The organism is Curtobacterium sp. NPDC098951 (assembly GCF_044759965.1).
In the GTDB taxonomy this organism is placed as follows: domain Bacteria; phylum Actinomycetota; class Actinomycetes; order Actinomycetales; family Microbacteriaceae; genus Curtobacterium.
In genome coordinates this window covers 513,204-569,308 of sequence record NZ_JBIWAG010000002.1, presented here as the reverse complement: position 1 = coordinate 569,308, position 56,105 = coordinate 513,204, and the positions used below count along the sequence as shown (strand labels likewise).

The 56,105-nt window shown below is 71.1% G+C and carries 53 protein-coding genes, 1 tRNA gene and 1 pseudogene (1 of these 55 only partly in view); 31 read left to right on the top strand and 24 right to left on the bottom strand.

From position 1 onward, the window contains the following. Both ACIQUC_RS07335 and ACIQUC_RS07330 read left to right on the top strand, forming a co-directional pair. Positions 1 to 1,129, top strand: partial view of a hypothetical protein gene (locus tag ACIQUC_RS07335; RefSeq protein ID WP_402264971.1) — the 3' portion only. It extends 323 nt beyond the left edge of the window; only the last 1,129 of its 1,452 coding nucleotides appear in the window; the start codon falls outside the window, past its left edge; its stop codon occupies positions 1,127 to 1,129. A 31-nt stretch (positions 1,130 to 1,160) separates the two neighbouring features. Further along, a complete protein-coding gene (locus ACIQUC_RS07330; protein WP_402264968.1) occupies positions 1,161 to 2,084 on the top strand; it encodes a DNA-methyltransferase in 924 nt (307 codons plus the stop codon). 136 nt (positions 2,085 to 2,220) lie between these two features. On the opposite strand, the gene ACIQUC_RS07325 is transcribed toward ACIQUC_RS07330, so the two are convergent. The 9 genes from ACIQUC_RS07325 to ACIQUC_RS07285 form a co-directional block, all read right to left on the bottom strand. Continuing rightward, the gene (locus ACIQUC_RS07325) at positions 2,221 to 4,791 is read right to left on the bottom strand and encodes a DHA2 family efflux MFS transporter permease subunit (RefSeq protein ID WP_402264966.1); all 2,571 of its coding nucleotides are present in this window, start codon (positions 4,789 to 4,791) and stop codon (positions 2,221 to 2,223) included. Positions 4,792 to 4,970: 179 nt separating this feature from the next. Then, positions 4,971 to 5,882 (bottom strand): hypothetical protein, encoded by a 912-nt coding sequence (locus tag ACIQUC_RS07320; protein ID WP_402264963.1) that lies wholly within the window; start codon positions 5,880 to 5,882, stop codon positions 4,971 to 4,973. An 11-nt stretch (positions 5,883 to 5,893) separates the two neighbouring features. After that, complete coding sequence (pgm, locus tag ACIQUC_RS07315) at positions 5,894 to 7,513, bottom strand: phosphoglucomutase (alpha-D-glucose-1,6-bisphosphate-dependent) (RefSeq protein WP_402264961.1); 1,620 nt, start codon at positions 7,511 to 7,513, stop codon at positions 5,894 to 5,896. Between the two features lie 153 nt (positions 7,514 to 7,666). Then, a complete protein-coding gene (locus ACIQUC_RS07310; RefSeq protein WP_402264958.1) occupies positions 7,667 to 7,912 on the bottom strand; it encodes a hypothetical protein in 246 nt (81 codons plus the stop codon). 160 nt (positions 7,913 to 8,072) lie between these two features. After that, positions 8,073 to 8,735: a bifunctional 2-polyprenyl-6-hydroxyphenol methylase/3-demethylubiquinol 3-O-methyltransferase UbiG gene (locus ACIQUC_RS07305; protein WP_022908113.1), complete on the bottom strand. Its 663-nt coding sequence runs from the start codon at positions 8,733 to 8,735 to the stop codon at positions 8,073 to 8,075. Then, positions 8,732 to 9,367: a DUF2064 domain-containing protein gene (locus ACIQUC_RS07300; protein ID WP_402264955.1), complete on the bottom strand. Its 636-nt coding sequence runs from the start codon at positions 9,365 to 9,367 to the stop codon at positions 8,732 to 8,734. Before ACIQUC_RS07300 ends, ACIQUC_RS07305 begins: the two co-directional genes overlap by 4 nt. After that, a complete protein-coding gene (locus ACIQUC_RS07295; RefSeq protein ID WP_402264952.1) occupies positions 9,364 to 10,110 on the bottom strand; it encodes a glycosyltransferase family 2 protein in 747 nt (248 codons plus the stop codon). The genes ACIQUC_RS07300 and ACIQUC_RS07295 overlap by 4 nt, the downstream gene beginning before the upstream one ends. Positions 10,111 to 10,472: 362 nt before the next feature. Further along, positions 10,473 to 11,543 carry an NAD-dependent epimerase/dehydratase family protein gene (locus ACIQUC_RS07290; RefSeq protein ID WP_402264949.1) on the bottom strand — a complete coding sequence of 357 codons (1,071 nt, stop codon included), beginning with the start codon at positions 11,541 to 11,543 and terminating at the stop codon, positions 10,473 to 10,475. After that, positions 11,540 to 12,445 carry an MTAP family purine nucleoside phosphorylase gene (locus ACIQUC_RS07285; protein WP_402264946.1) on the bottom strand — a complete coding sequence of 302 codons (906 nt, stop codon included), beginning with the start codon at positions 12,443 to 12,445 and terminating at the stop codon, positions 11,540 to 11,542. The genes ACIQUC_RS07290 and ACIQUC_RS07285 overlap by 4 nt, the downstream gene beginning before the upstream one ends. Positions 12,446 to 12,564: 119 nt before the next feature. Here ACIQUC_RS07285 and ACIQUC_RS07280 point away from each other — a divergent pair, with 119 nt between their 5' ends. The 7 genes and pseudogenes from ACIQUC_RS07280 (at position 12,565) to ACIQUC_RS07250 (ending at position 18,369) form a co-directional block, all read left to right on the top strand. Continuing rightward, positions 12,565 to 13,794, top strand: a complete 1,230-nt coding sequence (locus ACIQUC_RS07280; RefSeq protein WP_402264943.1) for a molybdopterin molybdotransferase MoeA — start codon at positions 12,565 to 12,567, stop codon at positions 13,792 to 13,794. An 11-nt stretch (positions 13,795 to 13,805) separates the two neighbouring features. Continuing rightward, positions 13,806 to 14,297 carry a cyclic pyranopterin monophosphate synthase MoaC gene (gene moaC / locus ACIQUC_RS07275; protein WP_402264940.1) on the top strand — a complete coding sequence of 164 codons (492 nt, stop codon included), beginning with the start codon at positions 13,806 to 13,808 and terminating at the stop codon, positions 14,295 to 14,297. Then, the gene (locus tag ACIQUC_RS07270) at positions 14,294 to 14,803 is read left to right on the top strand and encodes a molybdenum cofactor biosynthesis protein B (RefSeq protein ID WP_402264937.1); all 510 of its coding nucleotides are present in this window, start codon (positions 14,294 to 14,296) and stop codon (positions 14,801 to 14,803) included. The genes moaC and ACIQUC_RS07270 overlap by 4 nt, the downstream gene beginning before the upstream one ends. After that, positions 14,800 to 15,243: a molybdenum cofactor biosynthesis protein MoaE gene (locus ACIQUC_RS07265; RefSeq protein ID WP_402264935.1), complete on the top strand. Its 444-nt coding sequence runs from the start codon at positions 14,800 to 14,802 to the stop codon at positions 15,241 to 15,243. The genes ACIQUC_RS07270 and ACIQUC_RS07265 overlap by 4 nt, the downstream gene beginning before the upstream one ends. Positions 15,244 to 15,346: 103 nt before the next feature. Beyond that, positions 15,347 to 15,745 (top strand): PLDc N-terminal domain-containing protein, encoded by a 399-nt coding sequence (locus ACIQUC_RS07260; protein WP_402264932.1) that lies wholly within the window; start codon positions 15,347 to 15,349, stop codon positions 15,743 to 15,745. A gap of 752 nt (positions 15,746 to 16,497) precedes the next feature. Continuing rightward, a pseudogene (locus ACIQUC_RS07255) lies at positions 16,498 to 16,966 on the top strand (ATP-binding cassette domain-containing protein); the annotation flags it as partial. A 56-nt stretch (positions 16,967 to 17,022) separates the two neighbouring features. Further along, positions 17,023 to 18,369, top strand: a complete 1,347-nt coding sequence (locus ACIQUC_RS07250; RefSeq protein WP_402265703.1) for an ABC-F family ATP-binding cassette domain-containing protein — start codon at positions 17,023 to 17,025, stop codon at positions 18,367 to 18,369. 6 nt (positions 18,370 to 18,375) lie between these two features. Here the strand turns inward: ACIQUC_RS07250 and ACIQUC_RS07245 are convergent, their stop codons facing one another. Beyond that, positions 18,376 to 18,816, bottom strand: a complete 441-nt coding sequence (locus tag ACIQUC_RS07245) for a VOC family protein (protein WP_022908104.1) — start codon at positions 18,814 to 18,816, stop codon at positions 18,376 to 18,378. A gap of 38 nt (positions 18,817 to 18,854) precedes the next feature. After that, a complete protein-coding gene (locus ACIQUC_RS07240; RefSeq protein ID WP_402264928.1) occupies positions 18,855 to 19,349 on the bottom strand; it encodes a MarR family winged helix-turn-helix transcriptional regulator in 495 nt (164 codons plus the stop codon). A gap of 79 nt (positions 19,350 to 19,428) precedes the next feature. Here ACIQUC_RS07240 and ACIQUC_RS07235 point away from each other — a divergent pair. Next, positions 19,429 to 19,500, top strand: a tRNA-Gln gene (locus ACIQUC_RS07235). Between the two features lie 68 nt (positions 19,501 to 19,568). On the opposite strand, the gene ACIQUC_RS07230 is transcribed toward ACIQUC_RS07235, so the two are convergent. Beyond that, positions 19,569 to 20,180, bottom strand: a complete 612-nt coding sequence (locus tag ACIQUC_RS07230; RefSeq protein ID WP_402264925.1) for a TetR/AcrR family transcriptional regulator — start codon at positions 20,178 to 20,180, stop codon at positions 19,569 to 19,571. An 88-nt stretch (positions 20,181 to 20,268) separates the two neighbouring features. Here ACIQUC_RS07230 and ACIQUC_RS07225 point away from each other — a divergent pair, with 88 nt between their 5' ends. Continuing rightward, complete coding sequence (locus ACIQUC_RS07225) at positions 20,269 to 21,267, top strand: NADP-dependent oxidoreductase (RefSeq protein WP_402265701.1); 999 nt, start codon at positions 20,269 to 20,271, stop codon at positions 21,265 to 21,267. 37 nt (positions 21,268 to 21,304) lie between these two features. Here ACIQUC_RS07225 and ACIQUC_RS07220 read toward each other — a convergent pair whose 3' ends face one another. After that, positions 21,305 to 23,560, bottom strand: a complete 2,256-nt coding sequence (locus ACIQUC_RS07220) for a helix-turn-helix domain-containing protein (protein WP_402264922.1) — start codon at positions 23,558 to 23,560, stop codon at positions 21,305 to 21,307. A 145-nt stretch (positions 23,561 to 23,705) separates the two neighbouring features. On the opposite strand from ACIQUC_RS07220, the gene ACIQUC_RS07215 reads away from it, so the two are divergent. The 3 genes from ACIQUC_RS07215 to ACIQUC_RS07205 all read left to right on the top strand — a co-directional run bounded on the left by ACIQUC_RS07215 (position 23,706) and on the right by ACIQUC_RS07205 (position 26,263). Further along, entirely contained in the window at positions 23,706 to 24,431 is a 726-nt protein-coding gene (locus ACIQUC_RS07215) for an alpha/beta fold hydrolase (protein ID WP_402264919.1), read from the top strand. 47 nt (positions 24,432 to 24,478) lie between these two features. Beyond that, positions 24,479 to 25,315, top strand: a complete 837-nt coding sequence (locus ACIQUC_RS07210; RefSeq protein WP_402264917.1) for an alpha/beta fold hydrolase — start codon at positions 24,479 to 24,481, stop codon at positions 25,313 to 25,315. Between the two features lie 120 nt (positions 25,316 to 25,435). Then, a complete protein-coding gene (locus ACIQUC_RS07205; protein ID WP_402264914.1) occupies positions 25,436 to 26,263 on the top strand; it encodes a formate/nitrite transporter family protein in 828 nt (275 codons plus the stop codon). Positions 26,264 to 26,286: 23 nt separating this feature from the next. On the opposite strand, the gene ACIQUC_RS07200 is transcribed toward ACIQUC_RS07205, so the two are convergent. From ACIQUC_RS07200 to ACIQUC_RS07180, 5 genes are all read right to left on the bottom strand, one after another. After that, entirely contained in the window at positions 26,287 to 27,396 is a 1,110-nt protein-coding gene (locus ACIQUC_RS07200; RefSeq protein WP_402264911.1) for an AI-2E family transporter, read from the bottom strand. A 72-nt stretch (positions 27,397 to 27,468) separates the two neighbouring features. Continuing rightward, entirely contained in the window at positions 27,469 to 28,575 is a 1,107-nt protein-coding gene (locus ACIQUC_RS07195) for a zinc-binding dehydrogenase (RefSeq protein ID WP_402264908.1), read from the bottom strand. Then, entirely contained in the window at positions 28,575 to 29,300 is a 726-nt protein-coding gene (locus ACIQUC_RS07190) for a hypothetical protein (RefSeq protein WP_402264906.1), read from the bottom strand. The genes ACIQUC_RS07195 and ACIQUC_RS07190 overlap by 1 nt, the downstream gene beginning before the upstream one ends. 142 nt (positions 29,301 to 29,442) lie before the next feature. Then, positions 29,443 to 31,275, bottom strand: a complete 1,833-nt coding sequence (locus tag ACIQUC_RS07185; protein WP_402264903.1) for a BCCT family transporter — start codon at positions 31,273 to 31,275, stop codon at positions 29,443 to 29,445. A gap of 48 nt (positions 31,276 to 31,323) precedes the next feature. Next, positions 31,324 to 32,130, bottom strand: a complete 807-nt coding sequence (locus ACIQUC_RS07180; RefSeq protein ID WP_402264900.1) for a glycosyltransferase family 2 protein — start codon at positions 32,128 to 32,130, stop codon at positions 31,324 to 31,326. A 158-nt stretch (positions 32,131 to 32,288) separates the two neighbouring features. On the opposite strand from ACIQUC_RS07180, the gene ACIQUC_RS07175 reads away from it, so the two are divergent. The 3 genes from ACIQUC_RS07175 (at position 32,289) to ACIQUC_RS07165 (ending at position 36,581) form a co-directional block, all read left to right on the top strand. After that, on the top strand, positions 32,289 to 33,173 hold the full coding sequence (locus tag ACIQUC_RS07175; protein WP_402264897.1) for a serine hydrolase domain-containing protein: 885 nt from the start codon (positions 32,289 to 32,291) through the stop codon (positions 33,171 to 33,173). 340 nt (positions 33,174 to 33,513) lie between these two features. Further along, positions 33,514 to 35,475, top strand: a complete 1,962-nt coding sequence (locus ACIQUC_RS07170; RefSeq protein ID WP_402264894.1) for a potassium transporter Kup — start codon at positions 33,514 to 33,516, stop codon at positions 35,473 to 35,475. 266 nt (positions 35,476 to 35,741) lie between these two features. Next, the gene (locus ACIQUC_RS07165; protein ID WP_402264891.1) at positions 35,742 to 36,581 is read left to right on the top strand and encodes a glycoside hydrolase family 16 protein; all 840 of its coding nucleotides are present in this window, start codon (positions 35,742 to 35,744) and stop codon (positions 36,579 to 36,581) included. 48 nt (positions 36,582 to 36,629) lie between these two features. Here ACIQUC_RS07165 and ACIQUC_RS07160 read toward each other — a convergent pair whose 3' ends face one another. The 3 genes from ACIQUC_RS07160 to ACIQUC_RS07150 all read right to left on the bottom strand — a co-directional run bounded on the left by ACIQUC_RS07160 (position 36,630) and on the right by ACIQUC_RS07150 (position 38,992). Continuing rightward, positions 36,630 to 37,505 (bottom strand): DUF808 domain-containing protein, encoded by an 876-nt coding sequence (locus ACIQUC_RS07160; RefSeq protein ID WP_402264888.1) that lies wholly within the window; start codon positions 37,503 to 37,505, stop codon positions 36,630 to 36,632. A gap of 9 nt (positions 37,506 to 37,514) precedes the next feature. Next, positions 37,515 to 38,477: a helix-turn-helix domain-containing protein gene (locus tag ACIQUC_RS07155; RefSeq protein WP_402264885.1), complete on the bottom strand. Its 963-nt coding sequence runs from the start codon at positions 38,475 to 38,477 to the stop codon at positions 37,515 to 37,517. Between the two features lie 77 nt (positions 38,478 to 38,554). Next, a complete protein-coding gene (locus tag ACIQUC_RS07150) occupies positions 38,555 to 38,992 on the bottom strand; it encodes a VOC family protein (RefSeq protein ID WP_402264882.1) in 438 nt (145 codons plus the stop codon). Positions 38,993 to 39,043: 51 nt separating this feature from the next. On the opposite strand from ACIQUC_RS07150, the gene ACIQUC_RS07145 reads away from it, so the two are divergent. Beyond that, complete coding sequence (locus ACIQUC_RS07145) at positions 39,044 to 39,313, top strand: hypothetical protein (protein ID WP_022907953.1); 270 nt, start codon at positions 39,044 to 39,046, stop codon at positions 39,311 to 39,313. An 8-nt stretch (positions 39,314 to 39,321) separates the two neighbouring features. On the opposite strand, the gene ACIQUC_RS07140 is transcribed toward ACIQUC_RS07145, so the two are convergent. The 3 genes from ACIQUC_RS07140 to ACIQUC_RS07130 form a co-directional block, all read right to left on the bottom strand. Further along, positions 39,322 to 39,717 carry an arsenate reductase ArsC gene (locus ACIQUC_RS07140; RefSeq protein ID WP_402264879.1) on the bottom strand — a complete coding sequence of 132 codons (396 nt, stop codon included), beginning with the start codon at positions 39,715 to 39,717 and terminating at the stop codon, positions 39,322 to 39,324. Further along, complete coding sequence (locus ACIQUC_RS07135; RefSeq protein ID WP_402264876.1) at positions 39,714 to 40,130, bottom strand: VOC family protein; 417 nt, start codon at positions 40,128 to 40,130, stop codon at positions 39,714 to 39,716. The genes ACIQUC_RS07140 and ACIQUC_RS07135 overlap by 4 nt, the downstream gene beginning before the upstream one ends. A 254-nt stretch (positions 40,131 to 40,384) precedes the next feature. Next, positions 40,385 to 40,963, bottom strand: coding sequence for a TetR family transcriptional regulator (locus ACIQUC_RS07130; RefSeq protein ID WP_402264874.1), 579 nt, complete (start codon positions 40,961 to 40,963; stop codon positions 40,385 to 40,387). A 68-nt stretch (positions 40,964 to 41,031) separates the two neighbouring features. Here ACIQUC_RS07130 and ACIQUC_RS07125 point away from each other — a divergent pair, with 68 nt between their 5' ends. The 13 genes from ACIQUC_RS07125 to ACIQUC_RS07065 all read left to right on the top strand — a co-directional run bounded on the left by ACIQUC_RS07125 (position 41,032) and on the right by ACIQUC_RS07065 (position 56,079). Further along, positions 41,032 to 41,790: an SDR family NAD(P)-dependent oxidoreductase gene (locus ACIQUC_RS07125; RefSeq protein WP_402264871.1), complete on the top strand. Its 759-nt coding sequence runs from the start codon at positions 41,032 to 41,034 to the stop codon at positions 41,788 to 41,790. Positions 41,791 to 41,811: 21 nt separating this feature from the next. Further along, positions 41,812 to 42,225, top strand: a complete 414-nt coding sequence (locus tag ACIQUC_RS07120; RefSeq protein WP_022907959.1) for a hypothetical protein — start codon at positions 41,812 to 41,814, stop codon at positions 42,223 to 42,225. Positions 42,226 to 42,400: 175 nt separating this feature from the next. Continuing rightward, positions 42,401 to 43,228 carry an ABC transporter ATP-binding protein gene (locus ACIQUC_RS07115; RefSeq protein ID WP_031262996.1) on the top strand — a complete coding sequence of 276 codons (828 nt, stop codon included), beginning with the start codon at positions 42,401 to 42,403 and terminating at the stop codon, positions 43,226 to 43,228. A gap of 13 nt (positions 43,229 to 43,241) precedes the next feature. Next, a complete protein-coding gene (locus ACIQUC_RS07110; protein WP_402264867.1) occupies positions 43,242 to 44,087 on the top strand; it encodes an ABC transporter permease in 846 nt (281 codons plus the stop codon). 204 nt (positions 44,088 to 44,291) lie between these two features. After that, positions 44,292 to 45,434: an ABC transporter substrate-binding protein gene (locus ACIQUC_RS07105; protein WP_402264864.1), complete on the top strand. Its 1,143-nt coding sequence runs from the start codon at positions 44,292 to 44,294 to the stop codon at positions 45,432 to 45,434. An 80-nt stretch (positions 45,435 to 45,514) separates the two neighbouring features. Beyond that, positions 45,515 to 46,579, top strand: a complete 1,065-nt coding sequence (locus ACIQUC_RS07100) for an LLM class flavin-dependent oxidoreductase (protein WP_402264861.1) — start codon at positions 45,515 to 45,517, stop codon at positions 46,577 to 46,579. Next, positions 46,576 to 47,280 (top strand): cysteine hydrolase family protein, encoded by a 705-nt coding sequence (locus ACIQUC_RS07095; protein ID WP_022907963.1) that lies wholly within the window; start codon positions 46,576 to 46,578, stop codon positions 47,278 to 47,280. The genes ACIQUC_RS07100 and ACIQUC_RS07095 overlap by 4 nt, the downstream gene beginning before the upstream one ends. Positions 47,281 to 47,285: 5 nt before the next feature. Then, on the top strand, positions 47,286 to 48,611 hold the full coding sequence (locus tag ACIQUC_RS07090) for an NtaA/DmoA family FMN-dependent monooxygenase (protein WP_402265698.1): 1,326 nt from the start codon (positions 47,286 to 47,288) through the stop codon (positions 48,609 to 48,611). Between the two features lies 1 nt (position 48,612). Continuing rightward, positions 48,613 to 50,334 (top strand): MFS transporter, encoded by a 1,722-nt coding sequence (locus ACIQUC_RS07085; protein ID WP_402264857.1) that lies wholly within the window; start codon positions 48,613 to 48,615, stop codon positions 50,332 to 50,334. Positions 50,335 to 50,390: 56 nt separating this feature from the next. Then, positions 50,391 to 50,897 (top strand): flavin reductase family protein, encoded by a 507-nt coding sequence (locus ACIQUC_RS07080; protein ID WP_402264855.1) that lies wholly within the window; start codon positions 50,391 to 50,393, stop codon positions 50,895 to 50,897. Positions 50,898 to 51,767: 870 nt separating this feature from the next. Continuing rightward, positions 51,768 to 54,857: a cutinase family protein gene (locus ACIQUC_RS07075; protein WP_402264852.1), complete on the top strand. Its 3,090-nt coding sequence runs from the start codon at positions 51,768 to 51,770 to the stop codon at positions 54,855 to 54,857. After that, entirely contained in the window at positions 54,854 to 55,228 is a 375-nt protein-coding gene (locus ACIQUC_RS07070; protein ID WP_309887529.1) for a hypothetical protein, read from the top strand. The genes ACIQUC_RS07075 and ACIQUC_RS07070 overlap by 4 nt, the downstream gene beginning before the upstream one ends. 545 nt (positions 55,229 to 55,773) lie before the next feature. Then, a complete protein-coding gene (locus tag ACIQUC_RS07065) occupies positions 55,774 to 56,079 on the top strand; it encodes a recombinase family protein (protein ID WP_307159810.1) in 306 nt (101 codons plus the stop codon). Positions 56,080 to 56,105 lie beyond the last annotated feature (26 nt).

Below are 56,105 nucleotides of genomic sequence, written 5' to 3'. Positions count from 1 at the left end.
CGGCGTCGCGGTACTGGTGGTGGGTTCCGCGCGGCTCGGCGAGACCGCGGAACGGACCGCGGCCTCGATCCGGGACGACGCGGCCGCATGGCGGGCGGCCGAGGTCCCGGTACGGGCGCGGGCCGCGTCCCCGGGACTCGACGACGACCGGGCGCTGGCGGCCTGGGAGGCCGCCGCGTGGGGGATGACGAGCGCGCGGCCCTTCGCCACTGCGGACGACACCACCGCTTCGCCGGACCGGCCCGACGTCCCTTCGCCGGACCGACCCGGGGTCCCTTCGCCGAACCGGCCCGGGGTCCCTTCGCCGCTGCGGCACCGCAGCCGGACCGTCGTGGCCGTCACGGCCGGAGCAGCGGCGCTCCTGCTCGTGGTCGGTGCGACGGCCGCTGTCGACCCCGTCGTGCGCGCCGTGCAGGACAGCGGGCAGACGCTCGCGGTCGGGCTCCAGGACACCGGGCCGGACGGCAGCATCCCGGACGATGGCGCACCCGGCGGCGGTGCCACGGACGACGCCGCACCGGACGCGGGCGACCAGGAGCCGTGGACGTCCGACGACGGGACGGTCACCGCGTCGTTCATCGCCGACGACGAGACGTGGCAGGCGACCTGCGGAGCGATCGATTTCGCAGACGGCTGCTGGGCGTGGCAGATCGACGCCGAGTGCGACGGTCCCGCCGAGGTCACGGTCGGCTTCTCGGACACCGAGAGCGGGGACGACGTGCGCACCGACACCCGCACCGTCGTACTGACCTCCGGCACGCCGCTGATCCTCACCGAGCAGGGTTCCGAGGAGTGGGGCGGCATCCGCGACGTGACCTGCTCCGCCGCGCCGGACCAGCCCGTCGCGCTGACCCGCACGCCGCTCGACTCCGACGACGAGGACGCCGACGGGTCGTGGCCGGACGGCTGCGTCGACTACGGGTGTGCCGGGTGGGAGGTCACCGCGGACACGAGCTGCGCCTCGGCGACCGTCCAGTTCTCCGTCGACGAGGAGGTCGCCCAGGTGACCGGTCCGCACGACCTCGTAGTGACGACGGCACTGCACGCCGGCGAGCCGGTGGACGTCTGGGCCGGGGGCGCGTGGATGTCGGACGAGGACGCCCGCATCACCCGGGTGACCTGCGGCTGACCCGTCGCTCGGCGTGGACCACAATGGTCGGGTGCACAGCGGCGACGATCGGGGTCCGGACCGGGTGGTGCTCGGCGACAACCTCGACGTCCTGCCGACCCTGGCGGACGGCTCGTTCACGCTCGTCTACCTCGACCCGCCGTTCAACACCGGTCGGTACCAGCGTCGCCACGCGAGCGCGGCGGTGCGGGAGCCGGGTGCAGCAACTGAGCCGTCGGCAACTGCCGAGCCGGTCGCGGCGGATCGTCGTCGCGAGCGGGTGACGGGCTTCCGGGGGAGCTCGTACGAGCGGGTGCGCGGTGACCTGATGCGCTTCGACGACCGGTTCGAGGACTACTGGTCCTTCCTCGAACCCCGGCTGCTCGAGGCGTGGCGGCTCCTCGCCGACGACGGCACCCTCTACCTCCACCTCGACTACCGCGAGTCGCACTACGCCAAGGTCCTGCTCGACGCGCTCTTCGGCCGCGATGCCTTCCTCAACGAGATCGTCTGGGCGTACGACTTCGGTGCGAAGTCCCGGTCGCGGTGGCCCACGAAGCACGACACGATCCTCGTCTACGTGAAGGATCCGTCGCGGTACTGGTTCGACTCGGAGGCGGTCGACCGCGAGCCGTACATGGCGCCGGGCCTCGTCACCCCCGAGAAGCGCGAGCGCGGGAAGCTCCCGACCGACGTCTGGTGGCACACGATCGTGTCGCCGACCGGCAAGGAGAAGACCGGCTACCCCACGCAGAAGCCCGAGGGGGTGCTGCGCCGGATCGTGCAGGCCTCGTCGCGCGAGGGGGACTGGGTGCTCGACTTCTTCGCCGGCAGCGGGACGACGGGAGCGGTGGCCCGGGCGCTCGGCCGGCGGTTCGTGCTGGTCGACGACAACCCGGTCGCGGTCGACGTGATGCGTCGGCGGCTGCCGGGGGCGGCGTTCGAGGTGGTCGGGCCGGAGGCCTCGGCCGGCTGACGCGTGTCGGCGCCGGTGGCGGTGGCGGTGGCGTTGGCGGTGTCGACTCGGAACGACGGGGTCGACGTCGTACGACATCGACCCCGTCGTTCCGGGTCGTCGGACGCGGACGCGGGTGGCGCCGCGTGGCCGGGCGCTACTCGGCGGAGTGGCGGCCGTGCCCGTGGGTGTCCGGACGGGAGGCACGACTCGCCTCGCCGCCGTCGGCCCGCGTCGTGTTCGTGGGCAGGTCCGCCAACCGTGTCGTGTCGGCCCGGTCGCTGGTCGCGTCCGGCACCGCGTCCACCAGGGTCGGCAGTGCGTGGGCGGCCCGGGTGCGGATCGTCCCGGTGGTGGTCGGCGGCTCGTCGACCGGGGCGGCGGCGGAGTGTGCGCCGTGGGTGGTCGCGTCGGGCAGCGGTGCGCGGGTGTCCTCGAGCGTGGCGGTCCGGGCAGCGCCGGTCGCCGGGCGGGGGGACGCGTCGGACCGGGCGGTGCCGGCGGGGGAGGCCGTGCCTCCGAGCTGACCGCTCCCGACGGCGGAACCGGCGGGACGGGGCTGGGACACGACGTCCGGCGAGGTCGGCACGACCGACGTCGAGCCGGTGTCCGGCGAGACCAGCGAGCCCGTCCGGGCCGCCGCGTGCTGGGCGTCCATGGTCAGACGGTCCGCGTCGGCGCTCGCGCGCTCGTTGTCGGCGCGTTCGGTGTTCGCCTGCTCCTGCAGCGCCGAGACCTTGCGGAGCGGCGGCACGCGGAAGAACCAGGTGAGGACGAACGCGAGCAGGATCACGGCGAGGCCGACGTAGTACACGACCACGGCCGAGTCGCTGAACCCGACGAGGAACGGGCGGGTGAGCCGCTTGTCCGCGCCGTTCAGGAACGACGTGTCGCTCGTCGCGGAGCTGCTCGATGAGCTCGCACTCGAATCACCCTGCTCGAGCTGCTTGACGAGGGTCGGCGCGACCTCGTCCACGACGTTCTGACGCTGGTCGGCGTTGGAGTAGTCGACCCGCAGCGAGCCGTCCACGACCTCGGCACCGGCCTTCGAGGCGGCGGTCTCGAGCGCCTGCTGCTCGGCGGCGGGCGTCGCCGCGGCGACCTTCTCGGCGATGATCGAGTCGGCCGACGTCGCGGGGACGGCACCGGCGGCGACCTGCTGCTGGACCGCTGCGGTGACCTGCTTCGTGACGGCGGCGTCCGCGGCCTGCTCGGCCTGGGTGGCGCCCTCGTCGAGGCCGTCCTGGACCTTCTGCTGCACCGGGTCGACGATCTTGTTCCAGATCTGGTCCATCACGCCCTTGTTCGCTGACGCGTTCGCGACCGAGGGCGTGAGGGCAGCGTTCAGGGCGCTCTTCAGGTCGCCCTCGTTCTGCATCGCCGTCGTGATGTTGGTCGGCATGAGCGTGAACAGGACGGACAGCAGCACGGCCGTACCCATGGTGCCGCCGATCTGGCGGAAGAACGTGGCGGCACTGGTCGCGACGCCGATGTCCCGCGGGCGCACGGAGTTCTGCGCCGCGAGCGTCAGGGTCTGCATGAGCTGTCCGAGTCCGAGGCCGATGCCGAACATGCCGAGCATCAGGAACCACAGCGGACTGTCGGCGGTGAGGAACGTCAGGACCAGGAAGCCGATGGCGGTGAACGCGGTGCCGGTGATCGGGAAGACCTGGTAGTTGCCGGTCCGCGAGATGATCTGGCCGGATGCGATCGACGAGATCATCAGGCCGAGGACCATCGGGAGCATCGAGAAGCCGGACTCGGTCGGCGTGACGCCCTTCACGATCTGCAGGTACAGCGGGATGGTGAGCATCGCGCCGAACATGCCGAAGCCGACGAGTACCGACAGCACCGCCGACATCGAGAAGACGCGGGAACCGAAGAGCTTGAGCGGCAGGATCGCGTCGTCGCCCATCGCACGCTCGACCAGGATGAAGGCGACGAGTCCCACCGCGCCGATGCCGTAGCAGGCGAAGGCGCCCGGCGAACTCCAGCCCCACTCGCGGCCCTGCTCGGCGATGAGGAGCAGGGGCACCAGTGTGACGATGACGAGCGTGGCGCCCCACCAGTCGATGCGAGGCTTGCCGCGGTCACCGAACTTCGGCAGGTGCAGGAACGTCAGCACCATGAAGAGCGCGATTATGCCGATCGGCACGTTGATCAGGAAGACCCAGCGCCAGCCGGCGACGAACAGCAGCTGGTCAGCCCCGGCGAACACGCCGCCGACGAGCGGTCCGATGACGCTCGAGATGCCGAAGACGGCGAGGAAGTAGCCCTGGTACTTGGCTCGCTCGCGCGGGGCGAGCATGTCGCCCATGATCGCGAGCGGCAGGGACATGAGACCGCCCGCGCCGAGGCCCTGCAGCGCGCGGAAGCCGGCGAGCATGAGCATCGAGGTCGAGAACGACGCGGCGAAGGACCCGACGATGAAGATGCCGATGGCCGTGAGGAACAGCGGACGGCGGCCGAAGATGTCGGAGAGCTTGCCGTAGATCGGCGTGGTGATCGTCGAGGCGATCAGGTAGGCCGTGGTGACCCAGGCCTGCTGGTCGAGCCCGTGCAGGTCGTCACCGATCGTGCGGATCGCGGTGCCGACGATCGTCTGGTCGAGGGCGCCGAGGAACATCCCCGCCATCAGGCCGTAGATGACCAGCAGGATCTGCCGGTGGTTCATCACGGTGTTCGACGACGTGGTGGGTGCCACGGGTGCGGTCGCGGTCTGGGTCATGTGCAGGGTCTCCCGGAAACTTTGCGCTGGCTGCAAAGTTACATCTGCCGCAAGGTGGTGGGTCGCGCCGGAACCGGTTCCTGAGTGGATCGGCAGCGTCGGCGCCGGTTTCGGGAGGTGTCCGTCGAGTTGAGGAGGCCCGACGCCGTCACAGTACGCCCGCGGGTGGAGGACGTCCGTCAGACTGCTGCGGCCGCCTGCTCGAGCGCCGCGCTGAACCGCTCGTCGACCTCGATCCGCATGGCGCCCGTCTCGTCGTCGAAGCCCGACACGGCGCTGACCTCGCCGTGGCGCGAGAAGTAGAGCAGCGGACTGAGCACTCCGCCGGGCGGTCCGTGCGCACCGTCGGCGAGCACCTGCACGACCAGGCCGGCGAGGGTCTGCACCGCGGTGATGCTCGACGCGTCACGGATGGGGACGGCGAGCAGGAGGTGTCGGTGCGGGACCGCGAACACGGTGCCGAAGCCGGCCGCGCCGAACAGTGCGGGCAGGTTCACGGCCTTCGAGGCCACGAACAGGGACTCGCCCTCGACGAGGAACACGCCCGGAGCGATCTCGGCGTGCTCGTCCACCGGCTCGTCGTCGGTGTTGAGCTGCCCGAGGGCGAAGAGCTCGTCGGTGCCGAGGGGCAGCCGGAGCAGCGTCGGACCCGACAGCGTGCTCACCATGGTGGGGTAGTCGACGCACAACCCGAGCACCAGACCGGGCGCGAACGGCCTGGCGTAGTCGAGATCGGTCGGGTCGGACGCGACACTACTGTGCTCGGACAGGATCCGGAGCCGGATGCGCTGTCGCAGTTCGTCCGCGCTGAGGTCTTCTACCGCCGGCTCGCTGTACGCCTGGATCATGCGGTCGAAGTGCTCAGCCACCATGTCCGCCTGCACGGACGGAGACTCGCCGTGCACCTGCGACGCGAGGTTCTCGAGCAGGAAGACCCGGCCGTCGGTGCCGACCAGCCGTGGTTGCTCACCGACCGGCGCCTCGACGGTGGTCTCCAAGCCCCGCTCGGCGAGGGCCCGTTGCGCCAGCGCGACGAGGGACGGGGCGTGTCCGTCACGCCCGTCGTCCTGCTTCCGGCCGAACCACCCCATCCGGTGGGACCTCAGGCCCCGAGTGCGGCGTCGACGATCTCCTTGGCCTCACGCTGCACCTGTTCGAGGTGCTCCTGTCCGACGAAGCTCTCGGCGTAGATCTTGTAGACGTCCTCGGTGCCGGAGGGCCGCGCTGCGAACCACGCCTTGTCGGTGACGACCTTCACGCCGCCGACGGCAGCGTCGTTGCCCGGCGCCTTCGACAGCTTCGCGGTGATCGGGTCACCGGCGAGCGTCTCGGCGGTGATGGCGTCGCCGTCGAGCTTCGACAGGCGGGCCTTCTGCTCCTTGGTCGCCGCGGCGTCGACGCGCTGGTAGACCGGAGCGCCGAAGCGCTCGGTCAGCTCGTCGTAGAGCTGCGACGGGGTCTTGCCGGTGACCGCGATGATCTCGGACGCCAGGAGCGCCAGGATGATGCCGTCCTTGTCGGTGGTCCAGGCGGTGCCGTCCATGCGGAGGAACGACGCACCTGCGGACTCTTCGCCGCCGAACGCCACGGACCCGTCGATGAGCCCCGGCACGAACCACTTGAAGCCGACCGGGACCTCCCACAGGCGACGCCCGAGGGACTCTGCGACGCGGTCGATGATGCTCGAGGACACGAGCGTCTTGCCGATCGCGGCGTCGTCGCGCCAGGCGGGCCGGTGCGCGTACAGGTACTCGATCGCGACCGCGAGGTAGTGGTTCGGGTTCATCAGGCCGCCGTCGGGCGTGACGATGCCGTGCCGGTCGGAGTCGGCGTCGTTGCCGGTGAGGACGTCGTACTCGTCCTTGCGCGCGACGACCGAGGCCATGGCGCTCGGGCTGGACGGGTCCATCCGGATCTTGCCGTCCCAGTCGAGCGTCATGAAGGACCAGGTGGGGTCGACGTCGGGGTTGACCACCGTGAGGTCGAGCCCGTAGTGGTCGCGGATGCGGTTCCAGTACGGCAGGGACGCGCCACCGAGGGGGTCGGCCCCGATCGTGACGCCGGCACGCTTGATGGCGTCGATGTCGATGATGTTCGCCAGGTCGGCGACGTACGCGCCGAGGAAGTCGTAGTGGTCGGGCGACGCCTGCTCGGTGCGGCGCACCTCGGTGTTGCCGCCGGCGATGATCGCGTTCGCGCGTTCGGCGATCCAGCTCGTCGCGTCGCTGTCGGCCGGGCCGCCGTGCGGCGGGTTGTACTTGAAGCCGCCGTCGCGGGGCGGGTTGTGGCTCGGCGTGATGACGATGCCGTCCGCCGTGTCCGGGTTGCCGGCGCGGTTGTACGCGATGATCGCGTGGCTGAGCGCCGGGGTGGGGACGTAGCCGTTCTCGCTGTCGGCGAGGACGTGCACGCCGTTGGCGGCCAGCACCTCGAGCGCGGTGCGTTCCGCGGGGCCGGACAGTGCGTGCGTGTCACGACCGATGAACAGCGGTCCGTCGGTGCCCTGAGCGGTGCGGTACTCGACGATCGCCTGCGTGATCGCGGCGATGTGCGTGTCGTTGAACGCCGAGTCCAGCGAGGACCCGCGGTGGCCCGAGGTGCCGAAGACGACCTTCTGCTCGGGGACGGAGACGTCCGGGACCCGCTCGTGGTACGCGGCGATGAGGGCGTCGAGGTCGACGAGGTCGTCTGCAGTGGCAGGGGTGCCGGCGCGGTCGTTCATGCGTCCATCCTGGCATCGCACCGGTCGGCACGCCCAGGAACGTGACGCCTGTGGACGGCGGAGGTGCCTGTGGACGAGGAGCGAGCGGCCGTCCCACCGCGGAAGAAAGGGGGACTTCCCGGGGGGACGACCGCTCGCGGTCTGGAGGCGGCGTCAGGCCGTGCGGAACGATCCCGTCGCGGTGCGCAGCGAGCCGGTGGCCGTGCGCGTCGAGGACGTCGCGGTGCCCGGACGGCGGAACTGCGTGTCGACGAACCGGCCGAGCGCGCGCCCGGTCCCGGTGCCGGTGAAGGTACCGATCGGGCGCCATGCGGCCTGGACCGCGTAGCCACCGAGCTCGTCGCGGTGTTCGAGGCCGGACACGTACGCGCCGCCCAGGGGGTTCTGACGGTTCTGCATGGATGCTCCTCGTCGTCGTGCCGAGGATCGTCGGTCACCGGGCCGGCGACCACGACGCCGTCGGCTGGAACGCCCACACTACGCGCTTCTTTTGCATGAAGCAAAAAAAGGATTGCTCAGGCGAGTCGCCCACATCGCTCAGGCGAGCCGCCCACAGCGCTCAGGCCACCAGCTCGCAGAAGGTCCGACCCTCGGCCGTCCAGCTCTGCTTCGCGACGAGGCCGACCGCCTCGGCGTGGTCGAGCAGGGCGTCGACCCCGACCTCGGCCCACGGGAAGCCGGCGCTCTCGTGGCCGTCGGCATCCACCACGCGAGCGGTGTACACCCGGTCCGCGGTGTGGTCGACGTGGGTCTCGACGATGATCCTGCCGCCGTCGCGCACGATCTCGCGGCACCGGGCGAGCAGTGCCGCCGGGTCGCCGCCGATGCCGATGTTGCCGTCGATCACGAGCGCAGTGTCCCAGTGGCCCTCGTCGGGGACGGTGTCGAAGACCGACCCCTGGATCGCCGTGCCGCCGGAGCGTCGTGCGATCGCGACGGCGTCGGCGGAGACGTCCACGCCGAGGGACGGGATCCCGAGGGTGCGCGCGGCGACCAGCATCCGGCCGGGCCCGCACCCGATGTCGATCACCGGACCGTCGGCGCCGTCGAGGAGGGATCGGTCGATCCGGTCCGCCGCCGCACTCCAGCGGCCGACGTCGAGCGTCACCGCCCGGTCCGGTCGGGACGTGTCGGTGAGCCGGATCCGGCCGTCGGTGCGGAGGGCGCGAGCGTAGGGCTCGCCGCCGCCGGCGCCGAAGGAGACGGGTGCGTGCATGGTCATCGGAGGCTCCCCACCGTCTCGGCGTGCAGTGCGGTGGCGAACCCGGAGTCGGGCACGAGTGCCGCGACGCGCTCGGCGTCCGGCACGGTGTCGACGTCGAGCAGGACCCCGAGGGTGCCGACGTCGAGGCCGGCGTCCGTCAGGCGACGGAACTGGACCGCGCCGGTGTCGTCCTGGGACATCGGCACGCCGCGGAGGTGCGCGCCGTCCGGGTCCCGCAGGTAGAGGGACCAGAAGCCGCCGTCCTCGGCCGGACCGAACCAGGCGTCCCGCTCGGGGTCGTCGAAGACCGGTGCGAGGTCGGCCGGACCGACCTGCGGCGTGTCCATGCCGACGAGCAGGGTCGGGCCGTCCACCGCGTCGAACAGCGCACCGAGGCGCTCGTCGAGCCCGCCGGTCGTCTGGTGGATGACGTCGAAGCCCTCGGCGCCGTCCGGCAGCACCGTGCCGTCGTAGAAGAGCACCCGGCGGGCGGCCGGCAGGGCACGGACCGTCGCGAGCGTGTCGGCGAGGCTCGCGGCGGCGACGCGCGCGGCCCCCTCGGGGGTGAGCGCCGGCGTCAGACGTGTCTTGACCCGGCCCGGGAGGCACTCCTTCGCGACCACCGCGACGGTGATGTCGGACGTCGTCATGAGTGGACCTCCTCGGTCTCGACGGGACCGGCCACGTGGCGGACCGGAGCCGGGGCGACCACGGTGGGTCGCGCCTCCCGGCGGTACTCGCGCAGCAGACGCGACATGTCCTTGACGGCGTTGACGGTGCCGCGCAGCGTGCCCGTGACCTTGCTGTCGCCGATGCGCTGGGCGTAGCCGATGTCGGACTCGTCGACGCGCCACCCGGCGGCGTGCGCGGCGAGGACCATCTCGAGCGGGTAGCCGCTGCGGCGGTCGCGGAGGTCCAGTGCGACCAGGTCCTCGCGGCGCATGACCCGCATCGGGCCGAGGTCGTGGAGTCGGTAGCCGGTCGCGCGGCGCATCAGGACGGCGAGCACGCGGTTCGCGAAGCGGGCGTGCGGGGCCCAGGCGCCCGGCGTCGTGGGGACGCGGCGTCCGAGCGCCAGGTCGGTGTGGCCCGTCGCCACGCGGGCGACGAGCGGGACGAGTTCGGCGGGGTCCATCGAGGCGTCGGCGTCGCAGAAGGCCACGTACTCGGCCGTGGCGGCGGCGACCCCGGCGGCGCAGGCCGACCCGAAGCCGCGGACCGGTTCGGTCACGACGAGGGCGCCGTGGGCACGGGCGACGTCGGCCGATCCGTCGGTGGAGCCGTTGTCGACGACGATCGCGCGGTAGCCACGCGGGAGCCGACCCAGGACCTCGGGGAGGGCGTCTGCCTCGTCGAGACAGGGGAGGATCACGTCGACGTTCATGTCGGCCATTCGGTGCGGGTCGACGGAACGACTGGTCGCGGGGTCTGCCGCGCGCGTCGGCGGTGTCGGGCGGTCGGTCTCGTCGGCCGGCTGTCGTTCCATACCGTCGACACAACACGAGATCGATCGGCGGGGTACAGGTTCGGCGTCCCCCGGTGGACGATCCGCGCACTCGCGAGGGTCGGGTACCCCCGGGTGGGGGACACGGCGGTCCGGCGTCCGGCGGACGGGTGCGGGCGCGTCGACGTGGTGGCGAGGGCCTGGAGGCGCGGTGCCGGTCCCCGGGACCGGCACCGCGCCTCCAAGCGGTCACGCGTCGTGCGCTCGCCGGCTCGTCCGCTGCGGTCGCCGGTTCAGGGTGGTGGTGGCGGCTACCGCACCGCCGCGCGCAGCGGCGCCGACTGGAACTCCCGCATGCCGCGCTCGAAGTCGACCTCGGCACGCCACCCGAGCTCGGCGGCGATCCGGTCCGACGACGCCGTGACGTGCCGGACGTCCCCGAGCCGGTACTCGCCGGTGACGACCGGCTGGGGACCCTCGGGCCCGGCGATCGCGGCGGCCATCTCCCCGATCGTGTGCACGATGCCGGACCCGACGTTGTACGCCCGGAACGTCTCGGCGGGCAGGTCCGCCGTCGCGGCGATCGATGCGGCGTTCGCCCCTGCGACGTCGTCGACGTGCACGAAGTCGCGCCGCTGGTGGCCGTCCTCGAAGACGCGCGGCGCCTCGCCCCGGGCGAGTGCCGACCGGAACAGCGAGGCGACCCCGGCGTACGGGGTGTTCGCGGGCATGCCCGGACCGTAGACGTTGTGGTAGCGGAGCGCGATCGCCCGACCACCGGTCGCTCGCGACCACGAGGACGCGAGGTGCTCCTGCGCCACCTTCGTCTGCGCGTAGACGTTGCGCGGGTCGAGCGCTGCCGACTCGTCGATCAGCCCAGGCAGGAGCGGCTTGCCGTCCGGTCCGATCGGGTCGAACTCCCCGGCGTCGAGGTCGGCGCGACGACGGGCCGGCGGGCGCACGGGCTCGCCGGACGCCGTCGTGTAGGCGCCTTCGCCGTAGACGACCATCGAGCTGGCGACCACGAGGCGGCCGATGCCGTGGCGGTCCATGCCGGCGAGGACGTGGGCGGTGCCGGCGTCGTTCGACGAGACGTAGTCGGGGGCGTCCTGGAAGTCGACGCCCAGTCCGACCTTGGCGGCCTGGTGGCAGACCACGTCGACCCCGTCGAGGGCGGCGTCGAGGCTGATCCGGTCGCGGACGTCGCCGTGCACGAACTCGATGCCCTGCTGCTGGTGCGCGGTGACGATCTCCGCGGGGTCGCCGTGGACGTCGTCGCGGAGGGAGTCGAGCACGCGTACCTCGTGGCCGTCGGCCAGGGCACGGCGGACGATCGCGGACCCGATGAAGCCGGCGCCGCCGGTGACGAGCAGGCGGGTCACGCGGAGGCCTCCGTGGTCGCTGCTGCGGGCCGTGCGCTCGTCATCGCGCTCGCGCTCGCCGCGGCCGGGACGAGCTCCCGGGGGGTGTAGTCGTCCGGGATCGCCGCGACGATCGAACCGATCGCACGGACGATCACCTCGTTCGCCCGGGCCAGGCGCTCCATCACCATGCCGTGGGTGACCGGCGCCTCGCCGGTTCCGGCGGTGGCCTGCGCCTCGGCCTCGGCCTCGGACGGGGCCAGGCCAGCGTCGGCGTCGGTCACGAACGAGAGGTTCACCGTCCCGATGCCGAGCTCGGCCGCGAGGGGGACCTCGGGCGTCATCGTCATGTTGATCGTGTGGCCGCCGGCCTCGCGCATCCAGATGGACTCCGCACGCGTCGAGAACCGCGGCCCCTGGATCACCACGCACGTGCCCGTCGGCCGGAAGGGCACGTCGAGGCGCTCGATCGCACCGATCGCGACGCGTCGGAGCACCGGGTCGAACGGGTCCGCGAAGGACAGGTGCTGCACGGCGTCCTCGAAGAACGTGTCCGCTCGGCCCCACGTCCGGTCGATGAGCTGGTCGGTGACGACGAACGTCCCGGGGGCGTAGTCGGGGTGCAGGCCACCGACCGCGCTGGACGACACCACGGCACGGACGCCGAGCGAGCGCAGTGCCCACAGGTTCGCCCGGTGGTTGATGCGGTGCGGCGCCACCGAGTGCTCGCGGCCGTGCCGGGTGAGGAACGCCACCCGCTTGCCCGACATGGTCCCGATGCTGATCGGGCTCGACGTGGCGCCGAACGGGGTGTCGACGTCGACCTCGTCCGCGGTGCCGGGCTCGAACAGCTCGTAGAGTCCCGAACCGCCGATCACCCCGATGCCCACACGCGTCTCGTCCACAGCTCCGGTCGTGGTCACGTCGTCCTCCACAGGTCCTCCGAATGGTCCTCGGCGCGTTCTGCGCGCTCGTTACGCTACTGGGACCGCCCTCGGTCGAACCGGGAGCGGGCACACATCTCACCTGTTCGGAGGCGCACGTGCGAACGATCGGTCAGCACCGCGACGAGATCGCCGCCCTGGTCGCGCCGGTCCTGTCCGGCAGGCGTACGTCCGTCCCGGAGGCGCGGGACATCGACGACCTCGCCACCGGTGCCGGCAGCGGTCGGGGGTACCGCGTGCTGGCACGTGCGGTCGTCGCACCCGTGCCGCTCCCGCCGTTCGACAACAGCCAGATGGACGGCTTCGCCGTCCGCGCCGCCGACGCCGGTCGTCTGCTCCGGGTGGTCGAGCCCGTCCCCGCGGGGGTCGTCCCCGCTCCGCTGGACCCCGGGACCGCGGCGCCCATCATGACCGGAGCGCGGATCCCGGACGGCGCCGACGCGGTCTTCCCGGTCGAGGCGACGGGACCCGGCTCCTTCCCGGCCGCGCTGTCCCTGACCGAGGTCACGGTGCCGGACGACCTCGCCCCGGGGACGTTCGTGCGCGGGACCGGCACGGACCTCGCACGCGGCGGCGGACTCGCACCGGCCGGCACCGCCGTGACGCCCGCACTGCTCGGCACGCTGGCGTCCGCCGGGGTCACCGCGGTCGACCTCGTGCGGCGGCTGCGGGTGCTCGTCGTCTCCACCGGGTCGGAGCTCCGCGGCGCCGGTGACGCCACGATCGGCGACGCGAACGGCATCGCCCTGCGGGCCGCCCTCGCCCAGGTCGGGGTCGAGACGCGGGCGGTCCGTGTGCCGGACGACGTCCCCGCGTTCACGAGTGCCCTCGACGAGGCGGTGGGGGACTGGGCCGACCTCGTCCTCACCACCGGCGGGATCAGCGCCGGCGCGTACGAGGTCGTGCGGCAGGCCCTCGAACCGCGCGGACTCGTGGTCACCCCGGTCGCCGTGCAGCCCGGCGGCCCCCAGGCGTCCGGCACGGTCGAGCTCGCGGGCCGGGACGTGCCGGTGGTCTCGTTCCCGGGCAACCCCGTCTCGGCGCTCGTCTCGTTCGAGCTGTTCCTCCGGCCGCTCCTCGCCGAAGACGCCGGCCTGCCCGACGACCGGCCGGCGCAGGAGCTCCCCGCAGCCGAGTCGGCGACCTCGCCGTCCGCCAAGCACCAGGTCCGTCGCGGCCGGGTCGAGGGCGGCCGCGTGCACTTCGTGGGCGGTCCGAGCTCCCACCTGCTCGCGCACTACGCCGCGGCCACGCACCTCGTCCACGTCCCGGTCGGCACCACCACCGTCGAACCCGGCGACCCCCTGACCGTCTGGAGCCTCCGTTGACCGGCGAACCGATGCCCGACCCGACCCTGCCCGGCGGTGACCTGTCGCACGTCCGCGCCGACGGCACCGCGCACATGGTCGACGTCTCCGAGAAGGACGTCACCGCACGCTCCGCCACCGCCACGGCGACGCTCGTCACCCGTCCCGACGTGGTCGCTCGCATCCTCGACGGGTCGCTCCCCAAGGGCGAGGTGATCGGCACCGCCCGGATCGCCGCGATCATGGCCGTGAAGAAGACCTCCGACCTGGTCCCGCTCTGCCACCCACTGCCGATCGCCGGGGTCGAGGTCGACATCACCGGGGCACAGGACCGCGTCGTCGTCGAGGTGTCCGTGCGCACCACCTCACGGACGGGCGTCGAGATGGAAGCCCTCACCGGCGCGAGCATCGCGGCACTGACCGTGTACGACATGGTGAAGGCCGTCGACCGCGCGGCCGTGATCACGGACGTCCGGGTGCTCGAGAAGCACGGCGGGCGCTCCGGGGACTGGAGCAACCGATGACCTCGCAGCCGACACGGGGACGAGCGGCCGTGGTGGTGGTGTCCACCCAGGCCTCCGTCGACCCGGCCCTCGACCGGACCGGCCCCGTCATCGCGGGCTGGCTCCGCGAACGCGCCTTCACCGTGACGGAGCCGATCATCGTCCCCGACGGCGGCCCGATCGCCGAGACGGTGTCGGCCGAGCTCCTGTCGGACGCCCGGGTCGTCATCACCACGGGCGGCACCGGCGTCACCCCGACCGACCGCACGCCCGAGGCGATCGCGCCGCTCATCGACCTCGAGCTGCCCGGCATCGCCGAGGAGATCCGCCGCCGTGGGCTCGCCGGCGCCGGCCCCACCGCGCTGCTGAGCCGGGGCGTCGCGGGGATCGCCGGTGGCACCCTGATCGTCGCGCTCCCCGGCTCGCGCGGTGGTGTCGCCGACGGGCTCGCGGTCCTCGACGGCCTGCTCGACCACGTCCTCGCCCAGGTCTCGGGCGAGGGCCACGCACCGCGGAGCGCCTCGTGAACGGCCCCGCCGACGCCCCCGAGCGCGTCGTCCTCGCCGACGTCGTCGACCGGTCCATCACCGTCGACGAGGTCGCCGCCGTCGTCGCCACCGACCAGGACGGCGCGGTCGTCACCTTCGCCGGGGTCGTCCGCGACCACGACGACGGCAAGGGGGTCACCGCCCTCGAGTACGAACGGCACCCGAGCGCCGGCGAGGTCATCGCCGAGGTGGCCCGGACGATCGCCGCCGCCCACCCCGAGGTCCGCATCGCGGTGCTGCACCGCGTCGGCGCGCTCGGCATCGGGGACGTGGCGCTCGCCGCAGCCGTGTCGTCGCCGCACCGTGCCGAGGCCTTCGCTGCCTGTGGGGCCCTCGTCGACCTCGTGAAGGAGCAGGTGCCCATCTGGAAGCACCAGCGGTTCACCGACGGTTCCGACGAGTGGGTCGCCGCCCTCTGATCCGACCCTGTGGGACTCCGCAGCTGACCGTTGCCGGATCGCAACCGCGCCACGCGTTCGGGGCGTAGCGCGGGTTCCGAGCGGATCCATAGAATCCGGGACCATGAGCGTGCTGCTGTACGGGGCCGGTGTGGTCCTGCTGGTCTTCGCCTTGATCGACATCCTCACCAAGGGCGACGACCAGGTCCGTGGACTCCCGAAGTTCGCGTGGGTGCTCCTCGTGGTCCTCGTGCCCGTGGTCGGCAGCATCGTGTGGTTCGCCGTCGGGCACGACTGGGCCCCCGGTGACCGGAATCACGGACGGTACATCGAGCCGAACCGCCACGAGGACCGCTACGCCACGCTCGGTGACGCGCGCAACGCCCACGGCGACAAGCGCGTGAGCGGCACGGAGCAGGAACTCGCCGAGCTCGAGCGCGAGATCGAGTACTGGGAGGCCCAGGCGCGCCTCAAGCGGGCGAAGGAAGCCGCGGGCGAGAGCGACGTCGCGCCGTCGAGCTGACGCGCGCGTCCGGTCGGCGTCGCACGGTGCGCGGTCCGGCGGCCGGTGCGTGGTGCGTCGGCCGGTGCGAGGTGCGTCGGCCGGTGCGTGGTGCGTCGGCCGGTGCGTGGTGCGTCGGCCGGTGCGAGGCTGACCGCTTCGTGCGGCGCTACAAGCTCGCACCGAGCGGGCAGCGCCGCACCCGCTGGACAACTCCGCACGGTGCGCATCGGGCGGTGCCGCCTTCCGAGCCGGAACGGTGCGCTCCTGGCCGCGCCGCGCCCGGCGAGGGCCGGCGTGGGGAGGGGGTCGCGCCTCCTGGACGTCGCACGGTGCGCGGTGCGTCGGCCGGTGCGAGGTTGACCGCTTCGTGCGGAGTTACAAGCTCGCACCGAGCGGGCAGCGCCGCACCCGCTGAACAACCGCGCACCGTGCGCACCCGGCGGTGCCGCGCCGCGCGACGCGGGCCGGCGTGGGGAGTGGGGTCGCGCTTCCTGGACGTCGCACGGTGCGCAGTGCGTCGGCCGGTGCGAGGTTGACCGCTTCGTGCGGCGTTACAAGCTCGCACCGAGCGCGCAGCGCCGCACCCAGTGGACAACCCCGCACCGTGCGCGCCCGCGCTCCCTCATCAACCCCGCACCGTGCGCGCCCGCGCTGCATCGCCACCCCGCACCGTGCGCGCCCGCGCTCCCTCACCAACCCCGCACCGTGCGCGCCCGCGCTCCCTCAATGCCCCGCACCGACCACCCCGCCGCGCCGCCTACCCTTGACGGGTGGCTCATCTCCTCGGCGCCGAGAACCTCCATCTCGAGTTCCCCACCAAGGTCGTCTTCGACAACGTCACCCTCGGCATCGACGAGGGTGACCGCATCGGCGTCGTCGGCCGGAACGGCGACGGCAAGTCGACCCTCCTCGCCCTGCTGTCCCAGCGCCTCGAGCCGGACGGCGGCCGCGTCACGCACCGCCGCGGGCTGACCGTCGGCTACCTCGACCAGCGGGACATCCTGCCAGCGGGGGAGACCGTCGGCACCGTCGTCGTCGGGGACCTGGCCGAGCACGAGTGGGCGGGCGACCCGAAGATCCGCGACATCATCGGCGGCCTCGTGTCGGACATCCCGTGGGACGTCTCGGTGGACGAGCTGAGCGGTGGGCAGCGGCGTCGCGTGGCGCTCGCGCGGCTGCTGGTCGGCGACTGGGACGTGCTGTTCCTCGACGAGCCGACGAACCACCTCGACGTCGAGGGCATCCAGTGGCTCGCGGAGCACATCAACCGCCGGTGGTCGGCGAACCAGGGCGGCATGGTGGTCGTGACGCACGACCGCTGGTTCCTCGACGCCGTGTCGACCGACACGTGGGAGGTCCACGACGGCGTCGTCGACCCCTTCGAGGGCGGCTACGCGGCGTACATCCTGCAGCGCGTCGAGCGCGACCGGCAGGCCGCCGCGAGCGAGCAGCGCCGGCAGAACCTCGCCCGCAAGGAGCTCGCGTGGCTCCGCCGCGGCGCCCCGGCCCGTACGAGCAAGCCGAAGTTCCGCATCGACGCGGCGAACGCCCTCATCGACGACGTGCCGCCGATCCGCGACACGGTCGCCCTGGCGAAGACGGCCACCGCGCGCCTCGGCAAGGACGTCGTCGACCTGCTCGACGTCAGCGTCTCGTTCGACGGCACCGAGATCCTGGACCGCATCGAGTGGCGGATCGCGCCGGGGGAGCGCACCGGCATCCTCGGTCCGAACGGTGCCGGCAAGTCGACCCTGCTGAGTCTCGTGTCCGGACGGCTCCAGCCCACGAGCGGCCGCGTGAAGACGGGCAAGACCGTGCAGGTCGCGGTGCTCGACCAGCAGCTCGCCGACCTCGCGCAGTTCGCCGACGACCGTGTGCGCGAGGTCGTCGCCCGCAAGAAGACGAGCTACGTGGCCGACGGCAAGGAGATGACGCCGTCGCAGCTGCTCGAACGCCTCGGCTTCACGTCGGCGCAGCTGTCGACGCCGGTCAAGGACCTGAGCGGTGGGCAGAAGCGCCGCCTGCAGCTCATGCTCATCCTGCTCGACGAGCCGAACGTGCTCATCCTCGACGAGCCCACCAACGACCTCGACACCGACATGCTCGCCGCCATGGAGGACCTGCTCGACACCTGGCCGGGCACACTGCTGGTCGTCTCCCACGACCGGTACCTGCTCGAGCGCGTCACGGACCAGCAGTACGCCGTCCTCGGCGGCCACCTGCGGCACCTGCCGGGTGGCGTCGACGAGTACATGCGACTCCGTGCAGCCGGCACCGGTGGCGGGACCGCGTCTGCGGCTGCCGCCGCGTCAGCCGGGAGGCCCGACACCGCAGGCGGGACCGGCTCGGCCGGTCCCGTGGCCGGGTCCACGGCGCCGGCCGGTCCGGGCGCGTCCGCTGCGGCCGCCTCCGGCCTGTCCGGCGCAGAGCGGCGGACCGCCGAGAAGGAGATGTCGGCGCTCGACCGGAAGATCGCGAAGGTCGGGGACGACCGGAAGAAGCTGCTCGACCAGTTCGCGACGCACGACCAGTCGGACTACGCGGGTCTCGGGGAGCTCCAGGCGAAGCTCGCGGCGCACGAGGCCGAGATCGAGCAGCTCGAGGAGCGCTGGCTCGAGGTCGCGGAGCAGCTCGGGGTCTGAGACGGTCTACTCGGCCGGCTGTGCCTCCGACGGTGCACCGCCGCCGGGGTTCGCGACGACCTCCCACAGGTGGCCGTCCGGGTCCTGGAAGAAGCCGGACCACATCCCCCACGGGCGCGTGTACGGCGGCGCGAGCATCGTGGCGCCGGCGGCCCGGGCCCGGTCGAGGAACGCCTCGGCGTCGGCCTGGCTCTCGACGAAGTGCCCGATCGTCGCCGCAGGGCCGTCGGCGAGGTCGACACCCGAGTCCTTCACCATGTCGTCGCGGCCGTAGACGCTGACGATGAGCCCGTCGTCGAGGGTGAACATCGCCGTCGTGCCGCCCGCCTCGGTCTCGGTCGACGGGTACTCGGTGCCGATGATCCCGCTGCCCTCGATGCCGAGCAGTGCGCGGTAGAACGCCGCCGATCGTGCGACGTCGGCGACGGCCAGGGTGATCGCGTGCATGGGCCGGAGACTACGCCCGGTCTCGCCGCGGGGACGGCTCAGTCCCCGAGCCCCAGGATGAGCCGACGGAGCAGTCCGGCGAGCTGGTCCTGCTCGTCGTCGGAGACCCCGGCCAGGATGTCCCGCTCGGCCGTCAGCAGGTCGGCGATCGCCGCGTCCACGGCGACCCGGCCCTTCGCCGTCAACGAGACGAGGATGCCCCGGCCGTCCCTCGGGTCCGTGCGCCGGCCGACCAGCCCGCGCGCCGCGAGCCGGTCCACCCGGTTCGTCATGGTGCCGCTCGACACCAGCGTCTGCTGCAGCAGTGACTTCGGGCTCAGTTCGTACGGCTCGCCCGCCCGCCGCAGCGCCGACAGGACGTCGAACTCCCACGGCTCCATGTCCCCGGCGTCGAACGCGGCACGTCGGGCACGGTCGAGGTGCCGCGCGAGCCGGTCCACGCGGGACAGGACCTCGAGCGGACCGAAGTCCAGGTCGGCGCGCTCGCGACCCCACGCCGCGACGATGCGGTCGACCTCGTCCTCATGCGGCATCTGACCATCTTGGCGGAAGCCGGGGCTGCACGACCAGTCGCCGCGTCATGGGAGGATGGTCTGGCGCCTCCGTGCGCGTTCCGCCTTGGTGTAATGGCAGCACGACGGCCTTTGGTGCCGTTAGGTCCGGGTTCGAATCCTGGAGGCGGAGCTCGGGGGGACACTCGTCCCGGTGGCGGTCTCGATCCTCCGCCGCTGGTGGAGGTTCCCGGTCGGGGTTCAGGCCCCCCGGACCGGCAGGACGAGGTCGAGGTTCCGGCGGATCGCGTCCAGCACCGCGTCGGTCGGGGCGTCGGTGCGCTCCGGTGACGCCAGGTGGACGAACAGCACCGCGGAGACGGTCTGCGCGAGCACGCGGGCATCGTCGTCGGAGGAGCCGTTCCGTCGGAGGACGTCGGCGCACGCGAGGTCGACCTGCTGGATGAGCTCGAGTCCGCGCTGGTGGAACGGCTCGGTCGGGTCCCCGAAGATCAGTTCCTTCAGGTAGGTGCGGCCGTTGCCGACGTGCCGCCGGTTGCAGACGACGACCGGTTCGATGAGCGCCATGACGGCATCGATGGTCGTCAGGTCCGAGGTGGAGGCGCGGAGCCCCGTCGCGATTGCGTCCTCGTAGTGGGCGTTCTGCACCAGGAGGAGGAGCTCGGCCTTGCTGCGCGCGTAGAGGAACAGCGTGCCCGTGCCGATGTCCGCGGCGTCGGCGATCTGCTGTGTCGTGACCTCGTCGACGCCCATCCGGTCGAACAGGTCGGACGCTGCCGCGGTGATGCGGGCGAGCTTCTCCTGCTTGTTCCGCTCGCGACGGCCGACCGGCGCCGTGTCCGAAGAACTCATGCGGGCATCGTACCGCCTCCCGCATCGCACTCAGTTGCGAGTGTGATCGGAAATGAGTACGCTCAGAAAAATGAGGACGGAGAACACGATGCAGGCGTTCCAGATCGACCGGTACAAGACGCCGATCCACGCGGCGACGGTGAGCGAGCCGACCGTCGGCGCACGTGACGTGCTCGTGCGGGTGCACGCGGCGGGCGTGAACCAGCTCGACGCGAAGATCGCCGACGGCGAGTTCACGGCGCTGTTGCGCTACCGGACGCCGTTGGTCCTCGGGCACGACGTCGCCGGCGTGATCGAGCAGGTGGGGTCGGCCGTCACGAGGTTCGCCGTGGGCGACGCCGTGATGGCACGTGTCCGTGACCACCGGATCGGGACCTTCGCCGAGCGGATCGCGGTCGCCGAGGCGGACCTGGCGCGCAAGCCGACCGCGGTGAGCATGACCGAGGCGGCCTCGCTGCCCCTGGTGGCGCTGACCGCGTGGCAGGCGCTCGTCGAGCGTGCGCACGTCCGGCCCGGACACCGGGTCCTGATCCACGGCGGCTCCGGAGGCTTCGGGTCGATCGCGATCCAGCTCGCCCGGCACCTGGGTGCCCACGTGGCGACGACCGCGAGCGGATCGAACGCCGAGTGGCTCCGCTCGATCGGCGCGGACGAGGTCATCGACTACCGGACGGAGGACTTCGCCGAGCGCCTGTCCGACTTCGACGTCGTGGTCGACACCGTCGGCGGGAAGAACCTCGAGCGTTCACTCACGGTCCTCCGTCGTGGCGGCACCGCCGTCAGCATCGTCGGACCGCCCGACCCGACCTTCGCCGCGGCCGCCGGGCTGAACCCGGTGCTCCGGACGGTGATCGGCGTCATCAGCGCTGCGATCCGACGACGGGCGCGACGACTCGGAGTCGACTACTCGTTCCTCTTCATGCGCGCATCCGGTCCGCAGCTGTCGGAGATCGCCGACCTCGTCGACGCCGGCATCATCCGTCCGGTCGTGGGCCGGGTCTTCCCCTTCGCCGAGACCCCTGCGGCGGTCGAGGCAGCCCGTCGCGGTGGCACCCGCGGCAAGGTCGTCGTCTCCATCGTCGAGTGAGGATCGGAGCCGACCGTCGACCCGCCCGACACGCAGGTCACGGACCGGTCGGCGTCGGATCTCCCGGCACGTCGGAACCGCTCCATCCGGACCGGAGCTTCTCGATCTCGGGGATGACCCCGAGGAGACGGTGCTCCGTCGCGGTCCGGTCGGCGATCTCGAGGTGGACTCCGGCGTCGCCGGAGCGCCCGGTGAGGTGCAACGCGTGGGCGAGCTCGAGGTGTGCGCGAGCGAGGCCGTCGGGGAACTGCGCCGCCGTCGCCTCCTCGATCACCCCGGGCATGGTCTCGAGTGCGTACGCCGGCTGCCCGTCGCGGTTGAGGACCTTCGCGAGGAGGGCCCTCGTGTTCACGCCGGTCACGAGGACGAGGTTCGGCGGGACCGAACCGCTGCGGCGTTCGAGGAGCCTGAGGACGTCCTCGTAGTGCCGGGCCGCGCCGGCGAGGTCGCCGGTGTGCATCAGGAAGTTGGCGATCATCGCGAGCACCTGGGTGGTGCCCTCCTCGTCACCGGCGCGCGTGAGGTGCTCCATGGCGCGGCTCGCCTCGCGCAGCGCGGCGTCGTGGTCGAGGAGGCGTCCGTGCGCCCAGGCGAGGTAGAACGACGCCCATCCCCGTTCCTTGTCGTCGTCGGTCCGGTCCGCCGCGGCGACGGCGCGTCGGGCGTCGCGCAGGGCGACGTCGAACTCGCCCTGGGTGAGGTGGAGCCACGCGGCGTAGCCCCGGTGCACGGCGACGTCCCGGTCGGTACCGGACCGCTCGGCGGCGTCGGCCGACGTGAGGAACAGGATCCGCCAGAGGTCCCACGCGGGCCACGTGTCGGAGAACCAGTGCAGGGCTTCGGCGACGTCGAGCACGAGCCGGTCCTCGCCGAGCGCGAAGGCCTGGGTCACCGCGCTCGCCCACTGCGGCCCCTCGATGCGCAGCCACGTCCGAGCCTGTTCGGCGGAGTCGAAGTGGCGTCCGGGGGCGGCGGGATCCGGCTCGCGGTCGGGTTCGAACCACAGCCCGGCGTTCTGCGCGGTGGCGAGCACCCAGTGCCGGAGCGCCCGTCGCTGCCGTGCGGTGGCCGGCTCGTCGCGTCGCGAGAGCGCCGCGGCGAACAGCCGGACGAGGTCGTGGAGCTGGTAGCGGTTCCCGCCGCGCGCCTCGACCAGTCCGAGGTCGGTGAGCTCGTCGAGGCGCTCGGCGGTCTCGTCGACGTCGGCGGACGCTGCCGCTGCGGCGAGGTCCGCGTCGAACGTGGCTCCGTCGATGAGCGCGAGGCTGCGGAACAGGTGCTGTGACGCGGCATCGGTGTGGCCGTAGGAGAGCGTCAGGGCCGGCTCGACGGCGAGGTCGCCGGCGACCAGCGCGCGGAGGGGGTCGCGCCGCGCGGTCATCGTGTCGAGGAAGTCTCGAACGGTGGAGCGGGGCTGCGCGGCGACGCGGTTCGCGGCGATCCGGAGCGCCAACGGGAGGTCACCGCACGCGCTGGCGAGGGCATCCGCATCGGCGTCGGTGCGTTGCGACGCGGGCACGATCCGACCGATCAGCTGCACGCTCTCGGCGCGGTCGAGCGGTTCGAGGGTGACACGGTGCACGTTCACGAGGCCGGCGAGGCTGCGGCGGGACGTGACGACGACCACGGTGTTCGTCGCGGCGAGCACGGGACGGACCTGCTCCTCGTTCGCAGCGTTGTCCAGGACCACGGCGATCCGCTCCCGAGCCGTGATGCGTCGCCACTCGGTGATGGCCTCGTCGAGTGTCGCGATGTCGCGGATCTCCGACGTCTGCGCGATGAGCGACTGGAGCACGTCGAGGGGCGACAGGGGGAGCGAGTGCATGCCGTTCAGGTCGACGAAGGCGCGCTTGCCGGTGTCGTACCCGTGCCGGCTCAGCGCCTCGAGGGCGAGGGTCGTCTTGCCGACACCGGCGGGCCCGCAGATGACGAGGATCGGCGCAGCGAGGTCAGTGGCGGGACGACCGAGGAACTCGGCGACAGCTCGCATCACGTCGGGTCGACCGGTGAAGTCCGTCACCAGTGCGGGCGCGAGCATCGCGGAGCGGAGCAAGCCGTCAGCCGCGATGCGCGGCGCGCGCGCCAGACTGAGCATCGCCTGCTGCTCGTGTTCGGGGAGCCCGAGCGCGTCGAGGAGGGCGGTGAGGGTCCGTCGTTGTGGCGCCGCGCTGATGCCACGCTCGATGTTGCTGATGGTCCGGTCGCTGATCCCGGACGCGTGCGCGAGCGCTTCGAGCGTGAGGCCCGCCGTGAGTCGGTGGCGGCGGAACCGCACACCGAGCGGGTCAGTCATCGGGATCTGTGTCGACGCGGGGTTTCTTCATGCTTTCTTCCTGGTGTCGGGTCCCCGGGTTGCCGTTCCATGAGGTGCAACACCATGGTGCCTGACCGTCCGATCAGAAGCGAGCGGACCGCACCATCGGGGAGGGGACCACACCATGCCATCGCCCACCATCATCCTCGTGCACGGCGCCTTCGCCGACGCCGCCAGCTGGGCCCCGGTCACCCGGGAGCTCCTCGACCGCGGCCACACCGTCATCGTGCCGCCGGTCTACAACCGCAGCCTCGCCGATGACGCCGCCTCCATCCGCGCCGTCGCCGAGGCGGTCGACGGTCCCGTGGTCCTCGCCGGGCACTCCTACGGCGGGGCGGTCGTCACGGTGGCGGGTGCCGCCGAGAACGTCGTCGGACTCGTCTTCGTCGCCGGGTACGTCCTCGAGGAGGGCGAGAGCCTCGGACAGCTGCAGGGCGGCTTCCCGGATTCCGACCTCGCCGCGAACCTCGTGTACACGCCCTACCCGATCGCCGGGGCGGACGACGGCACCGACGTGTCCGTGAAGATCGACGCGTTCCCGCCGGTCTTCGCCGAGGGCGTCGATCCGGGAACCGCGGCGGTCCTCGCGGTGTCGCAGCGCCCGCTGAGCGGTGCGGCGTTCGGCGAACCGGCATCGGTCGCCGCCTGGAAGACCACGCCGGGGTGGGGCATCGTCTCGGCGGACGACCACACGATCAACCCCGACGTCGAACGGTTCGGCTACGAGCGCGCCGGCCTCCGCGGCGTCGTCGAGCTGCCCGCTCCGCACCTGGTGATGCACACCCACCCGGCGGACGTCGCCGACGTCATCGAGACCGCCGTCCGCGAGACCGCGGGCGAACGCGACTGACGAACGAGCACCCACACACCACCACGATCGAACACAGGGAGACGACCATGGGATACGTGACCACCGACGACGGTGCAGAGATCTACTTCAAGGACTGGGGGGACCCCGACGCGCAGCCGATCGTGTTCCACCACGGCTGGCCGCTGTCCTCGGACGACTGGGACGCGCAGATGCTGTACTTCCTGGCCGAGGGCTACCGCGTCATCGCCAGCGACCGTCGGGGCCATGGCCGCTCGTCGCAGATCGGGACCGGGCACGACATGGACCACTACGCGAGCGACGTCTCCGCCGTGGTCGAACACCTCGACCTGCACGACGCGATCCACATCGGCCACTCCACCGGCGGTGGTCAGGTCGCCCGCTACGTCGCCCGGTACGGCCAGCCGCAGGGCCGGGTCGCCAAGGCCGTCCTCGTCGCGGCGGTGCCGCCGCTCATGGTCAAGACCCAGGCCAACCCCGACGGCACCGACATCTCGGTCTTCGACGGGTTCCGCGAGGCGCTCGCCGCCAACCGTGCCGAGTTCTTCCAGGCCGTCGCCTCCGGTCCGTTCTACGGCTTCAACCGTGACGGCGTCACGCCGTCCGAGCCGGTGATCGCCAACTGGTGGCGTCAGGGCATGACGGGCAGCGCCCTCGCGCACCTCGAGGGCATCAAGGCCTTCTCGGAGACCGACCAGACCGAGGACCTGCGCGCCATCACCGTTCCCGTCCTCGTCCTGCAGGGCGACGACGACCAGGTCGTGCCGTACGAAGACGCCTCGCTCAAGCAGGCGGAGCTCCTCAGCGACGCGACGCTCAAGATCTACGAGGGCTACCCGCACGGCATGCTGACGACCCACGCCGACGTCGTCAACCCGGACATCCTCGCGTTCCTCCGGAGCTGACGCGGCGCCCGGGGGCCCTTTGCGCCAGGCGCGGTGCGGGTGGAGTCGATCGGCTCACCTGCACCGCGCCTGGCGTCCCAGACGCGGCGACGAGACGGACCGGCGACTACGTTCGGGCAGGTGAACGACGAGCGACGCAGGGAACTGGGCGACAGCGACGCCCCGGTCGAGGACGAGATCCACGAGTCGTTCACCGCGATCGTCGAGGAGGGTGCCGAGCGGCTCCAGCGCACCACACGGGTGGTGCTCACGACGGGCTTCGCCGGCGGCCTCGAGATCGGGCTTGGTGTCATGGGCTACCTCGCGGTGCTGCACGAGACCGACAGCCACCTGCTCGCCGGTCTCGCGTTCAGCGTCGGACTCATCGCCCTGTACCTTGCGCACAGCGAGCTCTTCACCGAGAACTTCCTGCTGCCCATCACCGCGTTGATCGCTCGCGAGGGCACGGTCGGACAGCTGGTCCGGCTGTGGGTCGGCACCCTGCTCAGCAACCTCGCCGGTGGGTGGCTGTTCATGTGGCTCGTCGTCCAGGCGTTCCCGCAGTGGCACACGGTGCTCGAGGAGTCCGCCCGGCACTACGTCGACGCGCCGTTCGGCCTGCAGACCGCCGTGCTCGCGGTGATCGGCGGCAGCACCATCACCCTCGTGACACGGATGCAGCAGGGGACGGACTCCGATCCGGCCAAGATCGTCGCCGCCGTCGTCGGTGGCTTCCTGCTCTCGGGGCTGCAGCTCTTCCACTCGATCCTCGACTCGCTGCTCGTGTTCGGGGCGATCCTGGCGGGGTCGTCCATCACGTACGGTCAGTGGCTCGCGTGGTTCGGGTACACGCTCCTGTTCAACGTGATCGGCGGCGTGGTCCTGGTGACCGCGCTGCGGCTCGTGCGGACCGCGGACCTCCTGCAGCGTCGACGTCACGACGGCACCGGCACCGGCACCGCGAGCTGACAGCGGGGTCGCACGCCGAGCCGTCAGGACGACGGTTCGGCGGCCCGCGGGATCGGCAGGGCGATCTCGACGTCCGGGTCGCCCTCGCGCGCGGCTCGGATCATGGAGTTGGCCGTCGCAGCGAGCGGGACCGCGAAGAACCCGCCGGCGATCCCGCCGACCGTGGTGCCGGCGATCACGGCGACGAGCACCGCGAGCGGGTGGACCGCGACGACCGAGCCGGTCAGGAACGGGTGCAGGACCTGCCCTTCGAGCTGCTGCACCAGGACGACGACGCCCAGCATCACCAGGGCGACGACCCAGCCCTTGAAGAGCAGCGCGAGCAGGACCGCCACCGCTCCGGCCGCGAACGCCCCGACCACCGGGATGAACGCGCCGACGAACACGACGACGCCGATCGGTCCGGCGAGCGGCACGCCCAGGAGGAACGCGCCGAGGGCGATCCCGATCGCGTCGGTCGCGGCGATGACGACCTGCACCCGGATGAAGTGCGTGAGCGTGGTCCAGCCGGCTTCGCTCGCCACGTGCAGGCGGTGCTGTGCCCGACGTGGGAAGAGCGACACGATCCAGTCCCACATGTGCCGGCCACCGGTGAGGGCGAAGATCGTGACGAACGTCACGATGAACAGGCCCTCTCCGAGGTGGACCAGGGTTGCGCCGGCGACCGCGACGCCCTGCTGCAGTTCGGCGCTGTGCTGCTCGATGAACGTCCTCGCGTCGGTCGAGATCGTGTCGAGGTCGACCGACGGCAGTCCGAACGGCGGGTGCCGCAGCAGGTCCTGGACCGTACCGATCAGCGCGACGCTCCGCCGCTCGAGGTCGGGCAGTTGCTCGTTGACCCGCCACACGACGAGGAAGACCAGGAACGCGATCCCGGCGACGAGGGTCAGCAACGCGGCCGTGATCGCGAGCCACTTCGGGACGCCGTGCCGTTGCAGGAGCGCACTGAAGGGGACCAGCAGTGCCGCGACGACGAGCCCGATGAGCAGCGGGACGACGACGTTGGCGAGCGCGAACGCGACGTACCCGGCGAGTCCGATGGCGGCCGCGATGACGAGGAGCCGACCGGCGAAGACCGCCCCGGCGCGGAGGCCGGACGACGTCGGGCCGTCGGTGGTGGAGGGTGTGGTCATGCGCGGTCTCTCGCTCGGGGGTCGTGGGCAGTGCCATGATCCGCCGGGGCTGCTGGACGCGGTCCAACCCGATCAGCGCCGGTCGCGCGTGCGCCCTCGGCTCGGCAGCCGTCGCGGGACGAGTGCGATGTTCCCGAACCTCCCCGGGTCCTGGAACGCCTCCTGCGCGGCGACGATGTCGTCCAGTGGGAACGTCGCGGCGAGCAGCGGCCGGATCTCGTCGTGCTCGACGGCGGAGACGACCTGTGGGAACACGCCGTCGTCCCAGGTCGTCGTGCCGATCAGCCGGAGGTCGTCGAGGTACAGCCTCCGCAGATCGAGCTCGACCACGGGGCCGGCGATCGCACCGGAGGTGACGTAGGTGCCGCCGGGGACGAGCCGGCCGAGGACGTCGCCGAACCCGGGGCCCGCGACGTTGTCGACCGCGACGTCGACCCGCTCGCCGTCCATCGCCTCGGCGAGGTCGACGTTCCGGTCGATCACCTCGGTGACGCCGAGCGCACGCAGCCGGTCGTGCTTCGCCGGGCTCGCGACCGCGATGACCCGCGCACCCCGACGGAGCGCCAGCTGGACCGCGGCGGAGCCGACACCGCCGGAGGCTCCGGTCACCAGGACCCGTGTCCCCGCGCCGACGCCGCTCCGTTCGAGCATGTTCTCGGCGGTGCCGGAGGAACACGGGATCGTGGCGAGCTCGGCGTCCGACCACCCGGACGCCACGGGGAACACCTCGCTGACGGGCACCGCCACGTACTCGGCGAAGGCGCCGTCGCGGTCGGAACCCAGCCATCGAACCACCCCGTCCGCCAGGCCGGTCATGCAGGACCGGACGAGGACCCGTTGCCGGAGCAGCTGCTCGGATCCGGCCGACCCCGCCTCGACCACGGTGCCGCAGCAGTCGGCGCCCTGGACCAGCGGGAACGGCGAGGGTCCGGCGTAGCCACCGGACTCTCCGTCCGCGAGCGGTGCCGCGCTGCCGGTGCCGTCGCGGACCGAGGAGCTGTACCAGCCGATCCGGGTGTTGATGTCGGTGTTGTTCACACCGGCGGCGGCCACGCGGACCAGGACGTCGCCCGGTCCGACGGCCGGCACGGGAACGCGTCGATGCTCGAGCCGTTCGACGCCGCCGATCCCCGTGGTGACCACCGCCGTCATCATCCGGGTGTGCGTTGCGTCCGTCATCAGGCCGGTCCGAGCCGGGTGTCGTAGCGGACGAAGACCACGGTTCGTCCGTCGACCTCGCCCGTGTACTCGCCGACGTGCCCTGCCACACGTCCTCGCAGGTCCGTCGCCGACGCGCTGTGGAGCGCTGCGGAGGCCCTCGCGGTCACGTCCGCCGAGGACGCGCCCGCCAGTGCGGGGACGTCGGACCCGACGGGGAGACGGACGAGCGCTGCCGCGTACGACCCGTCCCGGGACGCCGAGGACCGGATGCGGACCGTCCCGTCGGGGAAGTGCACTCCGGTGCGCTGTTCGACCGTCGACAGTGGGGTGGCCCGGCAGAGGCCGATCCGTGCGCATTCACCGAGCGGACCCGGCCGGGTGGCGTGCCACGTGATCGCGGCGACTCCGGAGGCGACGACCGCGAACAGCAGCGCGACGAGTGCGACCAGCGCCAAGAGCTGCGTCGGAGCGGACAGGGTGCGGCCGGTCGTACGCATGGACGGGCGCGCCGCGATGCCCGGACGTGGTCGGTGCACCGCCGCGTCGAGCCGCGGCGCGACCGCGCCGGTGGCACGGACCGGGTCGGGTGCCGCCGACGGGTGCTCCCCGTCGAACAGTGTCACGGTGAGGGAGGGGTCGTCGCGGAACCGCCCGGAGACGACGGCACGGGCGCGAGCTTCCATCTCGGTCACCGCTTCGAGATCGAGCCGGTCGGATCCCTGTCTGATGCGGAAGGTCGGCATCCCTCCACCCTGCCCGGTCCCCGGGCGGCACGGGCGCCCGTCGGCCGGACCGTTGCGCGATCGGAATGCCGCGCCGTCCGCGGAGACGGACTGGAGGCGCGGTGCCAGCCGGTACCGCGCCTCCAGTCCGCCTGTGGTCGCGTCAGCGACCGCCCGTCGCGTCCTCGTCCTCGTCCTCGCGCGCGGTCGCGACGTCGAGGCGGGGATCGAGCGCCGGATCCGGGGAGACCGCCTCGGTGTGGATCAGCGGGTCCGGCTCGAGCGCGACGTCCGGACGGGCCTGGCGGTCGGACCGCCCGCGTTCCTCCGACGAGCGAGCGGGTCGCAGCCGGTGGCGCAGCGCCTGCCACGGTCGGCCGATCCCGGTGTGGACGCCACGGTCGGCGGGGCCGTCGACCTCGAGCCCGTAGTACTCGCCCACGCGTTCGAGCAGGAGCGCCCGTTCGGCGCGGTCGTACGCGCGTCGTTCGCGGGTGAAGGCGATGACCGTGGACCAGCAGGTGAGCAGGAGGACGATGCTGAACGGCAGCGCCGTGGTGATCGCGGCCGTCTTCAGGGCGTTGAGCCCTCCGGTCAGCAGCAGGGCGACGGCGAGCAGTGCCGAGACGCCGGCGAAGAAGACCCGGAGCCAGTTCTTCGGCTCGATGTCACCGCCGGACGCGATCATCGCCATCACGAGCGAACCCGAGTCCGACGAGGTCACGAAGAAGACGCCGATGAGCAGGATCGCGCCGAACGTCAGGACGGTGCCTGCGGGCAGGTCGCTGAGCAGGGTGAAGAGCGACCCCTCGACGTCGACCGACCCGTCGGCCCCGATCAGACCGCCGCCGTTCATCTGCTGGTGGATGGCCGCGCCACCGAGCACGGCGAACCACAGCATCGTCAGCGCGGTCGGCACGAGCAGGACACCGAAGACGAACTGCCGCACGGTGCGGCCCTTCGAGATGCGGGCGATGAAGATGCCCACGAACGGTGCCCAGGACATCCACCAGCCCCAGTAGAACGTGGTCCAGGCCGCCTGCCACGCCTCACCGGCAGCGCCCTGCTGCGCGCTCACCGTGAACGAGAGCCCGACGAGGTCCTGCAGGTACGCGCCGATCGACTGGACGAAGTCGCGCAGGAGGTACTGCGTCGGGCCCACGATGAGGATGAAGAGCAGCAGCGCCGCCGCGAGCAGGAGGTTGAAGTTCGACAGGATCTTCATCCCCTTCGTCACGCCGGTGACGAGGGAGACGATCGTGAGGGCGGTGATCACGGCGATGATGGCGATCTGGCTGACCGTGCTGCTCTCGGCGATCCCGGCGCTCTCGAGTCCGGCACCGATCTGGATCACGCCGAGCCCGAGCGACGTCGCGACGCCGAACAGGGTGCCGACCAGTGCGATGACGTCGATGAGGTTGCCCCATCCGCCCTTGACCCGTGCGCCGAGGAGCGGTTCGAGGGCCCACCGGATCGACACGGGGCGGCCACGGCGGTGGATCGCGTACGCGAGGGCGAGGCCCAGGACGACGTAGATCGCCCACGCGTGCAGGCCCCAGTGCAGGAAGGTCTGGGTCATGGCCTGCTGGGCGAGGGACGCCTCGTCGCCGGTGACGCCCGGGCGCGGGTCCGCGAAGTGGCTGAGCGGTTCGGACACCCCGTAGAACACGAGGCCGATGCCCATGCCGGCGGCGAACAGCAGCGCGAACCAGGAACCGGTCGAGAACTCGGGTTCGTCCTGGTCCTTGCCGAGCTTGATGTCGCCGAACCGGCTGAAGCCGACGAAGACCGAGAAGCCGACGAAGAACGCGGCGATGAGCACGTAGTACCAGCTGAAGTTCCGGACGATGCCGTCCTGCAGGGCCGAGAACGCCGCTTCGGCCGACGACGGGGCGATGAGCGTCCACGCGACGAAGGCGAGCACGATGACGGCGGCAGGCCAGAACACCCAGGTCTTGAGTCGTGGGGTCGTCGTGGGTGGGTCGGTCGTTGCCATGCACCCATCGTGCCCGCGGACGAGCCTGTACGACCGCTCAGTCCCAGATCATCCGCGCACCGGGCGGAGCGCGTCCGCGTGCGGATGCCCGACCTCGGGACGCCGGACCGGCACCGCACGGGGACCCGCCGACGATCGCCGGACCGCCCGGACGACCGGCACGATCCGGAACCCGCCGAGCGCGAGGGTCCGGAGCGCCTTGCCGGTCCGGACGACCAACCCCCTGAGGTCGCGGACCGGTCCGCCGGACACGCTCATCACGAGGGACCGGTCGAGCACCACCCGCCAGGCCGGATCGAACTGGACGGACAGGTCGACGTCGTCGTGCACCCGGGGGTCCGTGCGGTGCACGCGCGACCGCACGGCGAGCCACGCGACACGCCGCATGACCATGTTGGAACCGAAGAGCGGCGGCTGCCAGAGCGCCGCCCCCATCAGGGCGAAGTACGCGCGCATGTACGCGATGCGCCAGAACGCGCGCTCCAGCCGGCCGAGCCCGCGGAACTCGCCCGGCCCCGTGACGGCGACGACCAGGTCGTCGTCGAAGTGCCGGAGTGCTCGCTCGAGCCAGTCGGGGTCCGGGCGGGAGTCCGCGTCGAGCCGGGCGACCAGGGTCCCCGTCGCCTGGTCGTACCCCCGCGCAGCCGCGGCGGTGATCGCCCGGACGGGTTCGTGCAGCACGAGCGCGCCCGACCGGGTGGCGACGGCCACGCTGTCGTCGGCGCTGCCGTTGTCGACGACGATCACCTCGTCGGGTGCCCGGGTCTGCCGAGCCAGCGCCTCCAGACACGAGCGGAGCTCGTCCGCGTCGTCGAGACACGGCACGACGACGGAGACGGTGTCCGGAGGGGGCATGGGACCAGCCAACCAGGCCGTGCTCCGCCCGCTCCCGGGCGCCGTGGTCGCGACGCGAGTGCGGGGCGACGGCCGTGGCGGGACGGACTGGAGGGACGGTGCGGGTCCGCACCGCGCCTCCCGTGGGTCGTCGGCACCGTCCGCGAGAGGATGGGCGGGTGCGCACCGCGACCAGCCTGCTCGACGCCCTCGTCCGACACGTCGACGCCTCGGGCTTCGCCGCCCACGGTCTGCACGTCCTGGTCGGCGACGACACCGCCGAGCACCACTGGACGCCCGACGTCCGGCGCGAGGTGCACTCGGTCGCGAAGGGGATCGCGGTCCTCGCCACGGGGATCGCCGCCGACGACGGGCTGGTCGACGTCGACGCGCCCGTGTCGGTCTCGCTCCCCGACGTCCGGTACGGCCCGGGGACGGACGCGGTCACCCTGCGCCACCTGCTGACCATGACGAGCGGCGTCGACATGCCGTGGTCGTCGACCGAGCTGCACGACTGGCCGGACCTCGCGCTGGAGTTCCTCGGGCGACCGTCACGCGGTCGCGTGTTCCAGTACGCGAACGCCAGCACCTACACGGCGATGCGGGTGCTCGAGACGCACGTCGGCGACGTCGGCACGTTCGTGTCTCGTCGCCTGTTCGACCCGCTCGGCATCCACGACGTCTCTTGGGCCCGCTGTGCGAACGGCCACGTCGCCGGGGGCGAGGGGCTCGCGATGCGCACCGGTGAGCTCGCTCGGATCGGGCGGCTCGTCCGCGACCGCGGCGAACACGACGGCCGTCTGGTCGTGGGTGCCCGCTGGTGCGACGCGATGCACACCGACTGGGTCGAGCGCGACGGCGCGGGGCCGGGCTACGAGCGGCACGCGATGGCGGGGTGGGACGGCCCCGGGCGGCTCTGGCGGCTGCACGGCGCGTACGGGCAGATGCTGCTCTTCGACGGGGACACGGTGGTGACCGTCACGGCCGACGACCACCTCGGCGCGGACGCGTTCGCCGGGGCGGTCGCGGACGAGCTGGACCGTCAGGGGCCGACCGGCACCTGACGGCCGGGCGTCAGCGCCGACGTCGCGTGGACAGCAGCCCGCCGAACACCAGCACCACCGCCACGCAGAAGACGATCAGTCCCGCGGGGTCGAAGCCGTCGAAGTTCATCGTTCCTCCCGATGTGTCGCCCCGACACTACGACCGTGTCGCTCGACGCGTGCGGTGACCCGGGTCCGTCCGCATTCCGGGTCGCACAGGGTCGTCGGGTGTGCGCATCCGGTCCCACCGGCGTGCGCATGTGCGTGCGCTGCGAGCGCCCGGGCCGCGCTGGTGCGATGATGATCCGCGGCCGTCGCCCCGACGGCGAGGACGCCGTCGCCGGACGGCGAGGAGACGGAAGTGACGAGCGTGACCGAGACCCGCTCTCAGACCCCGACGACCGAGACCACCGACGACGCCGGAACGCACGGCCCAGCGAAGGGCATCGCCGCCCTCGCCCTGGCCGCGCTCGGTGTCGTCTTCGGCGACATCGGCACGAGCCCGCTGTACGCGTTGCGCACCGTGTTCACGATCGACGGCGGCATCGTGCAGGCGAACCAGGAGGACGTCTACGGGGTGATCTCGATGATGTTCTGGAGCATCACGGTCATCGTGTCGATCAAGTACGTCCTCGTGCTCATGCGCGCCGACAACAACGGCGAGGGCGGGGTCATGGCGCTCGCCGCGCTGGCCCGGCGGCTGTACGCCAAGCGGCGCGGGGGAGCGACGATCTTCCTCGTCATCGGGATCGTCGGCGTCTCGCTCTTCTACGGTGACTCGGTCATCACCCCGGCCGTGTCCGTGCTCTCCGCCGTCGAGGGGCTGCAGACGGCGGCCCCCTCGGTGGAACACCTCATCGTGCCGATCGCCGCGGTCATCCTCGTGCTGCTGTTCGCGGTGCAGCGGTTCGGCACCGGCAAGGTCGGCAACCTGTTCGGCCCGGTCATGCTGCTCTGGTTCGTCGTCATCGCCGCTGCCGGCGTCCCGCACATCCTGGCGCACCCGGGTGTCCTGCAGGGCCTCTCGCCCACCTGGGCCATCGCCTTCCTCATCGCCCACCCGTACATCACGTTCGTCGCGATGGGTGCGGTCGTGCTCGTCATCACCGGAGCCGAGGCCCTCTACGCCGACATGGGCCACTTCGGTCGGAAGCCGATCCTGCGGGCCTGGTTCTTCGTCGTGTTCCCGGCGCTCGTGCTGAACTACCTCGGCCAGGCGTCGCTCGTGCTGAACCAGCCGGGGGCGGCGAAGGACCCGTTCTTCCTGCTGTTCCCGAGCGCGCTGCAGATCCCCGTCGTGATCCTCGCGACGATGGCGACCGTCATCGCCAGCCAGGCCGTCATCTCCGGGGCGTTCTCGCTGAGCCGCCAGGCCGTGCAGCTCGGCCTCCTGCCGCCCCTGACCATCCGCCAGACCTCACGGCAGGAGGGCGGGCAGATCTACCTGCCGGCCGTCAACCTCCTGCTGTTCATCGGGGTGCTGGCCGTGATGCTCGCGTTCCGGTCCTCGGCGAGCCTCGCCACCGCCTACGGGGTGTCCGTCACCGGTGCGCTCGTCGTCGACACGCTCCTGCTGCTCCTCGTGGTGAAGCCGCTCTGGCAGTGGAAGACGTGGAAGCTCGTCGTCGCCGCGATCGCCTTCGGCGGACTCGAGCTGACGTTCCTCGCCGGCAACCTGTCGAAGATCCTGCACGGCGGGTGGGTCCCGCTCCTCATCGCCCTCGCGGTGATCACGCTGATGACCACCTGGCGCCGCGGTCGGCAGCTCGTGCAGGAGGAGCGCAAGGAGCGCGAGGGGTCCCTCGCCGACTTCATCGAGAAGATCAACACGAAGGGCATCCCGCGCGTGCGGGGCGTCGCGATCTTCCCGCACCCGAACAAGGAGACGACCCCGCTCGCGCTCCGGGCGAACGTCGAGCACAACCACGTCGTGCACCGGACCGTGGTCATCGTGTCCGTCATCACCGCGAACGTGCCCCACGTCCCGCACGCCAAGGCCTTCTTCCGGGACGACCTCGGGTACGAGGACGACGGCATCGACCACATCACGATCAAGTTCGGGTTCTCGGACGACCAGGACCTGCCGAAGGCACTGCACGCCGCGTGCCTGGCCGAGGTGCTCGAGATCGATCCGGACGAGATCGCGAACGCGTCGTACTTCATCTCGCGGGGTGCCCTGCGACCGATGCCGGGGAACCGCGGGATGGTGAGCTGGCGGAAGAAGCTCTTCGTCGGGCTGGCGCACAACGCGGCCGACCCGGCTGCCCGCTTCGGCCTGCCGGCGGAACGCACCGTGACGATGGGCAGCGACGTCGAGATCTGACGACCGTCGCGCGTGACCGGTCGACGGACGGGAGGCGCAGTGCCAGCTGGCACCGCGCCTCCCGTCCGTGCGTCCGGCGTGGTCCCGTGCCCCCTGCTCGGGGGATCCGAGCAGGGGTAGACGGGTACGTCGGGTACAGCGAACCTGGGTGCCGGGGCATCCAGACCGGGAATCGGCTAACCGCCGGACGCTGACGCCCGATACTCCAACGCACAAGCACCTCGGCCATCGCACCACACGCCCGTCCCACACAGGAGGCAGTTCGCATGCGGTCCCCGTCAGTCGTCGTCGCCGCGCTCTCGATCGCTCTCGTCGCGGCCACCAGCCTCGCCGCCGGAGCTCCGGCCGGCGCAGCAGCGCTCCCCGCCTCGTCCAGGGCGACCGCCACCGTGCCCGACGGCCGGGCGATCCCGAAGACGAACGTCGTGTCGAACGGCCGGACGTGGAAGCAGACCTTCCGCACCGGCTTCGACAGCTACGTCCCGGTCGGGAAGTTCGCGTCGAAGTACCCGAAGATCGGTCTCTACGACGGGTTCAAGGACACCACCGGCAAGGGGAAGTACGCACCGTCGAAGGTCCTGAGCGTCAAGGACGGGGTGCTCGACTTCGCCCTCCACACCGAGAAGGGCCAGCCCCTCGTCGCGGCGATCATGCCCGACGGGTACGCGCCCCACACGACCGGCCGGGTGTCCATCCGGTACAAGACGACGAAGACGCAGGGCTACAAGTTCTCCACGATCCTCTGGCCGTCGAGCGACGACTGGAACGAGGGCGAGATCGACTGGCCGGAGGCCGACCTCGGTGCCCGGCCCCGCCCGGCGTCGGCGGTCCCCGGCAGCTGGTCGCCCCTCGGCATGCGGTTCGAGCCGGGCAAGGAGGCCTTCGCCCCGACGGACAGCACGGGGTGGCACGTGGCCACGACCGAGTGGGACAAGGGCATCGTGCGGTTCTACTGGGACGGCAAGCTCGTCTCCTCGACCACGAAGGCGGTGCCGAAGACGGCCTTCCGCGTGACGCTGCAGGCGGAGACGACGACGAACGGCGGGAAGATCCCGGCCAGCGCGGTCGGGCACGTCAGCATCGACTGGGTCGCCATCTGGAACTGAGCCGGTCGGGGACCGCGTGCTCGGCGTGCGCGGCTCCGCAGCCGGCGCTCAGTGCGTGCGGCCCCGCAGCCGGCCGATGCCGAGGACGACGGCGACGACGACCAGGCCGAGCAGGAGTCCGACCACCGCCGACACCGCGGTGTCCACGATCCACGTGACGACCGGCCCGGCCGCCTCGATGCCGTGCTCGATCGTGTGCAGCAGGTCGTACGGCGCGTGCCAGAACGTCTCCGCGAGGTTCGCGATCACGAGGTGTCCGCCCACCCAGAGCATCGCGACCGTGCCGACCACGCCGATCACGCGGAACACCGTCGGCATCGCCCGCACGATCCGCGCGCCGGCCCGGCGGGTCCGGCGGACCGAGTGCTTCATCATCTGCAGACCGATGTCGTCGATCTTCACGAGCAGGGCCACCGCGCCGTAGACGGCCCCGGTCATGACGAGCCCGATGACGATGAGCGCGCCGAGCGTCGGCCAGAGCCCGAGGTCCGGGTCGAGCCCGGCGAGGGCGATGAGCATGATCTCGGTGCTGAGGATGAGGTCCGTGCGGATCGCCCCGAAGACGAGCTTGGGTTCCGCGACGGTCTCGTCCGACCCGGCTTCGTGGTGGGCGCCGAACCACTCGGTGACCTTCTCGGCCCCCTCGAAGCACAGGTAGGTGCCACCGAGCAGGAGCAGCCACGGGAGCACCCCCGGGGCGAACGCCGTGAGCAGCAGCGCCAGCGGGATGATGATGACGAACTTGTTGAAGAGGCTGCCGAGTGCGATCCGTCCCACCACCGGCAGTTCGAGAGCGGGGGACAGCCCCTGCACGTACTGCGGCGTCACGGCGGCGTCGTCGATCACGACACCAGCGGTCTTGGCGCTGGCCTTGAGGGCCGCGGAGAGCACGTCGTCGACGATGGCGAGCAGACCGACTGACATGCGCTCAGACTAGGGCCTCGACGCGTCCCGTCGGCGCAGGGTCTGCGAGGGCGACTCCCCGGAGACCTCGGCGTAGTACCCCGAGAACCGCCCGAGGTGGTTGAACCCCCACGACAGCGCGACCTCGGCGACGGTCGTGCCGCCGGGATCCGCGGCGAGCAGATCGGCCCGGACGCCGTGCAGGCGTGATTCGCGGAGGAACTGCATCGGCCGGATGCCGACGTGGCGTTGGAACGCCGCCTGCAGTCCGCGCGCGCTCACCCCGGCGGCGGCGCTCACCTCGGTGATCGTGAGCGGCCGGCGGGCGTTGGCGACCATCCACTCCTTGGCGAACCGGATGGTCGACGACCCGACGGCGTGCGCCGCTCGGGGCGTGGCGTCGAACGCCGCCACGACGGCGTCCGCGATCGACTGGTTCCAGTGCGCGCGGACCGCGGCGGGCGCGGACGGGTCCAGGAGGCGCGGTGCGGCCTCGCCGATCCGGGTGCGGAGCAGACGCAGCGCGTCCACCCCCAGCGAGCGGCGGAACGCGAGCTGCCGCGGCTCGTCGTCGCCGCGTCGAGCCGCGGCGATCGACTCGAGGAAGGCGCCGCCGAACCGCACGGAGTGTTGTCCGGACGGGAGCCCGTCGAACGTGAAGTCGCGGCCCACCGGGTACATCACCGGGATGCCGGGCAGGAGCTGCACGGGATCACGCGCCCCGGTGTCGATCGTCATGCCCGGAGCGGTCGCCCACGCCAGCACGTAGTCGTGCCCGGGGACGATCGTGCCCCACCGGCGTGCGGCGACGTCCGACGTGCCCACCACGACGTCGTGGTCGCCGACCGCGCGGAACCGGAAGGAGAAGCCGTCGTGGACCGCCTCGCCGATGTGGATGTCACGGCTCGAGTACACCCGCTCGTACAGCGCCACGGCGTCGTCGAGGGTGCACCCCCGGCGATCGACGTGGATCGGCGCGGCATCGTGGGACATGTCCGTCCAGTCTCGCGCATCCCGAGCCGGATCGGTCACATCTCGACGTACTCCGTCGTCGGCGGACCGAGGCGACCTCAGTCGAGACAGAACTCGTTGCCCTCGACGTCCTGCATGACGATGCACGACTCGTTGACCTCGTCGGCGAGCATGCGACGGAACTGCGTGGCGCCGAGCGCGACGAGTCGGTCGCTCTCGGCGTCGAGGGCGGCGAGCCGGTCGGCGCCGACGAGGCCGGTGCCGACCCGGACGTCGAGGTGCACGCGGTTCTTCACCGTCTTGCCCTCCGGCACGCGCTGGAAGAACAGTCGCGGGCGGACGCCGGTCGGGTCCACGCACGCGAACGCCGAGCCGCGGTGCTCCGGGGGCAGTGCGCTGTCGAAGGCGTCCCACGAGTCGAAGCCGGTCGGCGGTGGCGGTACCACGTACCCGAGGACCTCGCACCAGAAGCGCGCCACGCGCTCGGGTTCCGCGCAGTCGAACGTCACCTGCACCTGCCGCACCGTCGCCGTCATGGCGCCACCCTAGGCTGAACGTCACCGACGTGGCGCCCGTATGCTCGCCGCATGGCTGACTTCACCGCTGACCAGGCCGCCGTCGTGCGGATCGAACGAGCCGAGGAAGGCCGCTGGGACCTCACGGTGATCAGCGACTCGGGCGTCCGCATGGGACACGGCGAGTACCTCTTCGACGAGGCGGACGACGACGCGGCGGGGGAGCAGGCAGCGGCCCTCGACTTCGTCCGCGGCTACGGCTTCCGCTTCGAGCCGGACGCCGTGGTCGCGGACGGGCCGGACGCCTACTGGGCACCACTGCTCGCGCTCGACGAGCGGTAGCACTCCGCTCAGAGGCTCGCGACGAGCTCCTCGACCCGCGCGCGGATCGCGTCGCGGATCGGACGGACGCGCTCGAGCGGCTGCCCGGCCGGGTCGTCGAGCGCCCAGTCCTCGTACCGCTTCCCGGGGAACACCGGGCAGGCGTCGCCGCAGCCCATCGTGATGACGACGTCGGACTCCCGGACGGTGTCGGTCTCGAGCACGGCGGGCACGGCCGAGGCGATGTCGATGCCCTCCTCCGCCATGGCCGCGACGGCGACGGCGTTGACCTGGTCCGCGGGTTCGCTGCCGGCCGAGAACACTCGGACCCGGTCACCCGCCAGGTGCTGCAGGTACCCGGCGGCCATCTGGGACCGGCCGGCGTTGTGCACGCACACGAACAGGACGGTGGGGAGACCGCTCACGAGAGCGCTCCCGCCTCGAAGCCGATGAGCCACGTGACGCCGAACGCGTCGCGCACCGTGCCGTCCCAGTCGCCCCACGGTCGTTCCTGCAGCGGGTCGATGACGGCGCCGTCCGAGGCGAGGTCGTCGAACCAGCCGCGGAGCACGTCGGGTTCGGCAGCGCCGAGCAACGAGAACAACAGCCCGGTCGCCGAGAACGCGTCCTCGCCGGCCGGGGCGTCGGCGGCGAAGAGCGTGATGCCGCCGCCGGTGAGCTGCCCGTGGGCGACGGCGTCGGCGGGACCGTCCTCCCGCGAGAAGTCGGCGAAGGTGGCGATGCGCAACTCGCCGCCGAAGACGTCCTGCCAGCGCCCGAGCGCCTGCAGCGCGGTGCCGTCGAACTGGAAGTAGGGCGAGGGCCCGTTCACGTTCATGCTCGGACCCTACCGCTCGTGCCGTCGTGAGTGGGGCTCGAGAGCCGGCCGATCGTCGGACGGGGGGCGGGGGGGGGGCCCCCCCCCCCCCCCCCCCCCCCCCCCCGCCCCCCCCCGCGCCCCCCCCCCCCCCGGGGGTGGGGGGGGGCCGGGGGGGGGGGGGGGGGGGGGGGGGGGGGGGGGGGGGTTTGGGGGGGGGGGGGGGGGGGGGGGGCCCCCCCCCCCCCCCTCCCGTCCGACACGGGACCGCTCCGTCAGCCGAACAGCCCGAGTGCTTCGTCGACGACGTCCTCGGGGCGACCCGCGCCGTCGGTCGCCCACCAGGTGAGGGCGGCGCTCGCCGCCGCCGCGAGGGCGTGTGCCCGGACCCGGGTCGCGAGGTCGTCGACCGACCCGCCGTCCCGCTCGGCCACGAACCGTTCGATCACGCCCGTGAGGGCGCTGACCGCGGCCTCGCCACCGCGCTCGAGCGAGGGGTTCGCCCGGATCACCCGCAGGCGGTGCCGGGTGACCTCGACGACGTCGTCCGGGAACGTGGCGCCCACCCGGTACGCGGCGCGGAGGGCGACCCACGCGGACTCCGATGCCGGCCGTGCGGCGAGTGCGTCGGTGAACCGGACCGCGAACTCGTCGAGGCCGCCCCACACGAGCGCGGCCTTGCTCGGGAAGAGCCGGAACAACGACCGACGGCTGACCCCTGCGGCGGCCGCGACGTCGTCCATCGACACCTCGTCGAACCCCCGCTCGTCGAAGAGCCGGAGGGCCACGAGGGAGACCGCGTCCGGGTCGATGGTCCGTGGACGTCCGGTGGGCCGGTCCGTCGTGGAGGGCATGGGTTCCTTTCGGCACTGAGTGCTACAACTGTGGTGGCGCAGCGAGCGCCTCGCAGTGAGGAGACGACATGACCGACACCACCGCCGGACGGTTCACCGGCAGGACCATCATCGTCACCGGGGCGGGTTCCGGCATCGGACGCGCCACGGCGACGCGCATCGCGAACGAGGGCGGGCGGGTGATCGGCACCGACGTCGTCGCCGAGCGGCTCGACGCACTCCGCACCGAACTCGACGGCCTCGATCTCGAGACCGTCGTCGGTGACGTCACCGCACCCGAGACGATCGCCGCGCTCCTCGCAGCCGCCGGGGACCGGGTCGACGGGCTCGCGAACGTCGCCGGCATCATGGACGCGTTCCTCCCGCCGAGCGAGGTCGACGACGCCACCTGGGACCGCGTGTTCAGCGTGAACGTGACCGGGCCGATGCGCCTGACCCGCGCGGTCCTGCCGCTGATGATCGCCGCCGGACGCGGCGTCGTCGTGAACGTGGCGTCCGAGGCGGCGCTCCGGGCGTCGGCCGCGGGTGCTGCGTACACGGCGTCGAAGCACGCGATCGCCGGGTTCACGAAGAGCGTCGCCTTCTTCCACGGACCGCAGGGCATCCGTGCCAACGCCGTCGCGCCCGGTGCGGTGGCGACGAACATCGAGGCACCGATGCGCAGCGAGTACGCGGCCGGGCGGGTGGGCCCGATCATGCAGACGACGATCCCGCCGGTGGCGCAGCCCGAGCAGCTCGCGGCGGCGATCACGTGGTTGCTCAGCGACGACTCGGCCAACGTGAACGGCGCGGTGCTGCCGAGCGACGGCGGGTGGTCGGTGGTCTGAGCGGCCGCCTACACTGCCGACATGACCGAGGTCCCCGACGCCCGCTCCGACTGGGGCCGGTTCGCCCCCGACTCCGTCGAGCGGCGGATGCTCGACGACACCGGGACCGCACTCGGGCTCGTCCTCCGTCCCCGCACCGTCGTGCTCGACCGTGCCCGGGTCGAGGTCGAGGGCATCGACGCCGACGACCGCGTCGTCGTCCAGCTCGTCGCGAACCAGGGTGCCTACAAGCCCGCTTGGCGCAACAAGGTGATGGCCGACCTGTTCAAGCTGCTCTGGCTGCGGCAGTCCGTCCCCGGGGTCGAGCGGGCCGTCCTCGTCGTCGCCGAGCCGGCTGCACGGGCGCTCGCCGGGTGGGTCTCGGTGGCCGCCGAGGACCTCGGCGTCGAGGTGCTCGTCTGGGACGGGCACGCGGCGGCACCGGCGCGGCGTTGACACCGCGCGACCGTTCACACGTTCGCAACACATGTGGCCCGACTCCGTAACACGAGCGTCCTAGCCTCGTCACCAGCAGCGGATTTCCGCGTCGCAGACGAACCCGAGCTCGCGACGCACGCTCTCCGCCATACGAGATCGAGCCTGCGTGCTCGCCGACGGTATGGAGGAACGGATGACCACAGCAGCGGTCCGGGTGGACGCGGTGCGCAAGGTGTACGGCGGTGGCCCGAGCGCCATGGTCGCCCTCGACGACGTCGACCTGACGATCGAACCCGGCAGGTTCGTCTCGCTCATCGGCCCGAGCGGATGCGGCAAGTCGACCCTGCTGCGCCTCGTCGCCGGCCTCGAGCCCGCCGACCGCGGCGCCGTGCAGGTGCACGGCGTCACCCCGGCACAGGCGTGCGCGGCGAAGCTGATCGGCCTGGTGCCCCAGACGCCGGCGCTGCTGCCCTGGCTCACCGTGCTGCAGAACGTCTCCCTCGCCGGTCGGGTCAACCCCGGTGCCGGGCGTCGGCGCGCCGCCATCGAGGACCTCGAGGAGCGCGGAGCCGACGGCGGCCCGGACATGCGGCAGCTGCTCCGGATGGCCGGGCTCGGCGAGGCGATGGACAAGCTGCCCGCACAGCTCTCCGGGGGCATGCAGCAGCGTGCGGCGATCGTCCGGGCCTTCGGCCTGCGCCCCGACGTGCTGCTCATGGACGAGCCCTTCTCAGCCCTCGACGAGTTCACGCGCGAGTCGCTGCAGGACCAGCTGCTCGACCTCTGGGACGAGCTGCGGACGACCGTGCTCTTCGTCACGCACTCGGTCTCCGAGGCGGTCCGGATGTCGGACACGGTGGTCGTCATGGCGCCCCGGCCCGGACGGATCGTCGACGTGATCGACATCGACCTGCCGCGACCGCGGAACCAGCGGTTGTTCGAGGAACGCCGGTTCCACGAGTACGAGGACCTCGTGCGGACGCGCCTGCACAGCGCGTGGCACGCGACGGACGCGGCGTGAGGGAGACGACACGATGACCACCACCAGCACGACCTCCACCGCCTCCGCCACGTCGACCACTGCCGAGTCCGAGGCCGCGCTCGTCCGCCGCCCGCTGCCCGGCTGGATCCGCCCGACCGTCTGGGCGCCCCTCGTCGTCATGCTCGCCGTGCTCGCCGCGCTGTGGCAGATCGGCGCGGTGACGATGCCGTACCTGCTCCCGCCGCTGCCCGCGGTGGGGGAGACCCTCGCCACGCAGCTGCCCTACTACCTGCAGAACGCCGGGATCACCCTCGTCGAGTCGCTCGTCGGCCTCGGCATCGGGTTCGTGGCCGCGTTCGTGCTCGCCGTGCTGACGAGCGAGCTGCCGATCGTCCGTCGCGCCGTCATGCCGATCGCGATCGTCCTCAACGTGACGCCGCTCGTCGCGATCGCCCCGGCCCTCGTGGTGGCGTTCGGGTTCGGTCCGCTGCCGAAGCTCGTGATCACGGCACTCATCTGCTTCTTCCCGATCCTCATCAACACCGCCACCGGGCTGCGGTCCGTCCCGCAGCCCGTGCTGCAGGTGTACCGGACCATCGACGCGTCCCGCATCGAGATGCTCGTGCACCTGCGGATCCCGAACGCCCTGCCGTTCGTGTTCGCCGCGCTCCGGATCGTGTTCCCGCTGTCGATCATCGGCGCAGTCGTCGCCGAGCTGTCGGCCTCGGGGTCGACCGGCGGCCTCGGCACCGTGATCAGCACGGCGTCGTCGATGAACCAGCTCGACGTGGTCTACGCCGCGATCGCGATCCTCGCGGTGATGGGCGTCGCCCTGCTCGGCGTCATCTCGCTCGTCGAGCGACGCGTCCTGCGCTGGCACCGCACCGCGAACGACTGACGGCGACCGCCGACCCGCCCCGCCACCGCACCGCCCGGCCACCGCACGCCGCCCCGCGGCCAGCAGCACCACCTGCCGGCGCGAGCCTGCCCACGCGACGCCGGCCGCGCCTCCAGGACGACCCCAGCCGCCCCCTGACCCGCACCCATCCCGCCCCGCCCCCGCCCCGCCCTGCACCACCCATCCCTTCCCACAGGAGTGACCATGCAGCACCGCACCCGCCCGCACCGCACCCGTCCGCACCGCACCACGGCCGCCCTCGCGGCCCTCGCCGCCACCGCCGCGGTGGCACTCACCCTCTCCGGCTGCAGCACCGGATCGAGCGCCGGCACCGGCTCGTCCGAGGGCAGCGCCATCTCCGCCGAACGGTGCAAGGAGAACAAGGCCGCCGGCCCGATCACCTACCTGTCCGGCTACCAGTACCAGTCCTCGGCGTCGATCCTCGAGTACATCGCCGCGGACCAGCTCGGCTACTTCAAGGACCTCTGCCTCGACGTCACCCTGAAGCCCGGCTCGGGCGACACCGCCCAGAACACCAAGCTCCTGGCGAGCGGCCAGGCGACGGTGTCGGCCGTCGCAGAGCAGGACCTCATCCAGGCCCGGGCGAACGGCATCGACATCACCGGGATCTCGTCGTACTCGAATGCCGGGCTCGACATCCTGATGACGAACAAGGACATCACGAAGCTCCCGCAGCTCGACGGCAAGGTCGTCGGCCACAAGGGCTACGTCCCCGCGTCCGTCCGGGCGATGATGGAGAAGGCCGGGGTGGAGTGGGATTCGCTCACCCTCGTGAAGGAGGGCTACGACCCCTCGGTCCTGCCGCGCAAGCAGAACGGTCTCGAGGCCCTCACCGGCTTCGTGTCGAACGAGCCGAACCTGCTCAAGGCCGCCGGTGACGACGTCACCGTGTGGCAGCCCGTCGACTACGGCATCCCCTCGTCGATCGGCGCCATGGCCGTGAACCCCGCGTTCGCGAAGGCCCACCCGACCGCCGTCGAGGACGTCCTGCGCGCAGCCCTGCACGCCTACGACTTCTGCTCCTCGAGCACGGCGAAGACGAAGCAGTGCGTCGGGTACGCCGCGAAGCTCTCCGGCGCGACCTACGACGAGGCGCAGAACGCGAAGATCTGGACGACCGAGACGAAGGTCATCGCGGACAACCCGACGCCGGGCCAGCCGCTCGGGGGCATCGACCCCGAGAACGTGTCGAAGCTCGTCGACATGCTGCACCAGTTCGACATCGTGAAGACCTCCGTCACCGCGGACGACGCGAAGCGCTGGTTCACGAACGAGTACATCGACGCGATCACGAAGGACGGCGAGACCGTCTGGCCCGCACCGTGACCCGGGTGGGTCGCGCGGGCGCGCGACCCACCCGGCACGACGTGACCAGCACCGAGCAACGACCAGAGAGGCGGCGCACCATGCCCGCGAAGGAGTACGGGATCTTCCTCCCGATCGGCAACGGCGGGTGGATGCTCTCCACCACGGCACCCCACCCCGAGGCGACCTACGCCTGGAACAAGCGCGCAGCCCTGCACGCCGAGGCGATCGGTCTCGACTTCGTCATGTCGATGGCGAAGTGGCGCGGCTTCGGCGGGAGCACCGACCACTGGGGGCGCTCCCTCGAGTCGATGACGATGATGGCCGGGATCGCCGAGGCGACCGAGCGCGTGAAGGTCTGGGCGACCATGCACGCGAACGTCCACAACCCGGCGGTCGCGGCGAAGATGTACACGACGCTCCAGGACCTCTCCGGGGGCCGGGCGGGCATGAACATCGTCAACGGGGCCTACGCGGCGGAGTTCGAGCAGTTCGGGATCTGGGACGCGGGCCTCAGCCACGCCGACCGCTACCGCATGACGGAGCTGTGGACCGAGGCGGTCACCCGCCTCTGGACCGAGGACAGCGTCACGATGCACACGCCCTACTTCGACCTCGACGCGTGCGAGTCCCGCCCGCACCCGGCCAGCCGGCCGACGATCATCAGCGCCGGCAAGTCCGAGGCCGCTCGGGCGTTCCAGGCGAAGTATGCCGACGGTGCCTTCCTCGCCGCGGACAGCCTCGACGAGATGCGCGACCTGTCCCGCGACGTCCACGACCGTGCGGCCGCCGAGGGCCGGGAGTGCCGCACGTACTCCATGCTCACCGTCGTGCAGGACGACACCGACGCGGCCGCGCAGCAGAAGGTGCGCGCGTGGGGCGCCGGCGTCGACCGCGAGGCGCTGGCCTCGATGCGGGCGTCGTGGGGCGTCCCCGCCGAGCAGGCCCGTGCGTGGGCGGACGGCGCGGCGGGCGAGGACGCGTTCCAGACCGCGTACGTCGCCGGTTCCGCCGAGACCGTCACCGAGCACATCGAGTACATCGTCGACCGGGGTGAGCTCGACGGCCTCATGCTGATCTTCCCCGAGTACGACCAGGACATGGTGCGCTTCGGCGAGACCGTCCTGCCCGCACTCCGCGAGCACGACGCGGCGGTCGTCCGGTGACCGGCGGGACCGGCGGGCTCGACCCGAGGCTCGCCCTGCTGCCGGACGGAGCGTCCGGCCCGGCGGCTGGCCGCTCACCGGCGCTGGTCGTCGTCGACGTGCAGCGCGACTTCGGTGAACCCGCTCGCATCGCCGGGTACGGCCTCGACGAACGAGCCTCCGCCGCCGTCGAGGCCGCGATCACCCGGATCGGCGAGCTCGTCGAGGCGGCACGGGCGGCGGGCGTCCCCGTCGTCTGGGTGGAGCTCGGCAGCGACCCGTCCGTCCCCTGGCACAGCAGCACGTGGTTGCGTGGTGGTCCGCTCGACGGGCCGATGCCGGAGGACGAGCCCTGCCGGATCGGCACCGCCGGCGCCGAGTGGTACCGCACGGCGCCGGCACCCGGCGAGACCCGCGTCGTCAAGCGCGGATACAGCGGGTTCCTCGGCACCGACCTGGAGGCGCGGCTCACCACCGCGGGGATCGGCTGGCTGACCGTCGTGGGACTCACGTCCGAGTGCTGCGTCTTCGCCACGGCGCAGGACGCGATGCAGCTCGGCTGGCCGGTCGTGGTGCCGTCGGACGCCACCGCCGCCTACGACATCGACGTGCACGACGCCGCGCTCACGATGATCGAGCTGAACATCGGTGTCGTCACGGACGCTGCCGAGACCACGGCGCTGTGGCAGGCGTGGGCGGCGGCGAAGGTGGGTGCCCCGTGAGCGGCATGCACATCGCCTACGACCTGTCCTTCACCCACACCGAGGGGCGCTGGGCCGCGCCGGGCAGCTGGGTCGGCCAGGACTTCCCCGACGTCCGGATGTACATGGAGGTCGCACGGACCGCCGAACGCGCCGGCGTCGACATGCTCTTCTTCGGCGACGGTTCCGGCGTCCCGAGCACCTGGCGCGGCAGCATCGACCCCGCGGTCGAGTGGGGGATCCAGTGGCCTCGACAGGACATGTCGCCGGTCATCGCGGCGATGTCGACGGTGACCGAGCACATCGGGTTCGGACTGACCTACTCGTCGACGTTCACGCACCCGTTCTCCACCGCCAGGCTGCTGAACTCGCTCGACCACGTCACCGGCGGCCGGATGGCGTTCAACGTCGTCGCCTCGTCGCGGGGCGCGGACGCCGCGAACTACGGCTCCGACCACCTGGTCGACCACGACCTCCGGTACGAGCGGATGGAGGAGTTCATCGGCGTCTGCCGCGCGCTCTGGGACTCCGTCGCGCCGGACGCGATCGTCCGTGACCGGGCGACCGGCCGGTTCGCCGATCCGTCGAAGGTGCACCCCATCGACCACGACGGCCGGTTCTTCAAGGTGCGCGGGCCGCTCGCCAGCGTCCCGAGTCCGCAGCGTCACCCGGTCGTCGTGCAGGCCGGCAACTCATCGCGGGGCATCGCCGCGAGCGCGTCGTTCGCCGACCTCGTGTTCGGGTTCGGGGCGAGCGTCGCCGGGCAGCTGCGCCACCGGAGCGCCCTCGACGCCGCACTCGAGGACGCCGGCCGGGACCCCGCCGGGGTCGGGATCCTCTGGGCGACCCAGGTGATCGTCGGCGCGACGCTCGCCGAAGCCCAGGCCCGACGGGACTCGCTCCTGTCGTTCTGGAACCGCGAGGCGGTCGGCACGTTCATCTCGCACAACGCCGGGTACGACTTCTCGACGCTGCCCGCGTCCTTCCGGCTCGGGGACCTGCGCGACGAGATCATCGCCGCCCAGGCGAGCCCGGCCGGACTCGTCGGCAGCCTGGTCGCCGAGTTCGGCGAGGACCACACGATGGACCGCGACGACTTCTTCGAGCACGGGTGGCGCGCCGCGACCGGCCTCGACCACATGCTCGTCGGCGACGCCGCGGGGGTGGCCGACGCCCTCCAGGAGAACTTCGCCGTGACCGGTGGGCGGGGCGGCTACATGCTGTCCAGCCCGCTCGGGATGCCGTCCGGGTTCGCCGACCTCAGCGAACTGCTCGTGCCGGAACTCCGCTGTCGCGGGGCCCTCGCGCCGCGGTACCCGGGGACCACGCTCCGCGAGAACCTGGCGGTGTGAGGTGACCCTGGCCCGTCGGTGGCTCGCGCTCGGCGGGCTCTGCCTCGGCTTCTTCATGCTGCTGCTCGACAGCACGATCGTGTCCGTCGCCCTGCCCGACCTCGGGCGTGATCTCGGTGCCGACGCGTCGACGTCGGTGTGGGTGAACAGCGCCTACCTGTTCGCGTTCGCCGTCCCGCTGCTCGTGGCGGGCCGGCTCGGCGACCGGTTCGGGCACCGGCGCGTGTACCTCGTCGGGCTCGCGGTCTTCACGATCGCCTCGGTCGGGTGCACGGCCGCGCCGGGGATCGGCGCCCTCGTCGCCTGGCGTGCGGTGCAGGGCCTCGGCGCCGCGTTGCTCACCCCGCAGTGCCTGACCGTGATCCGGTCACTGTTCAACCCGCCGCGGCTCGCCGTCGCGCTCGCCGTCTGGAGCGCCGGCGGCGGGGCGGCGACGGTCGCCGGGCCGATCGTCGGCGGGCTGCTCGTCGAGGCGTGGGGGTGGCCGTCGGTGTTCCTCGTGAACGTGCCCGTCGGGATCGTCACGGCGATCGCGGTCCTCCGCTTCGTGCCGGTCTCCCAGCGCATCGCGGTCCCGCTGCCCCTGTTCGCCGTCCTCGGCGTGACCGTGGGGGTCCTCGGGGTGGTCGTCGGCGTGCAGGGCACGGACACCGGGCTGCTCGCCGACCCGGTCGCCCGTGGTGGAGCGGTGCTGCTCGGCGCCGCGGTGGTCGCAGCCGTCATCGTCCGGCAGCGGCGTGCCGGCGACCGCGCCCTCGTGCCGCTCGCGCTGTTCCGTGACCGCGGCTTCGTCACCGGGTCGTGGGGTGCCACGGCCGCGTCGTTCTGCGTCGGGTCCGCGCCGATCCCGCTCATGCTCGACCTGCAGCAGACCCGCGGGCTCAGCGCTGGATCGGCGGCCCTCGTCCTCGTGCCGATGGGGATCGCGTGCCTCGCCTCGGCGCCGTTCGTCGGTCGCATGACGAACACCGCCGGCCCCCGGGCGACCGCGACGGTCGGCGCCGTCCTGCTCGTCGTGTCGGTGGCACTGACCGCGGTGCTCGTCGGTGCAGCGGCACCACTCTGGACGATCGCCGCGGCCTTCACCGGGTTCGGGATCGCGAACGCGTTCGTCTGGTCGCCGTTCTCCCTCGCCGCGGTCCTCGGAGCGGGCCCCGCGACGGTCGGGGCGGCCTCGAGCGTCTTCAACACCGTGAAGCAGCTCGGTGCCGTGCTCGGCAGCACCGCTACCGCCGTGATGCTCGCCACGGCGGGTGACGCGGTCGCGCTCGGTGCGCTCGCGCTCGTGGCCTGCGGCGCCGTGGTCGCCGCGCGTGCGCTGTCCGGCCGTCCGGGGGCCCCGGTCGTGCTCACCGGCGAGATCGTCCACGGCGCCGGGGTCGGGCACGACCTGGGGTTCCCCACCGCGAACCTCCGGCCCGAGCGTGGCGCTGCTGCTGCTGTCCCCGTCGACGGGGTCTACGTCGGGTGGCTCGCTGCTCCCGTCGGCGCTCCGGCACGGCATGCGCTCGTGTCGATCGGCAGCAACAGCACCTTCCCCGACCGACCGCGCACGGTCGAGATCCACGTGCTCGACTTCGACGGCGACCTGTACGGCTCGGTCGTTGAGCTCACCGTCGGACGACGCATCCGACGCCAGCGCACGTTCCGCGGGCCGGACGCGCTCGTCGCCGCGATGCGGTCCGACGAACGCCGTGCGCGCGCCGTGCTCGCACGCTCCTGACCGATCGGCCCTGACCGTTCGTCCCCGACCGCTCGTTCCCCGAGGAGGACCCCATCGTGCACGACCACTTCATCGAGGACCCACTCGACATCCGTGAGGCCATCGCCGAGGTGCCCTCCGTCGTGGCCGCCATCGCCGCGTGCGTCGACGGTTCCCCCGTGGTCATGGTGGCGACGTCGTTCACCGTCGGCGTCTCCTACGACCCGCCGCTGGCGACGATCGCCGTGCAGCACTCGTCCACGACGTGGCCGGATCTCGCCGCAGCGCCGACGCTCGGCATCTCGGTGCTCGGCGACGGACACGGGCCGCACACGGCGCAGTTGGCGTCCCGGGACCGCGCGCGCCGTCTGCGCGGCATCGAGTACGCCACCGCCGGGTCCGGTGCGGTGTTCCTCGACGGTGCCCACTCGTGGTTCGAGTGCTCGGTCGAGGGTGTCCACCGCGCTGGCGACCACGACATCGTGGTGCTCCGTGTTCTCCGGGTCGCGCGGGATGCTGCACGGTCGGCGCTCGTCTGGCACCGGCCGCCGCGCCCGAGGGTCGCCGTCGACGCGCAGCCGTAGTCACGTCGGCTCCACCGCGGAGACCGTACGGTGCGGTCGCCGCGACGGGCGCTGATTCACGACGAGATGGAATGCATACAACGCCGCAGATCGTGGCGCCGACCGTCGCTACCGAGCCGCGAACGACCACGAGAACAAGTGCCTGTTCAGGGTGCCCGCACCCGCCTGTTGCAGTTGGTAGTGCCGGTCCGATCAGGAAGAACAGCTCCCACCGGACAAAGCGTAGGAAACCATCGCTTGACCCCGGCCACACAACACCGAGACCACGAACGCGATGGAGGGAGGTGGGATCATGTCGGACGTGCCCGCGGGCGACTGGCGTCCGCGTCTCGTGTTGGTTCGCTCAGCCGTTCTCGTCGTACATGTCCCCCCCTACCGTTTTCGGTAGTTCATCACCTCTGTAAGAACTTCACCGGAAACGATCGTTTCTGAGCAGGTAGCTCCTGGGTCGTGACACGCTGTGGGCAGCTTCGCTCGGTGTCGTCCTATTCGCATGGCTCTGCGCGGGATCGTCTCCCGCGCGGTAGATCGACCATGGTGACCGGAGTTGTGAAACGCGACCACGTTTTGCCCTGCTTCGCCGGGGCTCGGGCGCCGATGTACACCGCTGCCGCCGTCGGTCACGCGTCCGACCGTTCGGATCTGAGAGTTCATTAAGCCCATGGCGGAACTAAGCCTGTGAACTGGGGTTTTCTTCTTGTCCCCGAATGGGGGTCACCGAGCGGATTTCAGCTTTCTCTTATGCTCCGAGAACTGACAGCAACCCGTGCTGTCGCTGGGCCTAGGGGGTCTTGTGCGCACGTTGCTGCACGCTCCGCGCTCGAGGAGGCGCAGCATCGCTGCCGCCACAACGACACCGGTACCGGTGGTGTGTTCGTTCCGACCACGGGCCGGATCCTGGACACGAAGAACAACATCGGCGGCTACTCGACGCCGATGCCTGCGAAGACCTGGCGCACCGTCAAGGTCACCGGCCTTGCCGGCGTCCCTGACGATGGCACGGTTGGTGCCGTGTCCATGGTTGCGACGGTTGCTGACATCACCACGGCCGGGCAGTTGTTCGGTCGTCCGGATGCGGACACGAAGTACACGCTGATGGGGATCTACGGCGGCGAGCAGCAGCAGAACACGTCGTTCTCGTCCGTCCTCGCCGTCGGCGCCGACGGCACCATCCAGGTGTACGCGGAGACCAGCGCCCGGCTGATCCTGGACGTGCAGGGCTACTACACCGCGAACACGGACGGCACCGCCCCGGGCGGGTTCGTCCCGCTGAATGGCAAGCGCGTCGCGGACACCCGCTCCGGAACCGGCGTGCCGCAGGCGCAGCTCACCACCGGCAAGAGCGCCGTGCTGCAGGTCACCGGCACCGCCGGTGTCCCGGCGGGCGCGTCCGCGGTGATCGTGAACCTGGTTGCGATGAACGCGACATCGAACGTGGGGTTCCTGACTCCGTACCCGACGGGTGCGGCGCGGCCGGCGAACTCGTTCAACTACGCCGGCGGCACCACCACCACCATGCAGGCGCAGGTGAAGCTCTCCGCTGACGGCAAGATCACGATCTACAACGCCAACAGCACCATGGACCTCGCCATCGACGTGCAGGGCTACTTCACCGCCACCGGTAGCTCCGGTGCGGTGTTCACGCCGGGCTCGGGCCGCATCTTCGACTCTCGCGCGACTGGGAGCACGATCCTCGCCGGGAACGAGACCCGCGCGATCACCGTCGCCGGCCAGGCCGGTGTCCCCGTCATGGGCTCCGGCATCAACTCCGTCGTCCTGACCTTGACCGCGAACGCCGCCAACGGGTCCGGTTGGGGTCGTGTCTGGGCGAACGGCACCAGCGAGCCCGACACTGCTTCGCTCCGCTACGACAACGGAACGGTTCGCTCCAACACCATCACCGTCCCGATTGGCGCGAACGGGAAGATCAGTCTCCATAACATCGGCAACGGGGCAACGAACTTCCTCATCGACGTCCAAGGCTGGTACGCAAACCCGCAAGCGCCGACTATCTCATGCCCGAGCCCATATCTCGCGGGCAGCTGGGCAACAGCGGTTCCATCTGCTGACATCATGTGCACCGTCGTGACACCCACGGAATCGAGCAGCGGCCAACAGCTCGCCGTCACCCTCGACGGCGATCTTGACAGTCTCAATGACTTGTCCGAAAGCGGCACGACGACGACCTCCGTTGCCGTCCCGGCGCACGGGGGTGTCCACACGATTTCGGTAGAGGTTGATACCGCAAGTGGCGCCTTTATTGCAGCGAATATCTACTCCTTTGGCCTCGGTGATTGGTCGTTGAAGTCGCTGACTCCGGCTCCCGCTGACGGGGCGGAGACCAATACAGCCGGATCGCTTTCAGTCGCTCCTGCCGACGACACATTCGGCCCTGACGCTCAGTTCCACTACGTCATCACAAGCGACGCCGACGGTAGCAATTTGGTGGCCGACAGCGACTGGGTCGCGGGTGATTTCCCGATCCCAGCGACTGCCTTGGCGCCAGGGCACACCTACTTCTGGTCTGTGTCGGTGCGTGGCACAAGCGGAGGCTCCACGACCGTCAAGACCGTCACATCGCCGACATGGTCGTTCGTAGCGAGCACGGCACCGACCGCTGCTATTTCCTGCCCCTCTCCGTATCAGGACGGTAGCTGGCAACACGACGCCCTCGATGCGCCCGTGACGTGCACGGTTACGGCGCCGCCGGCGTACACGGACGCGGCAAAGCTTTCCGTTGCTCTCGACGGAAACGATGTCGGCAGCCAGCCTCTCAGTCTTGGAGATCCCACGCAAATGACTGTGACAATCCCATCGGGGGCTGCGGCGCACTCAATCATTGCCACGACGTCAATTGATGCGACAAACGCTAGCACCGACGCGACCTTTGCTTTCGGCTCGGGACTGTGGTCGAACGCGGACTACGTACCGTCGATCAAGGATGGAGGGGATTCTGCGGATATTGCGCCCACACTTTTTGTCGACACCGACGGTGCTCCGTTCAGTGATGACGTCGAACTTCAATACACAGTCAGTGCTAATAGGGACGGAAGCGGTGTCGTCGCCCAGTCGGACTGGTCCTCCCACCCGTTGTCTGTCGAGTCAGGAACCCTCACAACGGGGCGCACATATTTCTGGCACGCTGAGGCAAGAGGGCCGCTGAACGATGGCTCGACTATCGCAGACGTGACCACTCCAACTTGGTCATTCACCGCAACCACAGACTCGAACCTGATTACAGGCGCCACGACTCAGGACACTACGAACTCCTCGCAAACCGAGTCGACGCAGGCGTCTGCAGCATCTAGCTGTCCGTCATGGCTTTTCATTGGCGTGCGTGGCACAAATGAAAAGGCTGGCTCCGGAAAATCCAGATGGGGCCACGGATGGACATCCGGAGGGTACGGCGAGATGGAGCAGGTTGCCCGAAAGCTCAGGAACGATGTTCGCGCCACTGTAGAGTCCCTAAACTACCCTGCCAGTTGGAGCGGGTCCGTTGGTCCGGTGTACTGGAATAGCGAAGCAAAGGGGCAAGCAAATCTCATTTCCGAGGTTAACGCCGTAGCGAAGAGCTGCTCTTCCACGAAGATTTGGATTGGCGGACATTCCCAGGGGGCTCAGGTCGTCGAGGATACCCTCGCGAGTAAGAAATTCTCCAAGACAGCGCAAGCTAATTTCCGGGGTGGCGTGCTCGCAGGCAATCCCACGTACAGGTGGGGTGAGTACGTGGACGCACCGGGCCATGGCGGCCTCAACGGGAAGCTTTACCCGTGGCACCATAGCGTTGACTTCCTCAAGGCCAAGAACAATAAGGGAAAGAAGGTAACGCAAGTTCGATCTTACTGTTTCCCGAATGACCTCTTCTGTCAAACATTCGGCACGTCGCTGCCCGTCCACAATTCGTATAAGAATGAGCCTACTCCTAGTAATGAAGAGAAGTGGTTGAGGCAGTTCGCATGAACACATTAACCAACGACGATCGTAAACGACCGAGCTTGCGTGCCGATTTAGTAATGATTTGGGTATTCTTTATCATAAGTTTGTTCGCGGCAATTATTGGGGCTGGTTATGTGTTCGATTCGAACCTGACTGCCTACGCGCTTTGTGCGGAGAGGCAAAATGTCCCATGCTCCGGTGTGGGGTGGTACGGCAGCATGGCTCTATCTCTTGCAATCGGATTTGGGGCGGTGGCGGGTGGATTGCTCCTCGGTGTGCGTCGGCACCGAACTGGTCGTCGTGGTGCGCTATTCGTCCTTGGCTCAGTAGTTGTCGTTGTTTTGGTCACCTTAATAGCTGTTGTCTTCCTCAAGGTTGCATTGCCCCAACACTGAGCGGTCTGGAAGTGGGTGGCTGCGCGAGGTTCGAGATGTCTTTTCAAGAGCGTTTGCGATTTTGAATGTTCCGACGATCCTGCCGCTGCTGCTTGTGCCGGCGGACCTAGTGCAGATCTACGAGTAGCGATCCGCTGTTTGGTGCCACGAAAGGCACTTCGACACGGGCCATGTGTGCAGAGCTCCTCACCTTCGTGGAGGGTGGGGAGCTCTGCGGTGCGGTGCGGGCAGTGCGCAGGCGACGACTGTTGTGTGGCTGACGCAGTGCGGGTGCTGGAAGTCCAGCACCGCAAGAGCGCGCTGGCCAGCATCGCTGCGCTCGCCCAAAAGAAATCCGCAACGAGCCGTGTGACTGGCACTTAACCGCAATGTCCCGTTAGTGGCCGTTCTGGGTCTCCGACTTACATCCCTACGGTTGCGAGACGTCTCGTAGTCACGCGAACGCTTCCGCCAGTTCCGCGACGTGCGAGTCTCGCAATCATGTGTCGCAAGCATCCGCCATGAATCCCCGCCATGGCGGTTGGTTGCGAGACAGAAGCAGCATCGTGGTGAAGCTGATCGGCTATGCGCGCGTATCGACCCAACGGCAAGGCGCCGATCGGCAAGATCAGGACCTGCTCGCCGCATGTGTCCGGCGGGATGACCTCTACATCGACTACGGCGTGTCCGGGGCCCGCGCCTCCCGGCCAGCGTTCGACCAGGCACTCGACACACTGCATGACGGTGACACGTTGGTCGTCACCACACTTGATCGGCTTGGCGTGTCCCCGATCGACATGCTCAGCTTCACCGTGCAGCTGGGTGATCGGGGGCGGGCCTCTGCGTTCTCAACCCCGGTCGGGCATCATTGACACATCGACCCCACTGGGCCCCATGA

Excerpts from the sequence above, each read along its gene's own strand:
- ACIQUC_RS07325 (WP_402264966.1), bottom strand. The coding sequence starts at position 4,791 with ATGACCCAGACCGCGACCGCACCCGTGGCACCCACCACGTCGTCGAAC.
- ACIQUC_RS07320 (WP_402264963.1), bottom strand. The coding sequence starts at position 5,882 with ATGGGGTGGTTCGGCCGGAAGCAGGACGACGGGCGTGACGGACACGCC.
- pgm (WP_402264961.1), bottom strand. The coding sequence starts at position 7,513 with ATGAACGACCGCGCCGGCACCCCTGCCACTGCAGACGACCTCGTCGAC.
- ACIQUC_RS07310 (WP_402264958.1), bottom strand. The coding sequence starts at position 7,912 with ATGCAGAACCGTCAGAACCCCCTGGGCGGCGCGTACGTGTCCGGCCTC.
- ACIQUC_RS07305 (WP_022908113.1), bottom strand. The coding sequence starts at position 8,735 with ATGACCATGCACGCACCCGTCTCCTTCGGCGCCGGCGGCGGCGAGCCC.
- ACIQUC_RS07300 (WP_402264955.1), bottom strand. The coding sequence starts at position 9,367 with ATGACGACGTCCGACATCACCGTCGCGGTGGTCGCGAAGGAGTGCCTC.
- ACIQUC_RS07295 (WP_402264952.1), bottom strand. The coding sequence starts at position 10,110 with ATGGCCGACATGAACGTCGACGTGATCCTCCCCTGTCTCGACGAGGCA.
- moaC (WP_402264940.1), top strand. The coding sequence starts at position 13,806 with ATGCCCGACCCGACCCTGCCCGGCGGTGACCTGTCGCACGTCCGCGCC.
- ACIQUC_RS07270 (WP_402264937.1), top strand. The coding sequence starts at position 14,294 with ATGACCTCGCAGCCGACACGGGGACGAGCGGCCGTGGTGGTGGTGTCC.
- ACIQUC_RS07260 (WP_402264932.1), top strand. The coding sequence starts at position 15,347 with ATGAGCGTGCTGCTGTACGGGGCCGGTGTGGTCCTGCTGGTCTTCGCC.
- ACIQUC_RS07250 (WP_402265703.1), top strand. The coding sequence starts at position 17,023 with ATGGTGGTCGTGACGCACGACCGCTGGTTCCTCGACGCCGTGTCGACC.
- ACIQUC_RS07245 (WP_022908104.1), bottom strand. The coding sequence starts at position 18,816 with ATGCACGCGATCACCCTGGCCGTCGCCGACGTCGCACGATCGGCGGCG.
- ACIQUC_RS07240 (WP_402264928.1), bottom strand. The coding sequence starts at position 19,349 with ATGCCGCATGAGGACGAGGTCGACCGCATCGTCGCGGCGTGGGGTCGC.
- ACIQUC_RS07230 (WP_402264925.1), bottom strand. The coding sequence starts at position 20,180 with ATGAGTTCTTCGGACACGGCGCCGGTCGGCCGTCGCGAGCGGAACAAG.
- ACIQUC_RS07225 (WP_402265701.1), top strand. The coding sequence starts at position 20,269 with ATGCAGGCGTTCCAGATCGACCGGTACAAGACGCCGATCCACGCGGCG.
- ACIQUC_RS07220 (WP_402264922.1), bottom strand. The coding sequence starts at position 23,560 with ATGACTGACCCGCTCGGTGTGCGGTTCCGCCGCCACCGACTCACGGCG.
- ACIQUC_RS07215 (WP_402264919.1), top strand. The coding sequence starts at position 23,706 with ATGCCATCGCCCACCATCATCCTCGTGCACGGCGCCTTCGCCGACGCC.
- ACIQUC_RS07210 (WP_402264917.1), top strand. The coding sequence starts at position 24,479 with ATGGGATACGTGACCACCGACGACGGTGCAGAGATCTACTTCAAGGAC.
- ACIQUC_RS07200 (WP_402264911.1), bottom strand. The coding sequence starts at position 27,396 with ATGACCACACCCTCCACCACCGACGGCCCGACGTCGTCCGGCCTCCGC.
- ACIQUC_RS07195 (WP_402264908.1), bottom strand. The coding sequence starts at position 28,575 with ATGACGGACGCAACGCACACCCGGATGATGACGGCGGTGGTCACCACG.
- ACIQUC_RS07190 (WP_402264906.1), bottom strand. The coding sequence starts at position 29,300 with ATGCCGACCTTCCGCATCAGACAGGGATCCGACCGGCTCGATCTCGAA.
- ACIQUC_RS07185 (WP_402264903.1), bottom strand. The coding sequence starts at position 31,275 with ATGGCAACGACCGACCCACCCACGACGACCCCACGACTCAAGACCTGG.
- ACIQUC_RS07180 (WP_402264900.1), bottom strand. The coding sequence starts at position 32,130 with ATGCCCCCTCCGGACACCGTCTCCGTCGTCGTGCCGTGTCTCGACGAC.
- ACIQUC_RS07165 (WP_402264891.1), top strand. The coding sequence starts at position 35,742 with ATGCGGTCCCCGTCAGTCGTCGTCGCCGCGCTCTCGATCGCTCTCGTC.
- ACIQUC_RS07160 (WP_402264888.1), bottom strand. The coding sequence starts at position 37,505 with ATGTCAGTCGGTCTGCTCGCCATCGTCGACGACGTGCTCTCCGCGGCC.
- ACIQUC_RS07155 (WP_402264885.1), bottom strand. The coding sequence starts at position 38,477 with ATGTCCCACGATGCCGCGCCGATCCACGTCGATCGCCGGGGGTGCACC.
- ACIQUC_RS07150 (WP_402264882.1), bottom strand. The coding sequence starts at position 38,992 with ATGACGGCGACGGTGCGGCAGGTGCAGGTGACGTTCGACTGCGCGGAA.
- ACIQUC_RS07145 (WP_022907953.1), top strand. The coding sequence starts at position 39,044 with ATGGCTGACTTCACCGCTGACCAGGCCGCCGTCGTGCGGATCGAACGA.
- ACIQUC_RS07135 (WP_402264876.1), bottom strand. The coding sequence starts at position 40,130 with ATGAACGTGAACGGGCCCTCGCCCTACTTCCAGTTCGACGGCACCGCG.
- ACIQUC_RS07130 (WP_402264874.1), bottom strand. The coding sequence starts at position 40,963 with ATGCCCTCCACGACGGACCGGCCCACCGGACGTCCACGGACCATCGAC.
- ACIQUC_RS07125 (WP_402264871.1), top strand. The coding sequence starts at position 41,032 with ATGACCGACACCACCGCCGGACGGTTCACCGGCAGGACCATCATCGTC.
- ACIQUC_RS07120 (WP_022907959.1), top strand. The coding sequence starts at position 41,812 with ATGACCGAGGTCCCCGACGCCCGCTCCGACTGGGGCCGGTTCGCCCCC.
- ACIQUC_RS07115 (WP_031262996.1), top strand. The coding sequence starts at position 42,401 with ATGACCACAGCAGCGGTCCGGGTGGACGCGGTGCGCAAGGTGTACGGC.
- ACIQUC_RS07110 (WP_402264867.1), top strand. The coding sequence starts at position 43,242 with ATGACCACCACCAGCACGACCTCCACCGCCTCCGCCACGTCGACCACT.
- ACIQUC_RS07105 (WP_402264864.1), top strand. The coding sequence starts at position 44,292 with ATGCAGCACCGCACCCGCCCGCACCGCACCCGTCCGCACCGCACCACG.
- ACIQUC_RS07100 (WP_402264861.1), top strand. The coding sequence starts at position 45,515 with ATGCCCGCGAAGGAGTACGGGATCTTCCTCCCGATCGGCAACGGCGGG.
- ACIQUC_RS07090 (WP_402265698.1), top strand. The coding sequence starts at position 47,286 with ATGCACATCGCCTACGACCTGTCCTTCACCCACACCGAGGGGCGCTGG.
- ACIQUC_RS07070 (WP_309887529.1), top strand. The coding sequence starts at position 54,854 with ATGAACACATTAACCAACGACGATCGTAAACGACCGAGCTTGCGTGCC.